The following is a 55,460-nucleotide window of genomic DNA, read 5'->3' as shown; positions in this document are numbered from 1 at the left end:
GGAACTCCCGCCGGAGAAGAAGGCGATCGTGGAGATCGATCCCTTCATCGGCATCAACGCCTTCGAGATCACCAACGCCCTCACGGATACCGGCTGCCCCGAGGCCTTCATCTCGGCCCTGGTCCAGCACCTGCCAAAGCTGTGGGAGCTCTACGACGGCTACGGCCTGACCACCATCGAGTTGAACCCCATCCGCGTCCAGCGGAAGGGCAACCAGGTCCTGCCCGTGGCCTGCGACGTCAAGGCGAGCTTCGACCAGGACAATCCGGCCTGGAAGCGCATCGGCCTGCCGGATGACCTCTTCCAGACGGAGACGACCCCCTTCGAGGCCGACATCAACGAGCTGCGCACCTACCAGGGCCAGAGCGACGTCCTGGAGATGAACCCGAACGGCAGCATCATCCCGTTCATGTTCGGTGGGGGCGCCAACAGTGCCGGTACCGAGGCCCTGGGCGAAGCCGCCATCTTCTCGTCGGATTTCGGCGGAAATCCTCCCTACGAGAAGATCTACGAGATCAGCCGCATCTCCTTCGAGCACTGGTACGACAAGGCCAGCATGCTCCTGCTCATCGGCGGGAAGGCCAACAACACGGACATCTACGTGACCTTCAAGGGGGTCTTCGACGCCCTTCGCGACCATGTGTCCAAGGCCGGCTGGAAGCCGCTCTACGTGGTGATCGGGCGGGGCGGGCCCAATGTGGTGAAGGGCATGTTCTACGCCAAGGACATTCTCGACCGGCTGCGATTCCCCTACAAGATCTTCGGCCACGACACCTCCATGATCCTGACGCTGGAGCATGCCCGGAAGATCGACGACTGGTGGCGGACGGAAGGTGCCGCCGCCTACCGGAAGCAGATTGAAACCCAGGTCCGGGCCTAGGAGACCGACATGCGACGCCTGAAGACACGCCCCTTTCCCTACTACGTCGGCCTGCACTCCCTCGAAGAGCTCGTGACCCGGGAGCACCGCGTCTGCGTGATGAACATTCTCGGCAGCGAGAGCCGCAAGGTTACTCCCGTGTCCCACGAGTACAGCGGCGGCAACATCGTGGCCGGCGTCCAGTACGGCAGGCGGGGCGCCCTCGAAACGAAGATCGGCAGCATCCCCGTCTACCGGAGCATCCGCGAAGTCATGGACAAGGGCATCGCCTTCGACATGGGCGTGGTCTACATTCCGCCCCAGGGCGTGTGCAAGGCCGTGTCCGAGCTGGTCACGCACAACGAGGCACTCAAGCGCATCGTGATCGTCACCGAGAAGGTGCCAGCCCGGGACTCGCGCAACATCCGGGCGCTCTGCCAGGAGGCCGGCGTCGATGTCATCGGGGCCAACTGCCTGGGCATGGCCAACGCCTGGGACCGGGTGCGCATCGGGGGAAGCCTCGGCGGGGATCACCCCGAAGAGACCCTGGTGAAGGGCTCCATCGCCATTCACTCCAACTCCGGCAACTTCACCACCACCATGGCTGAGTATCTCCGCACCGCGGGCTTCGGCATCAGCACGGCCGTGTCCAGCGGCAAGGATGTCTACATCCACTTCGCCCTGCCCGAGTTCCTCTATGCGGCCCAGAACGATCCCCGCACCAAGGCCGTGGTCATCTACGTCGAGCCCGGCGGCTACTACGAAAAGATGGCCCTGGACTGGATCAAGGACCGCACCTTCGGCTTCACCAAGCCGATCATCGCCTGCGTCACTGGGCGCTGGAAGAAGAACATCACCCGGGCCTGCGGGCACGCGGGGGCACTGTCGGGAAGCGGCGACGACGCCGAGAGCAAGGAGCGCTGGTTCGACGAGTACTTCGGCGTGGACGTCTTCGACCCGAAGACCTGCAAGGTCAGCAAGCGGGGCGTGCGGGTCTCCAGCATCCAGTACATTCCGGATGCCGTTCGGGCCGTGTTCGAGAAGATCGATGAGAAGCCCGATTTCGCGACCACCGGCGACCTGTCGCTCAAGCTGTGGCTGAGCGACACCTTCGTGAAGCTGCCGCCTGCACTGGAGCTCCCGGTCGTGCAGGCGCCATCGCCCTACGATCACCAGATTGTCGAGGTGAACAAGCAGGTGGGCGCCCACTACCTCCGCCAGAACATGGCGGACAAGTCCGGCGCCTCCAGGATGAGCCCCGAAACCCAGATCTCGGAGCTGCACGGCCAGAGCGTGCTGGATCTCTCGCTCCACACTCTGGAGGAGAACCTCTACTTCTCTCTGGCCAAGGTCATGCCCGAGAAGGCCGACATCCCCACCCTGAACCTGATCCTGAACCTGTTCATGAAGATCGACGAGCGGCGCATGGAGCTCATCGATGTCGGGCGGGCCAACGGCTGCCTGCCCAACGCCTGCCTGGCCTCCCAGATCGCCCTGGTGGGGGACAAGGACCTGCTGGCGAAATCCAGGGAGCACTCCCGCTTCATCATCGACCTCATCCGCGAATTCGGGCTGGACGAGCACACCAGGGCCTTCCCGCCCGAGATGGACGCCTATGTCGAAAAGAACCTGCTGAGGCTGGAACCTTCGCGAAAGACGGACGTGTCCGACCTGCTCTTCAGGGAGGTCAAGAAGTCCCGGAAGTCGTGCGTGGCTCTGAAGGTGTGCCAGCACATCATCGGCTTGGCTGAGAAGCGCGGCCTGGAGATCCGCGACACGTATGAGTTCCTGCTGGCGACCATCGCCGTATGCGTGCTGTGGAACCCCATGCTCGAGAAGCGCATCAGCCGGCAGGTCGTCGAGGACGCGGTCACCTACTTCTACCTCATGTCCCGCGTGGTGGCCTATTCCGTGGTCAACCGTGAACACAACCCCCACTGGAAGAAGCTGGTGGACCAGAAGCTGTCCAACCTCAACCACAGCTTCACGGAGAACGCCTTTAAGGTCCTCTTCGGGCACGTCCCGGGCGACTTGGAACTCCTCGAGTTCCAGACCGTGCTCGGGCTCACCCTCACCAACGGTCCCGGCACCCTCTCCTCGAAGGGCGCCAAGGAGAGCGTCAGTGCCCGCAACGACATCTCCATGGCCTTCGTGGGCTTCCTGGCGAACACCGGCCGTGCCCATGGCGGCAACGGCTACGAAGCCATCGAGTTTCTTCTGGAGCAGTTCCGTGGCGTGGAGCTGGCCGACCCCGGCGACCCCGCCCACGGCCTGGACCTGAAGGGTATGGCCAACCGCGCCGCCCGGGCCTACGGCACCTACAAGAAGCAGGCCCAGGAGGTGGACAGTGGCGCCGTGAAGCCCATCCCCTGCATCAACCACCCGGTCTTCCGGGGCAACAAGATCAATGTGGATCCGCGGGAACAGTTCGTGTCGGGCATGCTCGCCGAGAAGGGGGTCTACAACGCCTTCTGGGAGTTCTACCGCCTGCTCGTCAAGGAGCTCTACGCCGAAGGCGTGACCAAGAACGTCTTCTGTGTGAACGTGGACGCCGTCCTGGCTGTGATCACCCTGAAGCTGGTGTGGAAGGACTACCAGGCCGGCCGGATCACGCACCGGCAGGTCCAGGAGCTGGCCTTCACGCTCTTCCTGTTCGGCCGCACTGTCGGTGCCACCGCCGAGATTGCCGACCACCGGGACCGGGGCCTGGACATGGACTGCCGCACTCCGGAACAGGACCTGACTTACGTGCTATAGCTGGGGGGAACACAAAAAGGGCGGGCCAGCTGGCCCGCCCTTTTGCGTAGGTTGCAGAGTGCCTACCGGCCGCCCTTGGTGGCCCACTCTTCGAGCATGGCGGTGGTGACAGACTTGGGGCGCTCCAGGGCGTAGCCCAGGGCGCGATCCCAGGTGATGTTGGCCAGCACGCCGATGGCGCGGCCCACGCCGAAGAGCACCGTGTAGAAGTCGTAGTCGGTGAGACCGTAGTACCACTGGATGACGCCGCTCTGGGCATCCACGTTGGGCCAGGGGTTCTTGGTCTTGCCCTGCTCGGTGAGCACGCCCGGGGCAACATGGTAGATCATGTTGACCAGCTTGAAGAGGGGGTCATTGGGCAGGTGCTTGAGGCAGAACTCCATCTGCGCGGTGTAGCGGGGATCGGTCTTGCGCAGGACGGCGTGGCCGTAGCCCGGGATGACGTGGCCGGAGTTGAGGGTGTCCCAGAGGGCGGCCTTGACGTTTTCTTCAGTGGGCTCGGCACCGTCGAGCTTGGCCTGGAAGGACTTGATCCAGTCCAGCACTTCCTGGTTGGCCAGGCCGTGGAGGGGGCCCGCCAGGCCGTTGAGGCCGGCGCTGAAGGAGTAGTAGGCGTCTGACAGCGCGGAGGCCACGAGGTGCGTGGTGTGGGCGCTGACGTTGCCGCTCTCGTGGTCGCTGTGGAGGATGAAGTACATCCTGGAGACATCGTCATAGGGCTTGGCGATGCCCATCATGTGCGCGAAGTTGGCGCCGAAGTCGAGGTCGTAGTTGCCGGGGATGATGTCGCCGTTCTTGTACTTGTAGCGGTAGATGAAGGCGGCGATCTCGGGCAGCTTGGCCAGCAGGTCGCAGGCATCCTCGTACATCGAGTCCCAGTAGTCGTTCTTCTTCAGGCTGTGGTAGAGCTTGTTGAACTTGCTCTCCTTCTGCATGGCGAGCACGGCCGTGGAGAGCATCACCATGGGATGGCTGTCCTTGGGCAGGGCCTTCAGCACGTCGAAGACGTAGGAGGGGACCTTGGCGCGGGACTTGAAGTCCTGGTGGATCTCCTCGGCCTCGGCCGCCGTGGGGATCTCGCCGGTGAGCATGAAGTACCAGAAGGACTCCACCGTCGGATACTCGGCGCCCGGCAGCTTGGGCAGGGCCGCGAACGTCTCGGGGATGTTCTTGCCACGGAAGCGGATGCCCTCCTGGGAGTCCAGGTAGGAGATGTCCGTCACCAGGCACTTGATGTCCCGCGCGCCGCCGATGCACTGGTCGATGGTGACCTCGTCGATGACGACCTTGCCGAACTCCTTCAGGAGCCGAGTGGTGCGGGGCCGGTGCTCCTCGATCATTTCCTTCAGACGGGTTTTGAGGCGGGTCATGGGGTGGCTCCTGTAAAAAGGGGATGGGAAGGATGAGGTGCGGCGGGAGAGACTGAGTGACAGGTGTCGCTTTTTTGATGATGCATCACTCATGAATGAGCAATGAAGAATCGAGTTGGCCGTTCGGGGGAATCGTCAGGGCAGAGTATTACCTTTGAGCAAAGGATGTTCCGTGACCTTGGTCAATCTATCCTTGCGGGTCCTTAAAGGGGGTACAGGTCCCCTGGTCGGCGTGATCTTGGGGTTGGCAACGATTGGCCTCCGGGGGCAGGAGGCCCCCCGGCCGAATCGGCTGGCGTGGTTCGAGGGCTTCCCCGAGCCCCTGCCCGAGGGCATCCATGAACTGGCCCTTGAATCCACGAGCCAGATGCTGCGCCCGGACCTGGAGCGGAGCGCCGATGGCCGCTCCTTCGCCCGGCTGGATGGCGAGGCCTGGCAGCTGACTGGAGACTGGGCCCTGAGGGCCGGTTCCTCCCGGATCAACGTCCGGGCCCGGGTGTCCTACCGCTCGGGCGGGATCGCCGACCAGGCCATCTGGAACTGGCACCAGCTGTTCAACATGCCGCAGAGTGGCCGGGAGGACGCGCCGAAGAACCGGCTCGTCTACCACCTGGAGCGGGATGGCCGCGTCATCGGGGATCTCTCCCGAGCCGGCTGGGCGCTCATGGACCTGGATGTGGCCTGGATCCGCCCCTTCGGTACGGCCGAGGCTGGCGGGAGGGTCGGAGCCTCCATCCAGCTGCCCACGGGCCGGCAGTCCGACTTTTCCGGCAGCGGGGGCACCGACGGCCTGGTGGGGGCCGCCCTGTGGCGGCAGCATGGGCGTTGGCGTTTTTCCGGGCAGGTGGAGCGGGTGTGGCTGGGGCTCCCGGAGCACAGCCCCCTGCACGCCGTTATGGACCAGACCTCCTTCAGCCGAGCCTGGGCCACCCTGGGCTGGGTCGGCGAGGGGCCGGGCCTGCTCTCCGGACTGGGGATCGAGGTCAGCCTCGGCTATGCCGGCAGCCCCTACCGCACCGGCCTGGCCCGTCTCGACCGCGCCGGCTGGCAGCAGCACTGGACCCTCCGCCACACGCGGCTGCCCCGGTGGCGCTTCGGGTTCAGCGAGGAGGCCGGCACCTTCACGGCCCCGGATCTGTCGGGCTTCCTGGCCTATCGCTTCGGAGACTGAGGGCCCTCCGCTAAACTACATGGTTCGTGCCGGAGTCCCCATGCAGCCCAACCAGTACCGCGATGTGCGCCTCGAGAAGCTGGAAAAGCTGAAAGCCCTCGGCGTGGAGCCCTGGCCGCGGAAGGCAACGCGCACCCACGGCATTGCCGAGCTGGCCGCGACCTATGCCGATGCCGAAGCCTGGCCCAACGAGAAGCTGGAGGGCCTCGGACTCACCATATCGGTCATGGGCCGCATCCTCACCATCCGCGAGATGGGCAAGAGCGTCTTCGCGCACCTCACCGAGAATGGCGAGAAGATCCAGGGCTTCTTCCGCATGAACGACCTGTCCGAGACCAGCTGGGAGACCATCAAGCTCCTGGACATGGGCGATTTCATCAGCATCACGGGCCCGCTCATGCGCACCAAGACCGGCGAACTGAGCGTCAGGGTGAAGGAGATCCAGTTCCTCAGCAAGGCCCTGCTGCCCCTGCCCGAGAAGTGGCATGGCCTCCAGGACAAGGAGCAGCGCTACCGGCAGCGTTACCTGGATCTCGTATCCAACGGCGACGTGCTGAAGACCTTCCAGACCCGCTCGCGCATCGTCAGCGCCGTGCGCCGCTTCATGGAGGACCAGGGCTACCTGGAAGTCGAGACGCCCATGATGCAGCCCATTCCCGGCGGCGCCACGGCCCGGCCCTTCATCACGCACCACAATGCCCTGGACATGCAGCTCTACCTCCGCATCGCGCCGGAGCTCTACCTCAAGCGGCTCATCGTGGGCGGCTTCGAGAAGGTCTTCGAGATCAACCGGAACTTCCGGAACGAGGGTCTCAGCGTCCGCCACAATCCCGAGTTCACCATGATGGAGATGTACGAAGCCGGCAGCGACCTGCGTGACATGATGGCCCTCACGGAGAACCTGCTGTCCTCCGTGGCGCGGGACGTCATGGGCTCCGAGCGACTGCCCTGGGGCGAGCTGGAGATCTCCTACGCCGCGCCTTTCCGCCGCCTCGCCATGAAGGACGCCATCGCCGAGTTCGGTGGCGTCGATCGGCATCTACTGGAAGACGGCGACAGCGTGCGGGCCCTTGCCAGGACTGTGCACGTCGAGGACGTGGACAAGAAGACCGTCGGCTTCCTGCTGGGCGACCTCTTCGAGCACCATGCCGAGAAGCAGCTCATCCAGCCCACCTTCATCACGGACTATCCCATCGAGCTGTCGCCCCTCACCAAGACCCTGGAGGGCGACGACCGATTCGTGGACCGCTTCGAGCTGTTCATCGGCGGCATGGAGATCGCGAACGCCTACTCCGAGCTGAATGACCCCGTCGACCAGATGGGCCGCTTCCAGGCCCAGATGGATGAGCGCGAGGCGGGCAACGACGAGGCCATGCTGCTGGACCAGGACTTCATCACCAGTCTGGAGCACGGCTTCCCGCCCTGTGGCGGAGAAGGCATCGGCATCGACCGGATGGTCATGCTGCTCACCAACAGCGCCAGCATCCGCGACGTCATCCTCTTTCCCCTCATGCGCCCAGTGAAGCCCCAGGAAGCCGGGGAGCCCGAGTAGCCGTCCGATGTGACGGAATCTCGCTTGACCCGCTGGCATACTTGAAAACCCGATTTGGAGGTCCCATGCCCGTCCCGATGCTTGAACTCGCGCCGCAGAACGCCGCCGTCAAGGCGAAGGTGCTGGAGGGGCTCTCGGGCCTCATCGACCGCTCCGCCTTCATCCTGGGTGAGAACGTGAAGGGGCTCGAGGCCGAGATCTCCGCCTACGCGGGCGCGGCCCACGCGGTGGCCGTGTCGAGTGGCACCGATGCCCAGCTGGCGGCCCTCATGGCCCTCGACATCGGCCATGGTGACGAGGTCATCGTTCCCAGCTTCACGTTCTTCGCCACGGCGGGCGTGGTCTCGCGCCTGGGTGCCAAGCCTGTCTTCATCGACCTGGAACCTGCCACCTTCAACGCCACGGGCGCCTTGGTGGAAGCCGCCATCACGCCGCGCACCAAGGCCATCATGCCCGTCCACCTGTTCGGCCAGCTGGCCGACATGCCCAGCATCATGGCTGTGGCCAAGAAGCACGGCCTGCCCGTGGTGGAGGACGCTTGCCAGAGCCTGGGCGCCAAGGGATGGGGCAAGTCCGCCGGCCAGTTCGGCGACATGACCGCCTACAGCTTCTATCCCACCAAGAACCTGGGCGCTTTCGGCGATGCGGGCATGACCGCCATTCGCGACGACGCCGCACTGGCCGCCCGGGTACGCCGCATCCGCGTCCATGGCATGGAGCCCGTCTACATGCACCACGAGGTGGGCATGAACGCCCGCATGGACGAGTTCCAGGCCCTGGTGCTGCGCGCCAAGCTGCCCATGCTGGACGGCTGGCACGAGGGGCGCCGCCGGCACGCCGCCTGGTACCTGGAGCGCATGAAGGGCCTGACCGCCGACGAGGCGGTGTTGCCCCTGGAAGTGGTGCCCGATGGCCGGCACATCTACAACCAGTTCACCATCCGCGTGAAGGGCGGCAGGCGGGACGCCCTGCAGGCCCACCTGAAGGAGCGCGGCATCGGCAGCGCCATCTACTACCCCATCTGCCTCCACGAACAGTCCTGTTTCAAGGACCTGGGCTACAAGACAGGTCAGCTGCCCGAGTCCGAACTGGCGGCCAAGGAAGTGCTCAGCCTGCCGGTCTATCCCGAGATGACGGAAGCCATGCGGGAAGAGGTGGCCACGGCCATCCTTGGGTTCTTCGGGAAGCAGTAGACGACGACTCCCCCAGACAGCATCACTGCTGAGAGGCCGTGGCCGCGTCCACCCATGTATTGATGGCATCCTGGGCGGCATCTTCCACGCCCAGGAACTGGATGCCGATGCCGACCATCTCCATGGGGTCGGTGGCCGGGCGACCGCCCAACACGTAGGAGACGGCTGCAATGATCGGGGCCTTGGGCAGCTCCGCATGCAGCAGCACCAGGTTCTCCAGGACCGCGCCCCGCTCGAAGAGCCGGGCATCCCGGGCGCCGACCAGGGCGAAACAGCCCCCCGGGCTCAGGTTGGTGATGCGCACGTCCTGGTAGGTGTGTCCCTTGAGCAGAAAGGAGATGCTGAACTCCGGGCCGACGATGATGCGTCGTGTATCGCGTCGATCGGCATAAGTGCTCATCCGGGCTCCACGGAACGGGAAATCGTTGCTTGGGTATCGTCTGCTCCCAGGATAAACTGGATTTTCTGATCGGCCTGAACCCATCGGGGGACAGGGCAGGTTCCCAAGGACCTGACCCTGACGGCGCAGGACGCCGTCTCACCCACGCGGGGACAACGCGAGTTTCATGCGCTGGCCGCCACCAAACCCACTTCCCCCCTGGGAGAACCCATGGAAATCCTTCTGATCGAGAACGTTCCGCACCTGGGCGTCCGCGGCGATGTCGTGAACGTCAAGGACGGCTACGCCCGTAACTTCCTGCTGCCCCGCAAGATGGCCCTGCCCGTCACCGCCGGCAACAAGCGCCAGATCGAGCTCGAGAAGGTCCGCGCAGAGAAGCTTCGCGCCAAGGAACTGGCCGATGCCAAGAGCCTGGCCGAGAAGCTCGAAGCCATCAGCCTCGCCGTGGCCAAGAAGGCCGGCGAAAACGGTCACCTCTTTGGCTCCGTCACCAATGCCGACGTGGCCGAGCTCTTCAAGGCCAAGGGCTTCACCCTCGACCGCCGCGACATCACCGTGCCCCACATCAAGGATGCGGGCACCTACGTGATCGACGTCCGCCTCTACAGCGGCGTCCACGCCAAGGTCAACCTCGAGGTCAGCGCCGCCGCGGCTGCTGAGTAACCCACCGTCCTCCCCATCCCTTCGGTGGCCGGCCCCTGTGGGGAACCCGGTCATCACAGGTCTTTCCGCGCCGCCGGGAAGCCTGCCCAACCCATTCCAAGGAGTCCCTTCCATGGCCAAGAGCACCTCCAAGCCCGATACCCTCGGCATCGCTGAACTCGCCGCCAACCTCGCCGAGGCCCAGGACCTGTCCAAGGCCCGCGCCAAGTCCATCCTGGACGGCGTCCGCGACCACATCGTCGAGACCCTCCTCACCGGTAACCGCGTCAACCTCTTCGGCCTCGGCACTTTCGAAGTGCGCGCCACCAAGGAAAAGATGGGCCGCAACCCCAAGACCGGCGAGAGCATCAAGATCCCCGCCGGCCGCAAGGTCGTCTTCAAGACGGCAAAAGGGCTGAAGGATCAGATGTAGGTTTCAGTCCTGCTGCAATCCTCCGGTTTGCAGTCAGCAACAGGCCGCCGTAAGGCGGCCTGTTGTCATTTGAATGCTGGCAACTCACGCCGGGTCGCACAGCGATCTGGCGTAGAGCCGGGCATCATGAACCCATGACGGCACTGATGTACCTCCACGGCTTCTCCTCGTCCCCGGGCGGGAACAAGGGCACCTACTCCCGGCGCTGGGCCGAGGCGCGTGGCATCCCCTTCCACGCGCCGGACCTGAACCTGCCCACCTTCGAGAGGCTCACCCTCACGGCGCAAGTGGAAGCAGTGGAGGCGCTGCTTCGAACGCTGCCGGAACCGCCCGTGCTCGTGGGCAGCTCCCTCGGCGGCTTCATCGCCACGGCGGTGGCCCATCGCGGTGCCGCCCTCCGCTCCATGCTCCTGCTGGCCCCCGCCATCCACTTCGCTCGGCGCCGAATGAGCCACGCTGCCTGGGCCGCCTACCGGGAGCGGGGGGAGCTGGAGGTCTTTCATTACGGCGCAGGACGGCCGCTGCGCCTGGGGCCGGAGCTGCAGAAGGACCTTCCGAACTGGATGGACGATGATGCCTGGCAGATTCCGGTGCCCACCGTGATCCTGCATGGCCGCCACGACGAAGCCGTGCCCCTGGCCGAGAGCGAAGCCTACCGGGACCGGAACCTGGGGACAGTGCTGCATGTCCTCGAAGATGACCATGGCCTGCTGAAGCCGGCTTCCCTTGAGTGCCTGGAGCATGAGCTGGAGGCGGCGTTCCGTTGATGACCGCTCACGACCCGAACTCCTCCGGGCTCAACCCCTGCAGGTACCGCGTGAGCAGCTTTTGCTTCTCGTGGCCGGCCTTCACCTTCTTCTGGTAGATGGAGAAGCGGTCCTCGGTGGGGCGCACGGCGGGGAAGAGGGCCACGAGGTCCCCCCGCTGGAGCTCGCCCAGCACGCTGTAGCGGGGCACCAGGAGGGCGCCCATGCCTTCGACGGCGGCATGGATCATGGCGCGGATGTGGTCCACGGCGATGATCCGGTCCAGCTGAGGCTGCTCGTGGTCGGGCACGGCCATCAGGAAGCGGTTCCACCAGGCGCCGGCCTTGTCCAGGGAGAGCACGGCCCCACGGGAGAGGTCCGCCGGCACGCGCAGCCGGTAGGCCTTCTTGAACGCCTTGGAGCAGGCCACCACGTAGGTCTCCCTGAACAGGGGCGACTTCCTCAACGCGGGTAGGGGGTGCTCCTGGCAGTCGATGATCAGGTCGAGGTCGTCCCTCAGTAGCGGCCCCAGGAGGTCGTGACTCAGGGTGAAGTCGATCTCCAGGCCCGGATTCGCGGCCAGGAACGGCTGCATGTGCTTCATGAGGATGCTGCTTCCGAACTCCACGGTGGTACCCACCCGGAGCCGCCCCATGGCGAGGGACTGGTGCCGCCGAAGGTCCTCCGCGGCCGCGTCCAGGGTGGCGAAGGCCTGCTCGCAGGCCAGGTAGAGCCGGCGGCCCTCCTCGGTCAGGCCCAGCTCCCGGCCCCGGCGGGCCAGGAGGGGAACTCCCGCCAGAGACTCCAGCTTGGCCATGGCGTGGCTGACGGCCGACTGGGTCCGGTGGAGCTTCCGGGCACAGGCCGTGAAGCCGCCCGTCTGGGCCAGTGTGTAGAAGGTGCGCAACTGGGGCAGGTCGAGCAGGGCGTCCATGATCATGAATCATATTCATGTTGATCGTGAATCGAATGAATTTCTTAATTGAAACAAAAATAGATACAAATGAAACCAGGAGGATGGCCATGCAGAAAATCCTGAAGTCCCTGGGCATTTCGGACGTGAATCCCGGCGGGTTCGCCGGCGAGTGGGTGGGTGGCGGCAAGACCCAGACCGTGGTCTCCCCAATCAACGGCGAGACCCTGGCCACCGTCGCCAACGTCACTCCCCAGGAGTTCGACGCCATCCTGGCCAAGAGCCACGCGGCCTTTGCCGCCTGGAAGCTGGTGCCCGCCCCCAAGCGCGGCGAGGTGGTGAAGGCCATTGGCGATGAACTGCGCCGGAACAAAGCGACCCTGGCCGAGCTGGTCACCCTCGAGATGGGCAAGACCCTGCGCGAGGGCCTGGGGGAGGTCCAGGAGATGATCGACATCTGCGACTTCGCCGTGGGCCTTTCCCGTCAGCTCTACGGGCTCACCATGCCCAGCGAACGGCGGGGCCATCGCCTCCAGGAGCAGTGGCATCCCCTCGGCGTGGTGGGCGTCATCACGGCCTTCAACTTCCCCGTGGCCGTCTGGAGCTGGAACACCGCCATCGCCCTGGTCTGCGGCGACACCATCCTGTGGAAGCCCTCGTCCAAGACACCCCTGACGGCCATCGCCTGCACGAAGATCGCCGAGAAGGTGCTCCGCGACTTCGGCTTCGATCCCGCCATCTGCAGCCTGGCCATCGGCCGGGGCAGCGACATCGGCGACCTCATCAACACCGACCCGCGGGTGGCGCTGGTGTCCTACACCGGTTCGGTGCCCGGCGGCCGGCATGTCGGCAAGCTGGTCCAGGAGCGCTTCGGCAAGCACATCCTCGAGCTGGGCGGCAACAACGCGGTCATCGTGAGCGAGAAGGGGGACCTGGAGATCGCCCTGCGCGCCATCTACTTCGGCGCCATCGGCACCTCGGGCCAGCGCTGCACCTCCACTCGCCGCGTCATCGTCCACGAGTCCATCTACGCAACCTTCACGGAACGCCTCCAGGCCCTCTACCGCCAGACGCGCATCGGCGATCCCCGCCTCAACGAGAACCTCATGGGCCCTCTGGTGGACGCCCAGGCCGTCGCCACCATGGAGGAGGCCATCGGCAAGGTGAAGGCCGGGGGCGGCAAGGTGCTGCTGGGCGGCGAGCGCCTCCCCCATGCCGGCGGCTGCTACATCACGCCCTGCATCGTGGAAGTGCCGGGCAACATCCCGATGGTGCAGGAGGAGACCTTTGCGCCGGTGCTCTACCTCATGAAGTACCGCACCTTCGAGGAGGCCATCGCCCTCCAGAATGGCGTGCCCCAGGGCCTCTCCAGCGCCGTCATCACCAACGACCAGCGGGAGAGCGAACTGTTCCTCTCGGTGGCGGGTAGCGACTGCGGCATCGCCAACGTGAACACGGGCACGAGTGGCGCGGAGATCGGCGGCGCCTTCGGCGGCGAGAAGGAGACGGGCGGGGGCCGCGAGAGCGGGTCAGATGCCTGGAAGGTCTACATGCGCCGCCAGACCAACGCCATCAACTTCAGCGGCCAGGTCGAGCTAGCCCAGGGCATCACGCTGGAGCTCTGAACCAGTTCGTGCGAGGCGGGAAGGGGGGCTCAGGCCCCCCTCCTGTTTTTAAGGAGACCCAGCTGCGGTGCCGCTAAGCTCAGTGCCACCTTCCTGATGAGACCCACCTTGACCGGGCCGATCCCCCCAGACCCATCCACGCACCCAACTCGCAGCATGAGCCCCGGGCCCGTGGGTCGAGTCGCGCACCTCGACGGTGGCAGGTGGGCAAGGCCCATCCTGGTGGGGGCCTGGCTTCTGGTGGTGGCGGCACACTGGGTCGCTTCCCCGGACCAGCGAAGCCTCATCTGGAACCTTGGTTACCTCCTCATCGAGGTGCTTGCTTTCGCGAGCCTCGGCTACCGGGCCTTGCGGACAGATCGCCATGAGCGGCTGGCTTGGCAGTTGCTGTGGGCCTCGGCCCTCCTGGATGTCATCAACATCGGCCTGTGGATCCCAGCGGCCTTCGGTCACCCCGTCACTGGGACATCCAGCCTGTTCAAGCTTCTCAGCCTTGGGACCGGCCTCCTGGTGCTGGGGGCGATCCTGAGCTTCCCCCGAGGTCGTTCAAGGGCCGGGGCGGAACGCCGACGCACCTTGGACGGTCTCCTCTTTGCTGCATCGGTCCTGTTCCTCCTCTGGGTTGCAGGGGTCCACGGAGCCCTGCGCTCTCCGAACCATGACCTGAGCCTGCGGGTCCTGGTGGCCTACCTGAACGCGGCCCTGATGGGGGGCGGCCTGGTCTTCATGACCTCCAGCCAGCCCCACCGGTTCAGGGGTCCGCTGGGCTGGCTCGGTGCTTCGGCCCTGGCCTGGCTGGTGGTGCTCTCCGGCTGGGCCCTGGCGGGTCTGCCACTTGCCCCGCAGTTGCTGTGGTGGTGGCCGCTGGTCGGGTGCATCCCCTTGTTCCAGGGTCTGGCCGCCTGGTCGCCGACCCCTGAGGAGGCCTCCGCCACACCCGGAACGACCGGAAGGCTCACGCGACTGCTCCCCTACTTCCCCGTCGTCGGGGCCCTCGGGGTCATGGCCGTGCTCATCCTCCGGGCGCCGCTCTACCTCGTGCGGGGCGCCTCCGGCATCTTCCTGGTCATGGTTGTCCTGCTCCTGCTCCGGCAGCTCCAGGCGGTGGAGGACCTCGAGGCGGCCCGGCGGACCCTCGAGGACCGGGTGCGCGACCGGACCCAGGTCCTGGAGCAGGCCCAGCAGACCCTCATCCGGACGGAGCGCATGAATGCCCTGGCCATGATGGGGGCGGGGCTCGCGCATGATCTCAACAACCTGCTCGGTGCGGTGAAGAGCTCGGCCGACCTGGCGGTCATGAACCTGGAGGAGGGCGTTCCGCCTGGACCCACGGAATTGAACCGCATCGCCATGGCCGCGGATCGCGCCGCCCTGCTCACCCGGCGGCTCATGGAGTTCGCCCGGCGGGAGGAGGAGGCGTTGCAGCCGCTGGACCTGGGCCGAGAACTGCGCGGCATGGAGGTGACCCTCAGCCTGCTCCTCCCCCGCTCCGTGAACCTGGTCATCGACGTCCCCCTGGAGGACGTCCTGATGGTGAAGAGCTCCACCCTCCGGCTGGAGCAGATGATGGTGAACCTGGTGGCCAATGCCCGGGACGCCATGCCCACCGGCGGCTACCTCGGCATCCAGGTCATCCGTGGTGGCGACCATGGGGAGAAGGCCTTGATCCAGGTGATCGATTCCGGGACCGGCATGCCCCCTGAGGTCCTGGCCAGGATCTTTGATCCCTTCTACACCACCAAGGGGCCCGGCAAGGGCACCGGCCTGGGGCTCTCTTCGCTCAAGGCCATGGTGGAGGAGAGCCGGGGCGAACTGGAGGTGGAGAGCGAGCCCGGTCTCGGCACCCGCTTCCGCATCCTGCTGCCGCTGGTCAGCCCCCGCTGATGAGGTGGATGACCTTGACCACCGCCCCGTCCGGGATGGTGGTCGTGTCGTAGTCCTTCTTCGGCACCAGCGTGTCGCCGAGGTGGATGACCAGCATGGGGAAGCGGTAGTTGCGCGCCTTCAGGACATCGCGGACGGTCATGCCCGGGTGCCAGTCCAGCGGTTCCTCGTTCACGATGATCATGGTTGCCGCCTCTGGATGCGGGCAGGAAGCAGATCGGCCGCTGTCGCGGCCGATCGTCCTACAGGTGCTGCTTCACGACTTCGACGACTTCGGGGAAGGCGTCGAGGCCCAGTTCCTTCAGGCGCGCCAGGGTGGGCACGCCATTGAGGGTCCAGCCCCGGCGGGTGTAGACGCTGTCCATGAGCTTGGAGAAGCGGCCGGTGCGCCACTCGCGGTGCAGGGCCATCTTCTCCTCGGTGGTCTTGCCCTTGGGCTCGAGGCCCATCTCGGTGACGAGCTGCTGGTCGTAGCGCTCGGCGCGGGATTCGTACTCTTCCTTGGTGACCGGGCCCAGGGAGCGGTAGGGCGCGGCATCGTGCAGGCGCAGGCCCTTGCCCATGCGGATGTTGAACACGCGCTGGAAGTTGTAGACCTTGGCGGACTGGACGATCAGGTCCTCCTTGGTGATCTTGATGCCCGTGGTGGCGCTGAAGAGGTCCACGTAGTTCTGCACGTGCTCAGGCACCTTGTGGGCTTCGGGCTGCTCGGAGTTGTTGGCGGGCACCACGTCGTTCCAGGGCAGCTTGCAGAAGCCGTTGAGTCCGAACCAGGTGCGGAACAGGGGGAAGTAGTAGAGCGCCTCGGCCTTGTCCTCGAAGGTGGGCAGCTGCTTGTTCACCATGTCCATGAAGATCAGCCAGGCTTCGTCGTGCTGGGGGCCCTTGTTGGTGAGGGCGTAGCCGCCCTGCTGGGCCAGCGATTCCTTCGACATGTACTGGGAGTACTCGAGGCCCTTGTTCTCCATGCCGATGTCGTTGATGAGCTGCGGATCGCCCCAGCCGTTGGCGATGAAGTGCTCCTTCATCTTCTTCACGCCCATGCCGGCGATCTTGCCGAAGCCTTCGCCCCGGGCCATCTGGTGCATCATCTCGAGGTCGGCCTCGGCGTTGCCCCAGACCATCTCCAGGCCGCCCGTGCGCTCCTTGTTGAGGATGCCGCGCTGGTAGCACTCCATGACGAACGCGGTGAGCGTGCCGTAGGTGATGGTGCAGATGCCGTAGGTGTCGCAGTAGAAGTTCAGCTCGAGCAGGTAGTCGGGGTCGAAGACGCCGCAGTTGGAGCCAAGTCCCGCCGCGTTCTCGTACTCAGGCCCGTCCACCGAGACCATGTCACCCGCATAGGGTCCGGTCTTGAGGACGAGGCCATCGGCGCCCTTGGCGCAGGCCATGGAGCAGCCGTACCAGCAACCGTCCACGGTGGCCTGGGTCAGGCGCTGCTGCCAGTAGGCGGAGTCGATCTTGTGGGTGTCGGGGTGGGAGCCGTACTGGAAGTTGTGGACCGGCAGCAGGTCGTAGGCGTCCATGATCTCCACGATGTGCGCGGTGCCGTTGCGGCGCATCATGCACTGGGTGCCGTCGTTCTCCCGGATCTCCTTGTGGTATTTCACGCCGGTCTTGGCGATGGTCTCGGGATCCACGGGGTGGTTCATGTCGCCCGCGACCTTGGGGCCGCGGATCACCAGGGCCCGGATGCGCTTGTTCCGGAACACGGTGCCAATGCCGCCCCGACCCGCCTGCTTGAAGCGCACACACTTGCGGCGGCGGTCGTAGAAGGAGAAGTTCAGCATGCCGATGAGGCTGTGCTCGGCGGCGGCGCCCGTCGAGACCACGGAGATGTTCGGCAGGTCTGCCTCATTCTCGGCGTACATGTGGGTGAGGATTTCTCCAAGCACATGGCTGTCCACGGGATCGGTGGGGGCCTCCTCGATGCGGATGATGCCCCTCTGGCCATCGATGAACAGGATGACGTCCTTGTCGGACTTGCCCTGCAGCTCCAGCGCGTCGAAGCCCGAGAACTTCAGCAGGGGGCCGTAGAAGCCGCCCACGTTGGAGTCGATGGGAATGTCGGTCTGGGGCGAGAGGCTCACCACCAGGGACTTGCCGGTGCCCGCGTACTGCGTGATGCCGCACACGGGGCCGGGGCTGATGACGATCTCATTCTCGGGATCGTTCCAGCGCGTGGTGGGCTTCACGGCGTTCCAGAGGTGGTAGAGGCCGAAGCCGCGGCCGCCGATGAAGACGTCCTTCATCTGCTGGGTGACGGGCTTCTCCTGGATGTCCAGGGAGCCCACGTTCACATAGAGGGTGCGGTTGGTGTAGCCCTTGTCCGGCAGGCTGGGCGTGTAGGTGATCTCCTTCAGCACCTTGTGCGCGGCCTTGATGGCCTCGAGCCCGTCGAGGTACTCGGTGCGCTTGGTGTAGTCGATGTTCATCACCTTGCTGGGATCGAAGACGAGCTGGCTCATGGGCTTCCCTTTCTCAGATGATCCGGACGGGCGGCTCGGGGACGTCCACGATGGAGAGGGCGCCGTGGGGGCAGACCTTCACGCAGACCCCGCAGGACGTGCACTTGTGCGGCGTGATCCAGTCCGAGTTCCGCATGAAGGCGTCCTTCTCGCAGAAGCCGATGCACATGTAGCAGCCCACACAGATCTTCTTGTCGATCATCACGACGCCGAGCTTGTTGCGCTTGAGGGCCTCCGTGGGGCAGACCACCACGCAGTCGCCGCACTGGTCGCAGAGGATGGCGTGACCGCCACCGTCCTCGTAGGCCTTGATCTGCAGGGCGGCCTGGGCGGGATCGTCCACCTTGAAGACCTTGATCGCACACTCCAGCTCGCACTCGTGATTGCAGTTGCGCCCTGCATCACACTTCTGGAAATCGATGACCAGCTGTTTCATGGCGCTCGCGTCTCCGGACGGGTCGGGGGGACAAAAACCAATCAGGGATGGCCTGGCCATCCCCTTGTCGAGGCTAGTCCCGGGCCGTTATCCGGGCAATGGATACCGGTCACACTTCGGGGCCGAGTCCTTCCGCGCGGATGAGGTGCACGGAGGTGGCCTTGAAGCAGGCCACCACGGAGCGGCCCGGCCGAAGTTCCAGTTCCGACAGGGATTGGGCCGTGACGTAGGCCGTGAGGAAGAACCCGCAATCCAGCTCGATCTTGAAGAAGGGACCCCGGGGTATGACCTTGGTCACAGCCCCGGGAAAGGCGTTCCGGGCGCTGCTGGTGTTGTCGGAGTGTAAAGACAGGGCCACGTGCTCAGGCCGAACTCCCACCAGGACGGTCTGGCCGGGTTCGGCCTCCCCCAGGGCCACGACCTCGCCGCCACCGGTCCCCTTCCGGATCCGCAGGGTGAGCAGGCCCTCCCGGCAGTCGGTCACCTGCCCCTTGAGCAGGGTCTCCATGCCGACGAAGGCTGCGACGAAGGGATCTTCCGGGTGGTTCGTGACCTTCCGGAGGCCTCCCCGCTGGATGATCCGGCCCTCTCGCATGACCGCCAGCCGGTGCGCGAGGCGGGCGGCCTCGCCCTGGTCGTGGGTGGCGATCACGGCGGTGGTGCCGGTCTCGGCCAGCAGGTGGCCCAGGTCCCCGGTGAGCTCTTCGCGGGCCTGGGGGTCCAGCGCGGCAAAGGGCTCGTCCAGGAAGAGGATCTCCGGGTTCAGCACGAAGGCCCGGGCGAGGGCGGTGCGCTGGGCCTCGCCCCCGGAGAGCTGACGGGCAGGGCGATCCAGCAGGGTGCCCAGGCCCAGCCGCTCTGCCCAGGCCACCACCCTGGGCTTCCGCTCCGCGGCGGAGAGGCCGCGCAGTTTCAGCCCTGCGGCAATGTTCTGGGCAACCGTGGCATCGAGCAGGAGCGGGTCTTGGAACACCATGGTCGTGCGGCGGCGGAAGGCCTCCCGGTCGCCCTTGCTCCGGAGGGCCGAGCCCTTGAAGTGCACCGATCCGACCGTGGGGGCCAGGAGGCCCGCCAGGGCGAGCATCAGGGTGGTCTTCCCCGCGCCGTTGGGCCCCATGAGGGCAAGTACTTCGCCAAGGCGAAGGTCCAATTCCGGCACCTCCAGCACCTTCACGGGGCCCCGGTGTACCGTGAGGTCCCGCGCCTCGAGGATCCGCTCCCGGCTCATGACCGCCGCCCGCGCTGCTGGAGGTGGGTGAGCAGCGCATTCACGGAGAAGGCCAGCACCAGCAGCACCAGGCCGAGGGCGATGGCCACGTCGAAGTTGCCCTTGCCGGTCTCCATCACGGTGGCGGTGGTCAGCACCCGGGTCTGGCCCTTGATGTTGCCGCCCACCATGATGGAGGCGCCCACCTCCGAGATCACGCCGCCGAAGCCGGCCATGACCGCGGCCAGCAGCGGAAGCCGCGCCTCCTTGAGGAGCAGCCACACCATCTGCGGCCTGGTGGCGCCAAGGGCCAGGATCTGCATGCGGAGCCCTGGGGGTAGGTGCTGCAGGGCGGCGAGGCTGATGCCCGCGATGATGGGCGAGGCGATGATGGCCTGGGCCAGGATCATGGCCCAGGGCGTGTAGAGGATGCCGAGCGAGCCCAGCGGGCCATTGCGCCACAGCAGGACGGTCACGAAGAGGCCCACCACCACCGGCGGGAGGCCCATGCCCGTGTTCAGCAGCGCGATGACCAGGCGCTTGCCCGGGAACTCGTTCAGGGCCACGGCCACGGCCACCGTCAGGCCGATGGCCAGGCTGATCAGGGTGGCGGACCCGGAGACCTGCAGGGACAGCCAGGTGATCCGGAGGACCTCGGGATCCAGCGTGAGCAGCAGCTCCAGCGCCTTCCGAAGGCCCTCCGAGATCAGGTCCAAAGCAACTCCTATTCAGCTTCCAGGAAGGGGAACTTGATGTCCCGGGGCGGCGTGAAGCTCTCCTTGATGGTGCGCGGGGAGGTCCAGCGGATCAGGTTCAGCAGGCTGCCGGCCTTGTCGTTGGTGCCAGAGGCGCGGGAGCCGCCGAAGGGCTGGTGGCCCACCACGGCGCCGGTGCACTTGTCGTTGATGTAGAAGTTGCCGGCGGTGTTGGCGAGGGTCCGGGTCAGCTGGTTGATGACGTAGCGGTCCCGGGCGAAGATGGCGCCAGTGAGGGCGTAGGGCGAGGTCTCGTCCAGGACCTTGAGGGTCTCATCGAGCTTGGCGTCGTCGTAGACGTAGATGGTGACCACCGGCGCGAAGATCTCCTCCTCCATGGTCACGAACTTGGGATCCGTGGTGAGGATCACGGTGGGCTCGATGAAGTAGCCCCTGGACTTGTCGCCCTTGCCCCCGGCAATGATCTGGGCGTCCTTGGCGTTCCGGGCCAGCTCGATGTACTTCATGGTGCTGTCGAAGGCCTTCTCGTCGATGACGGCGTTGAAGAAGTTCCGGAAGTCGCGCACGTCGCCCATCTTCACGGTGGCAAGCATGCCCAGGACGCGGTCCTTCATCTCGGCCCAGCGCGAGGTGGGGATGTAGACCCGGGAGCAGGCCGAGCACTTCTGCCCCTGGTACTCGAAGCCGGCGCGGACGATGGCGGCGGCCGTTTCCTCGCCGTCGCCGGAGGCGTGCATGAAGATGTAGTCCTTGCCACCGGTCTCGCCCACGATGCGGGGATAGCTCTTGTAGTTCTCCAGGTTGGAGCTGATGGTCTTCCACATGCTGTTGAAGACCCCGGTGGACCCCGTGAAGTGCAGGCCCGCGAAGTTCGGATCTTCGAGGGCGATCTTGCCGATCAGCGGCCCCGGGCCGGGGACGAAGTTGATGACGCCGTCCGGCAGGCCGGCCTCCTTGAACAACTGCATCAGGTAGTAATTGGAGAGAATCGAGGTGGAGGCCGGCTTCCAGACCACCGTGTTGCCCATGATGGCGGGAGCCGTGGCCAGGTTGGCGCCGATGGCCGTGAAGTTGAAGGGCGTCACGGCGAACACGAAGCCCTCCAGGGCCCGGTAGTGGACCCGGTTCCATACGTGGGGATCCGAGACCGGCTGCTGGTGGTAGATGTCTTCCATGAACTTCGCGTTGAAGCGGAAGAAGTCTGCCGTCTCGCAGGTGCTGTCGATCTCCGCCTGGTAGGCGCTCTTCGACTGGTTCAGCATGGTCGCGGCGTTCAGGATGTAGCGGTACTTGGTGGAGATGAGGCTGGCCATCTTGTGGAAGATGGCGGCGCGATCCTCCCAGGGCGTGGCCTCCCAGTCCTTCTTGGCGGCCAGGGCCGCATCGATGGCTAGGCGCACTTCGGCCTCGCCGGCCTCGTGGAAGGTGGCCAGCACGTGCCGATGGTCGTGGGGGCAGACTGCTTTCTGGGTCGTGCCGGTACGGATTTCCCGGCCGCCAATGATGAGCGGGATCTCGATCTCGAGGTCAAACTGCCGCTCGAGCTCTGCCTTCAGCAGGGCCCGCTCCTTCGATCCCGGAGCATAGGGGAGAATGGGCTCGCTGTAGGAATCGGGAAGGCTGAAGATGGCGTTCGACATGGGTTACGGTCTCCGGTCGAGACCCTGTTCCGGGGTCCCGGCATCAGGGAAGAATAGCGGTGAGCCAAAGGTTGCGATTCCGAATTCTTTGATGCGTGCCTGGACATCTTTCGACACCAGGAAGTCGGCAAAGGCGCGGGCTCCGGCCGCATTCACCTTGGGGAACCGCGCGGGGTTTACCTCGATGACATGGTAGACATTCCGGAGGGACGGATCGCCTTCGTGGAGGATGGCGAGCCCCAGTTTTTTCTGCAGGGCGAGGTAGGTGCCCCGGTCTGACAATGTGTAAGCCCGCTTCTCGGCGGCGATGGCCAGGGTCTGGCCCATGCCCTGGCCGGTCTGCTGGTACCAGGTCTGGCCATCCGCGGTGACGCCCGCGGCCCTCCACAGCTTCAGCTCCATGGCGTGGGTACCGGAGTTGTCGCCCCGGGAAAGGAAACCGGCCTTCGCGGCGGCGATGCGCTGGAGGCTCTCCGGGGCTGTGCGCTTGGAGATGCCAGCCGGGTCCGCGGGTGGGCCCACCAGCACGTAGTCGTTGTGCATCACGATGCGGCGGTTCACGCCAGAACCCTCGGCCACCAGGACCTTCTCCGCTTCGGGAGAATGCACCAGCAGCACGTCAGCCTCGCCGCGCCTGCCCATGGCGATGGCCTGGCCCGAGCCCACGGCGATGGTCTTCACCACATATCCCGTCTGCTTCTCGAAGCGGGGGATGAGGTCATCCAGCAGGCCGGAGTCTTGGGTGCTGGTGGTGGTGGCGAGGATTAAGGTCTTCTCGGCGGGCGGCGCGGCCGGCAGAAAGGCGGAAGCGAGGGTCGCGGCCAGTACCAGGCCCCATCGCAAGACGGTCGATCGGTTCATGTCAGCCTCCGGTCCGCTAGTTTCGCAGGGATATAACGATCGCGACAGCCCGGCCACCGGCTGTTTGGCGGATCGACAGGTCAGCCGAGCAGGCTCTTCCGGAACTCCCGGACGTCCTCCTCGATGGCTTTGAAGGCCTTGGCCTGGATCCGGCGGAAGCGGGTGAGGGCCTCCTGGCCGAGGGCTGTGACCTGGGCGCCACCCCCCCGCAGGCCGCCCTTGGCGGCGGTCACCACGGGGCTGGGGAAGCACTGGTTCATCTCGTCCACGAGCATCCAGGCCTTGCGGTAGCTCATGTCCAACTCCCGGGCTGCAGCCGAGATGGAACCGGTGCGGCCGATGGCCTCCAGGAGGTCGGCCTTGCCCTGCCCGATGGCGATGTTCTCCCCCACCGCGATGCGGATGCGGAGGGTGACGGCCGAAGGGGCGGGCTTGGTCATGACGGATTCCTTGGGTCCGACCATTTCAGCACAGTGCCGGATGCCGGGGCTGGATTCTGCTAGAACGGAGGCATGGATCCCACGGGTTCGGACAAGCCGGCGCGCAGCAACCTCCGGGCCCTGCTCTTTCCGGAAGCACCCCGACGCTTCCCCTGGGCGCGGCCGACCCAGCTCATTCTGCGCAGTGTCCACATCGCGGCCATGGCCATGGTGCTGGGGGCCATCCCCTTCGGCGCCCCCGTCGAAGTGCTGCGGCTTCCCATCCTCATCACGCTGGCCAGCGGTGTGCTGCTCTTCGCCATCGACCTCGCCCGGGACCTGGCCATCCTCAGCCAGGGCAGCGGTGTGGCTGTGCTCCTGAAGCTCGCCCTCCTAGGACTGGGTGCCCTGCAGCCCGCCGAGCGGCTGCCCTGGTACCTGGCCGCCACCGTGGTGGCCTCGGTGGGTTCGCACATGCCGGGCTCCTGGCGGCATTTCTCCTTTCTCAGCTGGAAGGTGATGAGGTACCCCGACTGATGCCTACCCCCGCCGAAGCCCTCGGGCTCATCCTGGATCGCGTGGCGCCCCTGCCGCCCCAGCGCCTGCCGCTGGAAAGCCTCCTCGGCATGACCGCGGTAGAGGACCTGGTCTCCGCGGCCACGGTGCCGCCCTTCACCAATTCCGCCATGGACGGCTATGCGGTGCGGGCCATCGATCTGGCCGACGCATCGCCGGAGCACCCTGTTCGCCTGCGTGTGCTCGGCGATCTGGCCGCTGGGGGCGTGCCGCTCAGCGCCGTGGGGCCGGGCGAAGCCCTGCGCATCATGACTGGCGCGCCCATGCCCGAGGGCGCCGACTCGGTGGTGCCCGTGGAGGACACGACCCGAGGCGGGGACTGGGTGGAGACTGCCAAGACCCTGCGCCCGGGTATCCACATCCGCCTGGCCGGCGAGGATCTGCGTCCAGGACAGGTTCTCGTGAAGGCAGGGCACGGGCTGCGGCCCGGCGACCTGGGCGTGCTGGCGGCGGCGGGGTTCCCCACGGTGGCTGTCCATCCCCGCGTCCGTGTCGCTGTGCTCACCACGGGCGACGAGCTGGTGGATGTTTCCGAGGAGCCCGGCCCCGGCCGCATCCGCGACGCCAACATCCACGCAGTGTGCGCCCAGGTGGCCGCCTGCGGGGCCATTCCCGTGCCCTATCCGAGGGTGCCGGACGACCGCGCCACGCTGATGGGCGTGCTTCGCAAGGCCCTGGAGGCCGACGTGGTCCTCACCACGGGCGGCATCTCCGTGGGCGACTACGACTTCATGAAGGCCCTGCTCGAAGAACTGGGCGCCGAGCGGATCTTCTGGAAGGTGGCGCAGAAACCCGGAGGGCCCCTGGGCTTCTGGCTGCTCGGCGGCAAGCCCATCTTCGGCATCCCCGGCAATCCCGTGGCCGCCATGCTCATGGTCGAGGAATACGTGCGCCCCGCCCTGCGCAAGCTGATGGGCTTCGCGAAGCTCCACCGTCCCGTGGCCGATGCGCGCCTGGAGGACGGCTGGACCGGCCGCACGGACCAGCGCACCACCTTCCTGCGCGTGATGGCGCGGCGGGAGGCCGATGGCTTCCACGCCCGCACCACCGGACCCCAGGGCTCGGCCATCCTGTCCTCCATGCTCAGCGCCAACGCCCTGGCGGTGATCCCCGAGGGCGTGGCCCGCGTGGAACCGGGTGGCGCCGTCCTGTTGCACCTCACGGAGGAGGCCGAGGATCACTGAGCCGGCAGGCTCTCCGGGCTGTGCTGGAACAGTTCGGCAGGCCACCGTCGACCGGTCTTCGGATCCTTCAGGGTGCGCTTGAGCACGAAGTCGAAGAGCAGGGGATTGCGCTTCCAGACCTCGTTGAGCGCCTTCCGCTCGGCGGCGCTGATCAGCTTCAGCTCCACCAGGCGGCGGGTCCAGATGATGAGGTCCACGCCGGGCAGGGGATAGTCGCTGCCGTTCAGCAGGCGGCCGTCGAAGTCCGGCCGCGCCAGCAGGGTCTGCAGCGGGGCCGGCAGGCGGTTGATCTGGGTGATGGCCGAGAGGTCGCCGAAGAGCCGTCCACGGTACTTCGGATCCTCCATCAGGCGCAGGAAGAGGTCGAAGTTGCGGGCCACCTTGCCGGGATGATCCAGGTCCGCGTTCTTCCCGAGGCTGGCACAGTGGGCCACGATCACCGTGACGCCCAGGTTCAGGGGCCGGCGCAGCTTGAGGGGATTGCCCAGGGCCTGGGCATCCTTCACGGCCACGGCCCGTTCCTCGCCGGCATGGGTCAGCAGCACCACCCCCAGCTCCTTCATGCGGCGGTAGAAGGCGTCGAAACGCGGGTCGGCGGGGTCGATGGCCTGGGCATTGGGCAGCCACTTGAGCAGGCGGCCCCCCTGGGCGGCGCAGGCCTCCAATTCATGGATGGCGTCCTTGCGTGCGGGGTGGATGGACATCACCGGCACGAACAGGTCGGGGTGCTGGGCCGCCGCGGCGAAGACGTAGGCGTTGGGCACGTGGAACTCGGTGCGGGCCGGGTCGGGCGTGCCGTCGGGCCGGTAGGCCTGGTCCATGGCCAGCAGGTGGAGCCGCACCGGCCGGGGGAAGGCCCGGGCCCGGGCGGTCAGCACCTCGAGGTAGTCGCGGTCGAAGTGCGCGAGGCCCTTCACGCCCGTGGCCTTTAGGTAGAGGTTCGTTTCGAAGCGCTTGAAGGGATGTCTGGAGCTGAGCTTCTCGGGATTCACGAAAGTGCCGTCACCCTTCTGGCCCAGGCCGATGGCGTGGACATGGACATCGATCATGGGGCGGGCCGGATCCAGGTCCGCGAAGGCCCGGTCGAGGAGGGCCTGCGTGGCTGGGGAGTAGGCTCTGGCCTGTGGTACCTTCCCCGCCGAGAGGGAGGATGCGAGGCCGAAGGCCAGGGCGAGGAACAACCGGGATATGGCGTAAGGAGGCATCGCACCTTTCTACCAGAGTCGCCATGGCTTGATGGGGATCTTCCCGGGATTCGGCCTGGACCCATCCGTGTCATCGGTCGCCAGCGGCTGCCAAATGTCCGTAGAGGCTAGCTCCTAGGGCCATGGCACACTAATTCGACCCTGAGGTATCCATGAGCACAGAGCCCACCTTCCGCGAAAAGTACGCCTTCCCGGCGAGCTACTGGAACGCGAACCTCACCGAGCTGTTCGAGCGGGCGGCCTACTACTCGATGGCGAGCTTCATCGTCATCTACCTCGGGCGCCTGGGCCTCGGCGACTACTGGCCCAGCACGCTGAATGGCATCCTCTGGTTCCTGGTCTATTTCCTGCCCATCCTCAGCGGCACCATCGCGGATCAGATCGGCTTCCGCCGCAGCTTGCTGTTGGCTTGCGTGCTGCTGGTGGGCGGCTACTTCCTCATGGGCTATCCGGTCTGGTTCGGGGGGCAGACGCTGGCCCTGCAGGCGGGGAAGGAGGTCACGGCGGGCCTGGGCGTCATGGTGCCGGTGGCGGCGGCGATCCTGCTGATCGGGATCGGCGGCTCCTTCGTGAAGCCCTGCATCGCGGGCACCGTGCAGCGCACCCACCTGGGCAAGGCCACCCTGGCCTTCGCCATCTTCTACATGGTCATCAACGTCGGCAGCGTGTTCGGCCGCATCACGGCCTTCTTCGTGCGCACCAAGCTCGGCAAGCTCGACACCATCTTCATCGTGTCCATGATGGCGGCGGTGCTGGCTTTCCTGGTGGTGCTGCTGCTCTACCGAGATCCTGAATCGACCGTGGATCCCGACAAGCCGAAACGCACCATCCCCGAGGTCTTCTTCGGCATCTTCAAGGTGCTGCGCAGCGGGCGGTTCACCATGTTCATGGTGGTGAGCAGCGGCTTCTACTTCATCTACAACCAGGTCTACAACGTGCTGCCGCTCTACGTGAAGAAGACGGTGGAGCTGACCCCGGCCATGGACCTCTACACCATGGCCAACCCCATCACCATCGTCCTGTTCCAGCTGCTCATCACGAAGGCCTTCGGCAAGCTGCCGCCCATCAAGTCCATCATCGTGGGCACCGTGATCATCGGCCTCTCCATGCTCATCAACGTGGCGCCGCTCTACATGGCGGGCGGCGTGACCATGAAGCTCTGGCTGCCGCTGGGCAGCCTCTTCGTGGTGATGACTGTGGCCCTCATCGCCTTCGGCGAGCTCTTCGCGTCGAGCCGCCTATATGAGTACATCGGCTCCCTGGCGCCCAAGGGGCAGGAGGGCCTCTTCCTGGGCTACGCCAACCTGCCCATGGCCATCGGCAGTCTGGTGGGCGGTCCCGCCGGCGCCTGGCTCTTCAACAAGGTCATGTGTGCGGGCGCCGTGAAGCAGGCGGACGGCCTGTTGAAGCTGGATCCCAGGGCCGCCGCCACGGGCTGGATCATCCTCACCCTCTTCGGTCTCGGCAGCGCCCTGAGCCTCTGGTTCTACAACCGCTGGCTGCAGAAGCAGGCCTGACTCAGCGCCTCGGCAGGATGGCCGCGAAGGTGGCCTGGAGCTCCCGGAAGCTGAAGGGCTTGGCGAGGATGGTCACGCCCTGGATGGCACGAGCCAGGTCCAGGGCCCGCTGGTCGGCCCGGCCCGTGGACAGCAGGATGGGCACCTCCGGCAGCGCGGCCCGGAGCCGCGGCAGGGTGCGTGCTCCACCCCAGCCGGGCATGTTCATGTCGAGGATGACCGCGTCCGGCTGGAGGCCCTGGTTCACCTGCTCCATGGCCTGCTCACCGCTGGAGGTGACGATGGCCTCGTGCCCCATGGCCTCGAGCTGTGCTGCGACCGAACTCTGGATGAGCTCGTCGTCGTCCACCAGCAGGATGCGGCAGGAGGCACCGGGATGGGTGGCCTCGTCGTTCTCCCGGGGGGCTGGTTCAGCCTGGGCGAAGACCGGCTGGAAGCGCATCTCCACGGTGGTCCCATGGCCCAGCCGGCTCTGGATGGTCAGGTCGCCGTGGTGTGCCTTCACGGTGCTGTAGGCCAGGGACAGGCCCAGGCCGGTGCCCTTCCCCTGGGGCTTGGTGGTGAAGAAGGGATCAACGGCATGCTCGAGCGTCTCGGGTGACATCCCCGCGCCGTCATCCACCACCGCGAGGAGAACCCGGCCATCCGGCTGCCTTCGTGTGCTCAGGGTGAGGTGGCCTCCCTCCGGCATGGCGTCCACCGCATTCACGCACAGGTTCATCAGCACGAGGCTGAGGGCATCCGGATCGCCCAGGATGGTCCCAACCTCCGGATCGAGGTCCAGGCGGATGGCGACGTTCGCCGGGATGGTCCGCTCCAGCAGTCGGGCTTCCTCCTGGACGAGGCCGTTGAGGGATACCGAGCGCTCGCCGGTCATGTCCTTCCGGGCGAAGTCCAGCAGGCTCTTGACCATGTTGCGGCCCCGCAGGCAGGCCTTGGTGATGGTCTGGAAGGTGCCGTGGAGTCGGGTGCCCTCGGGTTGCATATCCAGGTTCGTGGTCGCGAGGCCGAGGATCGCCCCCAGCACGTTGTTCATGTCGTGGGCCAGGCCACCCGCCAGGTTCCCCAGGCTTTCCATCTTCTGGGAGAGGCGGAGGGCTTCCTGGGTCCGGATCTCATCGGTCATGTCGCGGAATACGGCCAGGCTTCCCACGATCTGGCCAGCGCTGTCCCTGCGGGGGGTGGCGGTCAGCTGCAGGGTGCGTCGCGTGCCGTCGGCCCGGCGGATGTGGGTCTGGTAGGAGTCGGTCCGCCCATCCACCCGGCGGGTGGTCTGGTCCCTCACTTGCTGCCAGTCGAGGTCGTCCATGAAGGCGCGAAGGTTCTGGCCGATCAGCTGTTCGGGCACCACCCCGAAGATGCGGGCCGCCTCGGGGTTGGCCATGATGATCGTTTCGTGGAGGTCCGTGGCGGCCACGCCCTCGCCGAGGATCTCGATCAGCTCGCGATGGTGGGCCTCGCTCTCCCGCAGGGCTGTGTCGGCAGCCACCTTGTCCGTGAGGTCCCGGATGAAGCCGATGAGCACCCCCCGACTGGGAACGTAGGTGGTCGATACCTCCACCGGGAAGGAGGTTCCATCCTTCCTCCGGTGCCTGGAGAGAAAACGGTCCGAGCCTTCCAGCTTCATCTTCTCAGTGTGCTGGACCGTCTCAGCCTTGGTCTCCAGGGCATCCAGGGTGGACATATGGAGTCCGCGAAGCTCCGCGAGGTCATAGCCGCTCATCCTCAGGTAGGCCTCGTTGGCATCCAGGAGGGTGCCCTTGGTGTCAGTCACAAGGTAGCCATCCAGATTGGTCCGCAACAGGGCGCGGTACTCCTCGGCCTGCGCGATCACTTTTCCCTCCTGGGCCTCGAAGTGGAGGGCATTGCGGAGGATCAGCGCGAACACTGGGGACAGGGCGGTCAGAAGGCGCAGGACATCGTCGGTGCGTTGGAGATCCAGGTGGTCCAGGCCGATGAGGGTGCCCACCCGCTGGTCGCCCACGTGGAGGGGCGTCAGGCTCAGGGACCTCACATCCAAGTGGTCCATGGCCGCGGCGATGGGCGCCGCTGCCAAGGGTCGGAGGAGGAGGACTGCCTTCGAATGCTCCAAACTGGCGCTCAAGATCTTGTTCAGGCCTGGAACCAAGTTGGTACCGCGCGCACGCTCCGGCTCCAGGGCCACGATCCGGGCGGAGCCATCCTGCAGGACCGGGCCATGCTGAAGCATCACGACGGCCCGCACGCCCAGGACTTCGCGCAGCTTGCGGGCGAGGAACAGCCCCATCTCAGAAGGGCTTTCCGAGAACCTGAGGATGTGCTCTAGGAAGTCCACAATCATGAACTGCACGGCGGCCGCATCGTTGCGCTGGCTCCGGTCAGTCATGGCGGCTCGCAGCTTGAATGGCCTGGTTCAGGTTATTGAGCAGGGGGTCAAGGGAGACCGGGAGGATCTCCAGGGGGAGGCCCAGGAAGGCACTGGCCTCAGCCAGCTCCGCGTGAGGCACCGGCAGGATCCCCGTATCGAGGTAGATCAGCCGGGTGTGCATCTCCTGCATGAAGGTTTTTGCACAGGGCCCCAGCAGGCCGAGCTGTCCCACGAACACCTGCCGCCAGGACAGGGCCCACTCCGGCATGAGGAAGAAGGCCCCCTCCCGGCGAAGCTTCCGGTACGTCTCATGACCGAGGATGATCTCGCAGCAGTTAATACCGACGGTCCGGCTGGTCCCTGGTGCGGCTTCGAAGTCTTCCATGTGGCCGCAGCAGTCCCCGTAGGCGATCACCACTTCCTGCCCTGGTTTTTGTGTCCGTGCGGCCCCAAGGGCCTCCTGCAGGCGTGCCTCCAGCTTGACGGGCACCATGTGGAGCATGGAGTTGAGGTAGTGCACCGGCAGCTCAAGCTGTCCGGAGGCCTGCAGCGCCTCGATCTCCTTCTTGAAGATGGAACAGGAGATGCATCGTTTCGATTGAGGTTCCTGGGTCATGCTGGAACTCCCCCCGCTCGGCAGACGGCATCGGTGATGACCGTGATGCATTCGGGTGGCGTGTCGAGGGGGATGTCGGCGCCACAGGTGGCGAGGATGAACTGGTGATCACCTCCACGCTGGGCCAGGGCAAGGTCACACTGGGTGCGGACCTCCTCCGGCTGAAGCCCTGCCAGGGCGGGGCCGCTGAGGTTGCCCAGCACGACGGGGCCGGGTCCAAGCACCCGGCGGGCGGCGCCCAGGTCTTCCCCTGCATCCATGACAAAGCCCACCACATTGGCGTGTCCGGTGAAATCAGCCAAGTGGGCGAGCAGGGGGCAGCCTCCGTGGTGCAGGATGACAGGGCCTGGGAGCTCGGCCAGGGCCTGCTTCAGCGAGGGGCGACCCAGCCCCTCCACCACCTGGGCCGGAACCATGAACCGGTTGGACAGATTGGCCGTGAGGGCCAGGGCGGTGGCACCGTCGCCCAGCATCGCCTTGCCCAGGGCCACGATGAAAGGCGTCAGCCGGTCGGCGAGGGCCTTGGCCACCTCCGGCTGGAACAGGAGGGCATCCAGCCAGGCTTCGAGGCCGATGATGAGGGGGGGCAGGTCCATGGGGCTCACCAGCAGCCCGATGACCGGAACCCGCCCGGGGTACTTCCCGGCGAGAATCCGGATGCTCTCCCGCAGGTAGAGGATGCCCGGGGCGCTGTCCACGTCGGGCAGGGGGAGCCTGAGCGCCGCCTCGGCAGAAGCTGCGGCAAAGACGGAGACATTCGGAGGTTGGCGCTTCGGTACGCTCACCTGGCTGCCGAAGGACGCACCCAGCCCAGCCAGCGCGAAGGGGCTGAGGAGAAGGTCCGGGCCGAAGGTCTCAAGAATGGCGATCTGGCCCTCGGCGTAGACGGCGGGATCCCGGTAGTGGTCGACCAGGGTCGCACCGGTGAGCCGCGCGCCGTAGAGCCCCGCATTGAGCAGCAGGGCCGGCCGGTCGGCAGCCTGGTTCTGGAGGGCGGCCAGGACTCGTTCCAGGCTGTTCATCGGGCCGCCTTGCCGCTAGTGGCATCGCAGTCCAGAGATTGCTGCCAGAGCCGCTGGAACAGGGCCGAGGCATCCAGGGCGCTGACGGCCATGCCATCCCCGCCGAACTCCGCCACGAGCTCGGGCCGCAGCTTGAAGACGGCCCCGCCCACGGCCAGCTGGAGCCTTCCCTTCAGCCCCCTCCGGTCGATCTCCGCCCGGATCCGGGTCACATTCTTCGCTGTGGTGTACATCATGGCCGAGGCACCCACCACCCGGGCGCCGGTCTCTTCGGCCATGTCCACGAACTGCTCCGGTGAGACATCCACGCCGAGGTCGCGAACGTCCCAACCTTCTGTGCGCAGAAAGGCCGCCACCATCTTCCGGCCGAGGGGATGGAAATCATCCTCCACGTTGCCGAGCAGCACCGGGCCCCTGGAGGGCAGCGCCGGGCCCCCATCCGAGCTGGGTTCCAGGAGGAGCCGGGACAGGACATCCTCCGCCACCTTCGAGGCCATGTAGCCCGTGGCGAGGGAGACGCCAACTTGACCCTCTGCCCACTGCTTCCCGAAGGTCTCCAGGGTCGGGGTCAACAGCTCGGGGACCACCTGACTGAACGGACGACCAACCGCCCAGGCATCGACCACCGCCGTGGCCGCGGCCCGATCAGCCTGCTCGATGGCGGCCAGCAGTTCCTGACAGTAGTTCCGATCCATGAAGACTCCACCAGGGGCGGCGGGAAGATGGGATGCAGGTCACGGCGACCTGCATGAAAGATGGCCCGGTTGGCTCACAGGATGTATCGGTAAGAATTAACAAGGGGGAAACTATTGAATGAGGCTCCCGGACAGGTTGCTTTTCAGCCCTTTGAAAGTCGTCGTATTCTCTGCCATTCCTCAGGATTGGCATCGGCTGTGATTACAGATTCCAGCCATAATGAAAAACCGCACTGAGGTTGTCATGTCCAAGAAGGAAACGCCGCTGTTCCCCCTGCGCAAGGGCCTGCACACGCGGCAGGCACATGTGGACCTGCCGGAGGGCACCTTCGAGGAGGAGCACGCCCGACAGGGGTTCTTCGGGCGCACCACGCACCTCTACCGCCTGCACCCGGTGACGGACTGGACGCGCATTGAGGGCCCGCTGCGGCCCCACAGCTACGACCTGAACGGGCTGAAGCCATCGGCTGACGAAGCCATCCAGGCCTCCATGTTCGGATCCAGAGAACCCGCCTTCGCCCCCATCTGCCTCCTGCACAACCACGACGTGGCCCTGCACTGGGTGGCGCCGGCGGCCATGGACTTCTTCTACCGCAATGCCGACGGCGACGATGTCTATTACATCCACGCCGGCAGTGGAAAGCTGGAGACCACTTTCGGCGCCCTGACCTACGCCACCGGCGACTACCTGGTGATCCCCCGCGGCACCACGTACCGCTTCCTGCCTGATGCCAGAGAGCAGCGCTACCTGCTCATCGAGAGCTTCAGCGAGGTCACCATCCCGGACCGGAACCAGCTGGGGCCCAACGCCATCTTCGATCCCGCCATGATCGACACGCCGGAGCTGGAGCCCTACGATGCGACTCCCAAAGAGTGGGCCGTCCACATCAAGCGGGAGAACGAGATCACCAAGGTGTTCTATCCCTTCAACCCGCTGGACGTGGCGGGCTGGAAGGGCGACCTCACGGTCTGGCGCATCAACGTGAAGGACATCCGGCCCATCCTCAGCGCCCGCTACCACCTGCCACCTAGCGCGCACTCCACGTTCATCGCGAACAACTTCGTGATCTGCAGCTTCCTGCCCCGGCCCTTCGAAGAGGAGGAGGGCGCCATGCGCGTGCCCTTCTACCACTCCAACATCGACTACGACGAAGTGCTGTTCTACTCGGCGGGCCACTTCTTCAGCCGCGATGGCATCGGCGCCGGCATGATGACCTGGCATCCCCAGGGCATCCACCACGGGCCCCACCCCAAGGCCATTCCGCTCAGCAAGACCAAGGAGCGCACGGACGAGGTCGCCGTCATGGTGGACACTTTCCGGCCCCTGCAGGCCACGCCTGCGGCGGCGCTGGTGGAGAATGCCGACTACTGGGCGTCCTGGAAGTAGGGTTCCTGGAACGGTTGGAGTGGCTAGCCCACGCCCAGGAAGCGCTGCATGATCCGCTTCAGGGGCATGTACAGGAACCGGAAGGGTCCATGGTGCTGGCGGCGGTCCAGCAGGTTTCGAGCTCGCATGGGGCACCCAAAAGGGAGGATTGATGCAAATTTCCATCAATCGATTGGCTGACGCAAGCGAATAAGTAGTAAACCGGCAAAACGGGCAAATCAATGATCTATTGATCGTCAAAGGGCCCGGGTTCGAGCCTGCCGGCGGCCTGAATCAACCGGCTCTGGGCTGGGCCTTGCTAGGCTGGATCGGGAGACGGGAATGGAACGGTTGACGGCGATGATGGCAATGCTCACGAGCCCGCAGTGGATGCGGGGATTCCTGGACTGGATGGGCCGCTCCGGCTGGTCGCGCCTGGGCCACCTGCTCCTGGTGGCAGTCGCCTGCGTCGGGCTCCTCCTGGCCGTGAGGCTCGTCACCCGCGCCGTGCGCAAGGCGGTGGACGACGGGAACGATGAGGTCACCACCGACTCCGAGCGGCGGGCCGAGACCCTGGGCTCGGTGCTGACCAACGCCGCTCGGGTGCTGGTGGTGGCCTTCTTCCTGCTGATGACCCTGCAAGAATTCGGCGTGAACATCGGGCCCCTGGTGGCGGGCGCGGGCATCGCGGGCGTGGCCGTGGGCTTCGGCGCGCAGAGCCTCGTCAAGGACGTCATCAGCGGGTTCTTCCTGCTCATGGAGAACCAGTTCGGCGTAGGCGACATCGTCAGCGTGGACGACAAGCACACGGGCACCGTCGAGCGCATGACCCTGCGCATCACCCAGCTGCGGGATGCGGAGGGCCGCGCCCACTACATCCCCAACGGGTCCATCATCAGGGTGGTGGTGCTCTCGAAGGACTTCGCCCGGGCGCTGGTGGATGTGGAAGTGGGCTACGGCACCGACCCGGACCAGGCCTTCGCCGTGCTCCTGGTCGCAGGGGGGACGCTGCACGAGGAGCGACCCGACCAGGCCCTCGAACCCCTGGAGGTGAAGGGCATCGAGGCCCTCGGTCCCAATGGCTTCACCATCCGGACCCTGACCAAGACCGCTCCCGGCGCCCAGTGGGAGGTGGCCCGCGAGCTGCGCCGCCGCATCCTGCTGGCCTTCCGCGAGGCCGGCATCGAGATCCCCTACGCCCAGCGGGTGGTGCACCACCGGGGTGGCAGCACCGAGGGCGTGCCGGAGTCCGGCGACTGATCCAGGCTCAGCGCACCATCCAGGCCCGGGCGATCCGGCCCTCCCTGAGCTCGTAGATCACCACTGCCGTGAGAGGTGGACGCTCGACGCCATCCACGGGGTTGCGCACGCCGGTAATGCGCTCCTGATCGACCACGAAGGCCCCTTGCAGGGTGCGGTGCAGGACCTCCGCGTGGAGCTTCGGGTTGGCCTGGAAGCGGGCGGCATAGAAGGCGCGGATGGCGGCCGTGCCCTTGGCAATCAGCGTCCCCGTGGCCAGCTCAAGGATCTCGGCTTCGGGCCCATAGGTGGCGGCGAAGGCCTCGGCATCATGGCGGTTGTAGGCGTCGAGCTGGGCCTGGATGACGGGCTGGGGGGTGGGGGTGGTCATGGGAGCGGCCTGGGCGGGAGCGGGAACCGGGGGCAGCTTCGGCGGCCCCTCAGCGGATGCCCACATGGCCGCGCACGGACTCGATGAGCCTGGCGGAGTCGTAGCCAAGGCCGTCCTTGAAGACCGTCACGACGTTCTCGATGTCCTCGATCCGCTTCGAGGGATCGCCCTTCACCACCACCAGGTCCGCCTGCTTGCCAGCCTCGACCGTGCCGATGCGGTCCAGGCGGCCCAGGAAGGCCGCGCCGTTGGCGGTGGCGATGTGGATGGCCTCCACGGGCGTGAAGCCCGCCTCCACCAGCAGCGCAAGCTCCCGATGATCGCCGAAGCCGGGCAGCACGCCGCCCATGCCCGTGGGATCGGGACCGGCCAGCAGCAGGCCACCGGCCTTGACGAAGGCCAGCTCGAAGGCCATCTCCTTCTTCAGCAGCTGCTCGGCGCGACCATTCGGCAGCGCGGGGACCTTGGCCCGGGCTGTCAGGTAGCTGGCCTTGGACTCGGCCGACATGGCCGCGAGCATGCGGGGTTGCAGGGGTGGTCGGCCGGGGATGCCCAGCTCGAACACAGGCAGCGTCGAGGTCACGGCCACCTTCTTCGCCACCAGATCGCGGATGAGCTGCTGCACCTCGGGGCCCGCCACATCCACCTTCAGCCAGGCGCCCCAGGAGCTGGAGACCGGCGGACCCACGTCCGGCTTCTTGTCCGGCGCGAACTGGGTGTCGGTGTAGACCGGGCCGTGCTCGAAGTTGTCGATGCCCAGGGCCAGGGCTTCCGGCCATGTGACCGAGCCCAGGTGGCCGGTCACCTTGAGACCCCGGGCGTGGGCGGCCTGGATGGCGGCGCCGAGGTCGGCCCGGCGGATGTTCATGTAGGCCTTGAAGGAGGTCACGCCCGCATCGGCCCAGAAGTCCACGAAGCGCTTGGCATCCTCGGGCCCCCGCAGGGCATACATCTGGGGCGTCATGGGCTCCAGGCCCTCCAGGTAGGGGCCGGTGACCTCCATCTTCGGGCCGGGCATGAGGCCCGCGTCGATCTGCCGCTTGATATTCAGATCGGTGTAAGGCTCCAGGCTGCCGGTGGTGCGGATGGTGGTGACGCCGCAGGCCAGGTAGAGCCGCGGCGCCGAGTAGGCGATCTCGGCGAAGAGCCGTCCCGGCGGCACCGCCGCGCCCTTTTCGTCGCTGTGGATGGAGTGCGTGTAGAAGAGGTGGTTGTGCATGCCCACCAGCCCCGGCAGCACCGTGTGGCCCGTGAGGTCCAGCACCTGGGCCTCCTTGGGCGGCGTCAGGCTGACGGTCGCGCCCATGGCCTCGATGCGGCCGTCGCGGAGGATCAGCGTCTGGTCTTCCCGAGCGGCTACGCCGGTGCCGTCCACGACGCGGGCATGCACCAAAGCCACCACCGGGGCATCGACCTTGAGGAACTGCCTGACTTCGGCCGAGGGCCTGACCTGGGCTCCGAGGACGGCACCCAGGGTGGCAAGCAGGGCGGTGGTTCTCCAGGGCAGGAACATGGGACCTCCGGTGGGCGTGAGTGCCACGCTACTGCCTGGCGTCGGCATGGGGCAAGGGGATGCAGGCGGCGGCCCAGCCCGCACGATGGTTCTCTTCGACCGCCAGCTGTCGTTCCGCCGCGTCCGCGTGCCGCGCATCCCAGGCCGCGATCCGAGGTCGCATGAGGCGCTCGTACCAGGGTGGCACCAGGGCGACAAAGAGCATGCCCATGTAGCCCGCGGGCAGCATGGGGGCATCGGGCAGGGGGCGCAAGCGCCAGAAGGGCTTGCTGCCTTCGGCGTGGTGGTCGCTGTGGCGCGTGAGGTGGTAGAGGATGGTGCTGCTCATCCAGGCATTGCTGTTCCAGCTGTGGCGAGGCTCCACGCGGGTGCCGGGCAGGCGGATGAGGCCGTAGTGCTCGATGAAGTTGATAATCTCGAGGATGGCCTTGCCCCAGAGTCCCGTGGCCACGAAGAAGCCCACAGCGCGCCAGCCGCCGAGGAGGAAGGCGAGGCCCGCCCACACGGCGGAGAAAAGCCAGCCGCGCAGGAACCGGTTGCGGGGCGTCCAGGGGCTGAGCCCCTTGCGCTGGAGCCGCTCCCGTTCCAGCCGCCAGGCGCTGCGCAGCTGGCCCAGGGTGGAGCGGAGGATGAAGCCGTAGACCCGCTCGCCGCGGCGCGCCGAGGCCGGGTCCTCGAAGGTGGACACTTTCGCGTGGTGGCCGTAGACGTGCTCGATGGCGAAGCTGGCATCGAAGGTGAGCGCGAGCAGCCAGCGGCCCCAGATCAGGTGGAAGGACTGGCGGGTGCGGTGCACCAGCTCGTGTCCCACGGTGGTGCCCGCGGCGGCCGTGAGGAAGCCGACGCCCAGCAGGGCGCCGAGCCAGGACCAGGGCCCACTGGCCAGACGTGCGGCGGTCAGGTCGGGGCCGCCGAGCTTCAGCAGGGCAGCGCCCAGACCCAGCGCGTCTCCAGTCCCCGCCATCCACCACAGGGCTGCATGCATGGCGGCGAGGATGGGCAGGGTGAGGAAGAGCCACAGGTTCAGTGCCCAGGGCGCGGTGCTTGACAGGTCCGTGGTCTCGTCAGGGCCGAAGGCATCGACGAGGGCCACCAGGCTGCTGCTGACGGCCAGGGGCGCCCACATCCAGGCCCCGCCCCGGGTGAAGCGCCAGGTGGCGACCAGGAGCAGGAGGGACATGAGGCTGAAGCGGAGCTTCGGCATCAGAGCCTCACGCGCAGGCCCACCAGCCGCCAGGCCTCGGGAAGGTCGCCTTCCTGGAGGACCGACTGGATGGCTCGCTCCAGGCCCTCGGCGTCCCCAGGATCGCCCGGCCGCGCCGTCATCGAACCCAGATCCGGCAGGGTCTCGGCATGGGCCAGCCGGCCCAGGTCGTTGCCCGTGAGGATGCGGCTCTGCTTCAGGGCATCCGGCAACGCCTCGAACCCGATGGGCCGTCCCATGGGCTTGCCCAGCTCGAATAGGGCGTCGCCGGAGGCGCGCGTGTACCAGGCGCCGCCGCTGCGTCCCACGTGGTCCATGGCCGTGGGATTTGGGAGATCACCCTTCATGAGGTGCTCCTGCACGTGGAAGCAGAGCACCTCGCCGATGAGCATCAGGCCCGAGCCCGGGCCCTGGCCCAGCTCCACCTCGCGGTGCAGGCGGCACTCCATCTGGAAGGGGCTCTCAGCCACCAGGGCCGCATCCACGAAGCGCGCCGGCAGGGGCGTGAGGCCGGCCTTGGGGAACTCGTCCTCGCCGTCCCCGTACTCCGCGCTGGCCAGGTTCATCTGCTGGACCATGGCATGGGACACGGCCGCGATGACGAACTGGCCCGTGGCTGTGGCGTTGAGGTAGGTGTGCTTCACCGTGCCGTCGCGGCCCCGCCGGTTCGGGGCGAAGGCCACCATGGGCGGGTTGGAGCCGAAGGCATTGAAGAAGCTGAAGGGCGCGAGGTTCCGCACCCCGTGCTCGTTGACGGTGCTGGCCAGGGCGATGGGACGCGGAGCCACACCGGCCACGAGCCAGGCATTGGCCTTGATGGGGCTCAGCTCGGAGGCGAGGACGGTGCGGAGGCTCATGGCTTGGTCAGGGCGACGGTCTTGCGCCCGGCGTCCGTGTCCTTCAGCCAGCGCACCAGGCCCGGGAAGTAGGTGGTCTGGTCATCCCAGTAGGCGCAGTGGCTGCCTTCGGGGCACAGGAGGAAGCTGCCGTGCTGCACCTGGCCGGCCACCCATCTCATGTGGGCGGGGTCCATGGTGTCGTGGCTGCCGCCGATGACCAGGGTGGGCATGGCCAGCTTCGGCAGGTCGGCCTTCCGGTCCCACTTCTCCAGACGTCCGGAGGCCCCGAACTCGCTGGGACCCTGCATCAGCACGTAGATGTCCTTGTTGAGGTGGCCGAACATCCGGTTGATGGCGTCGGGCCACTCGGGCAGCCGACAGACGTGCTTCGCGTAGAAGTTGGGCATCAGCAGCTCGAAGTAGCGCGGGTCTTCGTACTTGCCCTGGGCCTCCAGTGCCTTGATCTCCTTCACCACCGCCGGGTCCATGCGCTTGGCAAGCACGTCCTCGGCGTAGCGGTTGTAGTCGGGAATGCTCATCATCATGTTCGAGATGACGAGCCCCTTCAGGTGGGCGCCATGTTTCAGGGCGTATTCCACCGCGAGGATGCCACCCCAGGAGTGGCCCAGCAGGTAGAAGTTGTCCTTGTTGAGCCCGAGGGCCACGCGCACCTGCTCGACCTCCTCCACGAAGCGCTCCGTGGTCCAGAGGTCCTTGTCCTTGGGCTGCTCCGAGTAGGCACTGCCCAGCTGGTCGTAGTAGATGAACTCGATGCCTTCGGGGGGCAGAAAACCCTCGAAGGCCTCGAAGGCCTCGTGGGTGCCGCCGGGACCGCCGTGGAGCAGCAGCAGCTTGATGCGGGGGTTGCTCCCGAAGCGCTTGGTCCAGACCTTGAAGGTGCCCTTGGGGGTCTTGATGGGGATGAGCTTCACGCCGCCCTCCTTCACCTTTGAGGCATCGGCGAAGTAGGTCTTGAGGGTCGGCGCGGCCTTCTGCGCGGCAGCGGGAAAGGCGCTGGCGAGTACGGCGAGGAGCAGGGGCAGGAAGCGGCGCATGGAAACCTCGGAGTGGGAAGGCAGTCTTACCGGGAAGGATTCCACGGGCAAGGCCCCCGTCAGGGATCTTCCCGGGTGAGGGCGACCCCCCATGACCGCGACCCTGGGGGGCAGCAGGTCCGGGTCAGTCCCCGGCCTCGCCGGTGGGGGTGCCGGCGTAGAGGTCGGGAAGCACCCCGCCCACCAGGTGCGGCGGCATGCCCTCCAGGCGCTCGGGGGCGTGGACGATGGTGTTCACCAGGCGGCCCAGGCCCTCGATCGCCATGACCACCTCGTCCCCGGCCTTCAGCCAGAGGTTGTCGGTGACCTTGGAGCCGTTCAGCTCCAACAGGCAGCCCGTCCCCACGGTGCCGCTGCCGATGACTTCGCCCGGGTGCATCTGGATGCCGTAGCTGGTGCGCTGCAGGATCTGGGCGAAGGTCCAGTTCATGGTGTCGGCGTTCCCGTTCGACAGGCGGTGGCCATTCACGTCGCAGGTCATGGTGGCGTGCAGGATCTCGCCCTTCGGGGTCCGCTCCAGGTTCAGCTCGTCTTTGGTGACGAGCCAGGGGCCCAGGCTGGTGGCGAAGTCCTTGCCCTTGCAGGGCCCCAGAGAGAGCTTCATCTCCTCCATCTGGAGCATGCGGGCGCTCCAGTCGTTCATCACCATGTAGCCGAAGATGGCGTCGTCGGCCTCCTCCAGGGTGGCGTTCTTCAGGGGCCTCCCCGTGACGATGGCCACCTCCAGCTCGAAGTCGAGGCGGGTGAGGTGGTGGTCCTGCACCAGCACTTCGCCGGGGCCCGTGACGGCCAGGTGGTTGGTGAAGTAGGTGACGGGGAAGAGGTCGAACTCGGGGATCATCTCCAGCCCGCGGTTGCGGCGGGCGGTGGCCACGTGCTGGCGGAAGGCGTAGCCGTCGCGCATGGACACGGGGCGGGGGATGGGGGCCTGAAGCTGGATCCTGGCGGGATCGACCAGGGCTGTGGCCGGGGGCGCCGAGGCCAGGGCCCGGGCCAGGGGCAGCAGCTCGTCCTGGCGCCGGATGAGGGTGAGCATGTCCACGGCCAGGCGGAGGTCCGCGGCGGCGAGATCGAGGATGCGGCCATCGGCCAGCACGGCGCCGATCTTCTCGGTTTCGCCGTGCAGAAAGGTCACCAGCTTCATCGCGCGCTCCAGGGCAAAAGGCCAGTGTAGCGGCGGCGGAACATCACTCCGGAGTCGTCATTCGTCCAGGAGATGGGCCAGGGTTTCAGCGGCCTCGGCGAGGCGCGTCGCCGGCGTGTTCAGCGGCGGCAGCAGGTACAGGCAGTCGCCGATGGGGCGCACCAGGAGGCCATGCTCCAGGGCGCGGCGGTGCAGGCGCCAGCCGAAGCGGGCCTGGGGATCGTGGGCCTGACCGGTGGCCGGATCCACCAGGCGGCAGGCGCCGATGGTGCCGAGCACGCGGGCCTGGCGGACGCCCGGATGGGAGGCGAGGCTCGTGAAAGCCGCCCTCATGGCCTCGTGGAGGCTTCGCGCGTTCGCCAGCACCGGCTCGTCGTCGAAGAGGGCGAGGCTGGTGCAGGCCACGGCGCAGGCCGTGGGATTGGCGGTGTAGCTGTGACCGTGGAGGAAGGCCCGGCCGGAAGCGGGCTCGCCCCAGAACTGGTCGTAGATGGCCTCCGTGGCCCAGGTCATGGAAAGCGGCAGCATGCCGCCCGTGAGGCCCTTGGAGAGGCAGAGGAGGTCCGGCGCCACGCCCACCTGTTCACACGCCAGGAAGGTGCCCGTGCGGCCGAAGCCCGTGGCCACCTCGTCGAGGATGAGGTAGACGCCGTGGGCATCGCACTGGGCGCGCAGCTCCTGCAGCAGCTCGGGGGGCCACATGCGCATGCCGCCGGCGCACTGGATGAGCGGTTCGGCGATGAAGGCCGCGAGGCGTGACCCGTTCGCATGGAAGAAGGTGCAGAGGGCCTCCCGTGCGGCATCCAGCCGCGCGGGCCAGCCGGTGAGATCGGGCTGGATCTCCCGCCTCGGATCTTCCGGCACCTCCAGGCGATCGCAGGCCAGCAGCAGGGGGCTGAAGAGCCCCGTCATGAAGTTCTCCAGCTCGCCCACGCCCACGGCGCCCAAGGTGTCGCCGTGGTAGCCGCCGCGCAGGGCGCCGAAGCGGGCGCGGCCCTGCTCGCCGCGCTGAAGCTGGGCCTGGAAGGCCATCTTCAGGGCCACCTCCACCGCCGTGCTTCCGTCGTCCGAGAAGAAGGCCCGCGTCAGGTTCCGGGGCAGCTTGGGGCGCAGCCGCGCCACCAGCTCCAGGGCGGGCTCGTGGGTGAAGCCCGCGAACATCACGTGGTCGAGTTTCGCCGCCTGCCGCTCCAGCGCGCTCACCAGCCGGGGATGGCCGTGCCCATGCAGGCAGGTCCACCAGCTCGAGATGCCGTCCAGCACGCGCTCGCCGTTGGCCAGCAGCAGGTAGCAGCCCTCGCCGCCGATCACCGGGACCGGAGGATCGGCTTCATGGATCTTCATCTGGGTGAAGGGGTGCCAGAGGTGGGCGCGGTCCAGGCTGAGACGGTCGGACCAGTCGGGGGGCAGGGGACTCGGCATGCCCTCAGTCTAGGACGTGGACCGGCACCGGCAGAAACCCCCGCAGCACTTCGGCATTGGCTTCCGCAACCTCAGGCGCCGTGCCATCTGCGCCAGGATTCAACAGCACGGCTGCGATGCGCCAGCCCCGCAGCATGAGGGCCTCGGCGGAAAGCAGGGTGTGGTTGAGGGTGCCGAGCCCACCCAGGGCCACCAGGACGCAGGGGATCTTCAGCCCGGTGGCCCAGGCGAGGAAGTGCACGTTGGGCGCGAGGGGCACCATCACGCCGCCCACGCCCTCCAGCAGCACGCGGCCATCGAAGGGCCGCTGGCACCACCGGGTCGCGGCCTCGAGGTCGAGGGCCCGGCCTTCCAGCTGGGCCGCGGCCAGGGGCGCGAGGGGAGCCTTCAGCAGGATGTGGCTCTCGGTGATGATCCCGGGTCCGGCCACGACGGAGGCATCGGCCTCCAGATGATCCGAACGATCCACGCCGGTCTGGAAGGGCTTGCGGTAGGCCACGGGGCCGAGATCCGCCCAGGCCTGGGCCAGCCGGGCGCAGACGTGAGTCTTCCCCACCCCTGTGCCCGTGCCGAGCACCCACAGGGGACTGGGGAGGGCGTCCAGGCACAGCATGGGGCTGGCGCTTCGGCGTCCGGCTACTTCTTCAGCTGGCTGAGCATCTGGCGGGCCTGGGCGGCCTGCTCGCTGCCCGGGGCCAGGGCGATGACCTTGTTCCAGGCCTTGGCGGCCTCGTCCGGCTTGTGGAGGTCGGCCGAGTACACCACGCCCATGTTGAAGAGGCTCTGGACGTGGTTCGGGTCCAGCTTGTTGGCCTTCTGGAAGTTCGCCAGCGCCTTGTCGAACTGGCCGAGGTCGCGGTACATCACGCCCTGGTCCGTGAGGACGTTGGGCTCATCAGGCTTGATGGCCAGGCCCTTGCCGTAGGCGTCCACGGCCTTCTGGTGCTGGTGCGTGTCGAAGTAGTCGTTGCCGAGGGCGAACCAGGCGCCGAAGTTCTTGGGATCGGCCAGGACCGTGGCCTCGAGGCGATTGATGCGGGCCTGCACCTCCGCGCTGGGCAGGGCGGGGCCGGCGGGCATGGCGCCAGGCATGGCTCCGGGCACGGCGCCACCCAGGGAGGGCGCGGGCATGATGGGGCCGGTGGGGGCCGCCACGACGGGAGGGGTGCCGTTGTGGGAGTCGCCGCCGAAGACGAAGTAGCCCGCGAGGAATCCAGCGGCAAGGCCTCCAGCCAAGGCGATCATGATGTTGCGGTTCAAGCGGCACCTCCTGATGACCCTGCGGTCCATTGCAATTCTCCCACAGGTAAGGTGGAACGGTCCCGGTGTCGATGGAATGGGGTCCCTACTGCCTTCCCCTTGGGAAGACCGCGGTTGGCACACGCCCCGCATTCCAGGCCGCCCTTTCCGAGGTATCTGTTGACCGCACCTCCATCCCACCTCCGGCTCCGGGGCTCCTTCAGCATCCTGGGTGTGCTCCTGGTCGGGTTGGCCCTCTCCGTCCTGGGCTTCTTCTCCACCCGGGAGGCGAACCGGCGCCAGGTGGAGGCCGAGTTCCACATCGCCGCCAGGGATCGGGCCGAGAGTGTGATCAAGGGCCTGCAGCACGGCTTCGAGGACGTGGAGGTCCTTCGCAGCTTCTTCCAGTCCAGCGATGAGGTTTCGCGGACGGATTTTGATGGTTTCCTGGCCCCCCTGCTTGCCCGGCATCCCTACATCCAGGCCTTCCAGTGGCTGCCGCGGGTGACCCCGCAGAACCGGGCCACCTTGGAGGCGGAGGCCCGCCGCGTCCATCCCGGGTTCCGTTTCTTCCAGCGGGACGCAGCTGGCCACAACCTGGAATTGCCGCCGGAGGCCTCGTTCTATGGCATCCACTTCGTCGCCCCCTTCCGAGGCAACGAGGTCACCCTCGGGTATGCGGCCCAGAACCTGCCCAGCCGCCAGGAGGCTCTGGCCAGGGCCCTCCGGACGGACAACCTGGCCGCCAGTGGCCGGATCCGGCTCATCCAGGAGACGGGCGACCAAGCCGGCGTCCTGGTGATGATCCCCGTGCGCGGCAAGGATGGCCAGCCGCTGGGGGTGGTCCAGGGCGTCTTCCGCATGGGGGATCTGGTCCAGAAATCCACGACCTTCCTCGAGCCCCGGGGGGTCGTCCTGAGGTTGTTCGACGCCAGTGCCCCGGCCCCGGAGGCCCTGCTGCATGAGGAGGCCTCCCCACTCCCGCCCATCGGGCCCACCCGGGATGATGGGCTCCACCTCTCCAGGACCTTCCCGCTGGCGGGCCGCCAGTGGTTGGTGACCGTGACCCCGGCGGGGGGGCATTTCGCCCTGGGCACGTCCTGGCGTGCCTGGACGGTCCTCGTGACCGGCCTGGCCTTCTCGGCCCTGTTGGCGGGCTATGTGCGGAACCTGGTGGCCAGCGAGGCGGCCATCCGGACCCAGGTGGAGTCCCGGACCCAGGAACTGGTCCTGGAGACGGAGAGCCATCGGCGCGATGCCCAGGCCCTGCGGGAAAGCGAAGCGCGGTTTCGCCATCTCATCGACGTCATGGGCGAGGGTCTCTGGGTCCTGGACGGCCAGGGCCTGACCACCTTCGTGAACCGCCGCATGGCCGAGATGCTGGGGTATTCCCCCGCCGACATGGTGGGCCGGTCCCTGTTCGAGTTCATGGCGGAGGCGGATGCCGCCCAGGTGAAGCGCAGTCTCTCGGAACCCCGGGATGGACACGGCAGCCAGCAGGACCTTCGGTTCCGCCGCAAGGACGGGGGCGAGCTCTGGACCATCGTGACGGGCTCGCCCGTGGTGGATGAGGACGGTCAGCTGGTGAGCGTGCTGGGCGTGGTCACCGACATCACCGAGCGGCGGCGGCAGGAGCAGGCGCAGCTGCAGAGCCAGAAGCTGGAGAGCCTGGGCATCCTCGCCGGCGGCATCGCCCATGACTTCAACAACCTGCTCACGGCGATCCTGGGGAACATCAGCCTGGCCCAGCTCTGCATGTCGAAGGTCGCTCCCGCATGGCCCTACCTCGAGAACATGGAGCGGGCCGTGCAGCGGGCCACCAACCTCACGCGCCAGATGCTGGCCTACTCCGGCAAGGGACGCTTCGTGGTGGGCCCCCTGGACCTGAACCAGGCGGTGGAGGAGCTCTCTCACCTGCTAAGCGTGTCCACTTCGAAAAAGGTGGCGATCCGCTTCCAGCTGGCGGAGAACCTGCCCACCCTCGTCGGGGAGGCCACCCAGATCCAGCAGGTGGTGATGAACCTGGTCACCAACGCTGCGGAGGCCATCGGGGATGTGGAGGGCATCGTGTCCATCCGGACCGGGCTGCAGGCCTATGGTGGGCCGGATCTGGCGCGGGACTACCCCGGGCAGGCCATGGAACCGGGCCAGTTCCTCACCCTGGAAGTGTCCGACACGGGGCAGGGCATGACCCCCGAGGTGCAGGCGAGGATCTTCGAGCCCTTCTTCACCACCAAGTTCACGGGCCGCGGCCTGGGCCTCTCGGCCATGCAGGGCATCGTGCGGGGCCACCGGGGCGGGATCCGCGTCTACAGCGAGGTGGGGAAGGGCACCACGTTCAAGGTGATCTTCCCGGCGGGCAGCGGCCTGGTGGCTGAAGCCGTGGGTGCCGTGGAGGAGGAGGCCTGGACCGGACGGGGGACCATCTTGGTCGTGGACGATGAGGAGGCCGTGCGCCTCGTGGCCACGGACATGATCCGCTCCATGGGCTTCGAGGTGGTCACCGCCGAGGATGGCGTCCAGGCCCTGGAGCGCTTCAAGGAGTGTCCGGTCCCGATCTGCGCCGTGCTCATGGACCTGACCATGCCCCACATGGACGGCCTGGAGACCTTCCGCGAGCTGCGGCGCCTGGATCCCGCCTGCCGGGTGGTCCTGACCAGCGGCTACAACGAGCAGGAGGCCATCCAGGACTTTCTGGGCAAGGGCCTGGCGGCCTTCCTGCAGAAACCCTTCCTCCGGGAGGACCTCCGGAAGGTGCTGCGACGGGCCCTCGAGACCTAGACCAGTTCCTTGAGGCGCTTGTCGAGCACTTCGGCGAGCTTCTCCACCACTTCGCGGTTCTCGGTGCGCGAGACCTGGACTTCCTTTTCCAGCTTGCGCTCGGTCTGGAGGACGGACTTCTGGATCTGCGAAAGCATCCCCTTGATGTCATCCAGGTCGTTGAGCAGGGAATTCAGCCGGGGATCGGGGGGCCGACTGTTGCCGAAGACGCCGATCCCAGCCAGCACCGTGGCGAGGGCGGAGAGCAGGAGGATCAGGAGAAGCAGGGGATTGCTGGCCATGGGCACACCTTGCCCTTGATATTGCCAGGACCGTGCCGGGACGGATGGTTATTGGGCCTTCTGCTTCACCCGCTGGTAGTCGTCGCCCATGACCTTGAGGGGCTTCTCCACGGGAATCACCAGGTAGGGCTCCGCTCGCCGGTTCCCCTTGCGGGAAGCCAACTGTAATTCCTGCTGGACTTGCTCCTTGGCCTGACGCTCCTTGGCCACCTCGGAGGCATGGGCCGAGGCGAGCTGGGTCAGCGCCTGCTCCTGCCGCTGGGCCTGGGCGGCCAGGTCATCGGCCCGGTGCTTCTGCTGGAAACCCCAGGTCCCCAGCCCGGCCAGGGCGGCCAGCAGGGGGAGGGCCGCTGCGGCCAGGAGGCCCCAGGTGGGCCGCTTGCGCTCGGTGCGGCTGCGGCGCTGGGCCTCCCGCCGCAGATCATCGGCCAGGGCCGTGAGTTCCGCTGTGGGCCCTGAGGGCCGGAGGGTGGCCACGACGGGCCCCAGGCCCAGCAGGTCGCGGAGCTCGGCTCGCAGCTGGACATCCTCTGCGGGTTCGAAGCGCCGGGCGGGATCAGACCAGGGCATGCAGGCCTCCTGAAGGGTTGAGCTGCTCTTTGAGCTGGGCCTTGGCCCGGTGGATGCGGGTCTTCACGGTGGCCTCGGGGATGCCGAGGATGTCCGCGATCTCCCGGATGGAGAGTCCTTCCACCACGAAGAGCCACAGGGCCTCGCGGAAGGTCGGCGAGAGCGAGCGCATGCGCTCCCGCACCTCCTGGTTGAGCACCTGGTCGTCGGCCCCCCCGGCGAGGCCGGGCTCGGTGACGGATTCCAGGCTGAGGTTCTGGTTCTTCATGGGGCGGCGCTCGGTGAGGGACAGGGTTCGCACGGTGCCATACAGGAAGGCGGTGGGGTGCTCCACCCGCTCCTCGCGCTGCATGAGGATGACGAAGGCCTCCTGGGCGATGTCCTCCGGGAAGGTGGCCCCGTAACGCCGTGAGTAGCTCACGAGCCTTGGATAAAGCTCGGCGAAGGCGGCGTGGAAGGCCTCCTGGGTGCCGAACGGGGTTTCCATGGGGGACTGCGACATGCATGAGCTCCGACGCCTTAGGATGCCAGGAAGCACCGGTAGGTTCCGGCTACGCTGGAATGGATGGAACATCCCCTGCAAGCCTGGCGCGACACCCTCGAGGAGTTGGGGGTGATGGGCCTGGTGCGCGAGCCCGCCCAGGCCGCTCCCACCGAGACGGTGGCCGTGGCCGCACCACCACCGGCGCGTCAACCCGTGGCCCCCCCAGCACCGGCTCCCGCACTCCGGCCAGCGGCCTATGCCCCCCCCATGGACCCCATCGGCTGTCCAACCCCCGAGGCCGTGGCGGGCGCCACCACTCTCCAGGACCTGCAGGTTGCCATCCAGGGCTGCCTGGCCTGTCCCCTGGGGCCGGGCCGCCTGAAGTTCGTCTTCGGCGAAGGGGATCCCCGGGCGCAGCTCATGTTCGTGGGCGAGGGCCCCGGCCGGGACGAGGACCTCCAGGGCCGGCCCTTCGTGGGCAAGGCCGGAGAGCTGCTGGACAAGATGATCGGCGCCCTTGGCCTGAGGCGGGACCAGACCTACATCGCCAACGTGGTGAAGTGCCGTCCCCCCGACAACCGCACGCCGGCCCCCGAGGAGGCCCGCGCCTGCCTGGGTTACCTGCAGCGCCAGATCGAGCTGATCCGGCCCGCGGTGATCGTCACCCTCGGCGCGACGCCGCTGCGCGAGCTGGTGGGCGTCAGCGAGGGCATCACGCGGGTGCGCGGCCAGTGGAAGCGCGTGGTGGTGGGAGGCCGCGAGATTCCCGTGATGCCCACCTTCCATCCGGCCTATGTGTTGCGCCAGTACACGCAGGACGTGCGCCGTGCCGTGTGGGAGGACCTCCAGGCGGCGAAGGCGTGGGCGGACAAGGCCCAGGAAGGCTGATCCCCGACCTGTGTCATGCTAGGCGCAGCTTTCCGAGGGCCGCCCATGCGTCTTGTCAATGTGTTCTTCATCGTCCTGCTGCTGCTGGTCCTGATGGTGCTGGGCAACCTGTATCTCACGAACCATGACCTGCTGGTGCGGGAGGTCGTCGTCTTCGGTGAAAGCATCAAGCTGCAGAGCGTCATTCTCATCACGTTCCTGCTCGGATTCCTCCTGAACGTGCTCTACACCGGGATCATGGAAGTGATCCGTCTGGTGCGGGGGCTCAACGATTCCGCCGATACGCGCCTGGTGAAACGCATCTCGGAGCGCATGCAGGACGCCCGGGACCTGGTGGCCCATGGCCTTCCCCGCGAAGCCAAGGAGATCCTGGTCAGCATCCTGGAACAGCGCCGGGAGCACGTTCCCGCGCGGATCCTGCTGGGCGAGATCCTCCTCAAGACCGGCAGCGCCGATGAGGCCGTCAAGCTCTTCCAGGCCCTCTGCGACGAAGTGCCCGACCAGGTCGAGGGCCGCTACCAGCTGGCCGAGGCCCTCATGGCGGTCCGGAACCCCGAGGCTTCCGTGGCCGTGCTCAAGAAGCTGGCCGCCGACCACCCCAAGAAGGCGCTCCGCGCCTGGCGACGCCTGCGGGCCATCCACATGGAGGCCCAGCGCTGGGAGGAGGCCGCCGAGGCCCACAAGAAGCTGTTGAGCCACTTCGCCGCCGAGCTCACCCAGGGTGAGAAGGCCCAGGGCTCGGCCCTGGCCTACCAGATCGGCATGGCCAAGGTGGATGCGGACCAGTTCAAGGATGCCGCCCAGATCTTCCAGCAGGTGATCAAGGACGAGCCCGACTTCGTGCCGGCCTACCTCAGCCTGGGCCGCTGCATGATCCTCCAGGATCAGGAGGCCCAGGGGCTGGAGATCCTCATCGAGGGCTTCCGCAAGACCGGGGAGGGCACCTTCCTTCAGGAGCTCGAGGACTACTTCATCCAGCTGGGCCGCCCCGAGGATGGTCTGGCCCTCATGCGCCGGCTGGCCGCCACCTCCAAGCACGCCACCACCGCCAAGTTCTTCCTGGGCAAGATGCTCTACCGCCTGGAGATCCTGGACGAGGCCCTGGATCTGTTCCAGGAGGTGCGCAGCCAGGTGGTCTACAGCCCCATCCTCTTCTTCTTCATGGCCAAGATCCACAGCCGTCGGGCCCGTCTGGACGCGGCCCTGAACGAGTACCGCCAACTGCTCCGCAACCTCGGAATCCTCAAGCTGCGCTACGAATGCGCCGTGTGCAACCAGCGCACCCAGGACTTCACCGACCGTTGCGACAACTGCGGCAGCTGGAACAGCCACCACTTCATGTTCAAGGAGAGCGACCTGCCCGAAGGCCCCATCCGGAACGAGTCGGGGAGCTGGATGGCGATGCTCTGACTGGTCCAACATGGCGCTGCGATGCAGCGTCATGTTTGGGCACCCGTCGAGCAGAGCATCTCAACGAGGTTGGCCACCATCTTGGATCAGCAAAAAGGGCGCCCATGGCGCCCTTTTTGTAGTTATGGCTCAGCTAACAAAGAGCAAGGAAGACTACGCAATAGCCTGTCGAATATCGAACAGGAGGCGCTTGAGCTCCAGCTCGGAGAGCTGCAGGGGCACCTGCTGCTTGACCTCATCCTTGCGGTAGAAGGCGATGCGCTTCACCACGATCTTGTTCTTGCCGATGCTGATCTCGTTGAACTGGATCTGGGTGTCGTCCTTGTAGGGCGGCAGGCTGCGGAGCTGGATGTACATCCCGCGCCGGTCGTGGTCCACGATCTCGAGGCGCTCCTTCAGGTAGTCCACCTGCTCGGAGAGCTTTTCCGCCTTGGTCTTCAGCTTGGCGAAGCTCAGCTTCTTGGGGGCGTTCCGCTCCAGGACCATCTCACCCAGCTGAACCCCATCCCCGCCGCGGAGGAGGAAGCCATCCAGAGTCCCATCCAACTCGAGGTCAGCCTGGTGGAAGGTCTCGAAACCCTGGAATTCCCCGGGGAGCACGGAGTCGTCATAGCGCTTGGCTTTGCGGGAGAGCTTCATGAAACACCTCGGGAAGGGCTGGACTCCATAAGTGCCAGAGGCGTGCCAGGAATTTTCTACCTTGATCGGTATGACACAGCTCTTGAAGGGTCAGCACTTCCCTTCCGAGTTTGCCCTGCGGGTCCTGCCCAGGGACTCCAGCCTGGTGGGGCTTTTCTGTCCAGTAGTGGTCGGGCAGGAACTGGCCTGTTCAAATTCGGACAGGGTTCAGGTCCGTTCTGCCTCGGGCCACCGCTTCCGGTAGACCATGCGCTCCAGGGCCCGGCTGTAGGGGCTCCAGGACCCGCCACCGGCATCGTCCTGAACCGCGCGGAACATGACTTCCAGCTTCCCGTCCAGGTCGTCGAGGTAGTGCACCAGGAGGGCCTCGGGCGTCTTCGGCAGCACCGGGGAGCCGAACTCCAGGCGCCCATGGTGGCTCAGGATGATGTGCAGGATCTGCATTCGCAGCTCCTCGGGGAACCCGGGGATCTTGCCCACTGCGCGGCTGATCCAGTCGGCCTCCAGGGCAATGTGGCCCAGCAGGTTGCCGGCGTCGGTGTAGCCGAAGCTGCGCTGGTAGCTCAGCTCGGCCGTCTTGCCCACGTCATGGAGGAAGACGCCAGCCACCACCAAGTCGCGGTTCAGGCCACGGTAGTGGGCGCAGGCCCGCTCGGCCATGCCAAGGATCGAGAGGGTGTGCTCCAGCAGGCCGCCGAGGTAGGCGTGGTGCATGGACTTGGCCGCGGGAGCCAGGGCGAAGGCGGCGCGGAGGTCGCCATCCTCCACGAACAGCGCCTTCAGCAACTGGCCGATCCAGGGATCGCGCACCGAAGCGATGATCCCGTCCAGCTCCACCAGCATCTCGGGCACCGGCCGGGCACTGACGGGGAAGAAGGCCGACAACTCGCCCACCTCGGCGTCCAGGGCGAAGCGGGCCTTGTCCAGCTTGAGCTGGAGGCGCCCGTTGTAGCTGGTGACCGTGCCCTTCACCCGCAGGAATACATCGGCCCGGATGGCTTCCAGGTCCCCCTCGATGGCCCGAACGTCCCACAGGAAGCCCTTCAGGTCGCCGGAGGCGTCGGCCAGCTTCAACTCCAGGTATTCACTGCCCTTGGTGCTGATCTTGTAGGCGGCCTCCTGGGCCAGGAGGAACCCCTGGAAGGGGTCGCCCTCCTTCAGGTTCCGGATGAGGGGCTGGTCGGGCATGGGAACTCCGGGTCAGGCATCAGGTTCGCGCCCCGGATGCGACGGTGGCTGTCAAGTGGTCTAGTGGTTGCGGGGCGCCTTGGGCGGAGGCGCGAAGGGATCCTCGTCCCCGTAGCCCAGCTCCAGGGGAATCCGCTTGTCCTCGAGCACCTCGAAGAGCGACCACTGGTCCGCCTTCTTCACATTGCCTTCGGGCAGGGAGAGCACCCGGACCTTGAGCACGCGGTTGTAGAGCGGGAACTCCAGCTCATCCTCGGTTTTCACGTCCTGGCTGGCTTTCCTCGGGACGCCGTTCACCCGCACCATCCCCTCGTCGCAGAGCTGGTTGGCCAGCTCCCGCCGCTTGATGAGCAGGCTCTTCTTCAGGAACGCGTCGAGGCGCACTGCATCACCCCTTGAGAATCTGATCCTTGGGCACCAGATAGCGGACGTTGGCGCGCATGCGCAGTCCTGAAAGGTACTGTTCAATGGCGTTCTGGGCCTTGGGTTCCTGGAGCTTCTCCAGGATCTTGGCCTTCACCTCGGCGAAGCCCTTCACTGGCGAATCCTCCAGGGCGATGAGCTGGACCAGGTAGAAGTCCTTGTCGGTCTCGATGGGCGCAGAGACCTGCTCCGGCTTGAGCTTCACGGCCGCCTCCTCGATGCTGGCCCGCAGGAAGCCCTTGTTCATCCAACCCAGATCGCCGCCCGTGGCCTTGCTGGGGCTGGTGGAGTGCAGCCTGGCCAGCTCCTCGAAGGGCTTGCCGCCCTTCAGCTCGGCCTGGATGGCCTCCAGCCTCTTCCGGGCCTCGGTCTGCTCCTCCACGGTGGCGCCCTTGGCCAGCACCAGTTCCCGGATGCGGAAGCGGCTCGGCAGCCGGTACTCGTCCTTGTGGTCCTCGTAGTAGGCCCGCAGCTCGTTGTCCTCCACGGCCACCTTGGAGAACACTTCGCGCTGGAGCACGAACTGCTGGGTGGCCTGCTGCTTCTGGCGCTTGATGAATTCTGGAAGCCCAATGCCGAGGCTGCCCTTGAGGGCCCGCTCCAGGTCGGCGTCCGTGGCGAAGTTGTTCTCCTTCTTGATGCCGTCGATGCTGGCGCGGACATATTCATCCGAGACCGGAGACCCCAGCTCGGCGCCCTTGTCCTCCAGCAAGTAGGCGTCCACCAGGCCCTGGAGGGTCTTCTCCCGGGCATCCACCAGCTTCTCGTCCAGCTCCTTGCCCGAGAACTGGCGGTAGAGTGCGGCGTGCTGCTGCTCCACGGCCTGGGTGAGGCCGCGGCGCGTGATGATGTGCTTGTTCACGACCACGAGGATCTCCTCGCGGACATCGGGCTTGGCCTGGGCCACCAGCAACGGCGAGGCCAGCAGGAGCGCCAGGGCGGGCGCAACCAGCCTCACTGGGCACCTTCCTTGCCGCCTTCGACGGCCTTCGGCGGCTCCGGAGCCTTGGGGGCGGCCGGCTTGACCAGCTCGAAGGGGATCTCTTTGCGCAACTCGTCCATGAGCTCATTCCAGACCTTGGCCTGGCGCTCCTGCTGGGCCATCTTCTCGCAGGCGGCCTTGGCCTCCTCGAAGGGAACCTGCCGGGAGGGCTTGCGGGCCTCGACCTTCATCAGGTGGTAACCGAACTGGGTCTTCACCGGGGCGCCCACCTTACCGAGTGGCAGGGTGCGGGCGGCCGCCCCGAACTCGGGAACCCAGGCGGAGGGATCCGCATCGGCATAGAGGCCACCGTTCTCCTTGCTGCCGGGATCATCAGTGTACTTCTTGGCCAAGTCCTCGAACTTAGCGCCCTTCTTGAGCTCGGCCTGGATCTTCGCGATGCGCTTCTTGGCGTCCGCGTCGCTCAGGCCCTGTGGATTGTCGCCCTGCTTCACGGACACCAGGATGTGGCGCACCGAGACCAGGTCCGGCGCCTTGAACCGTTCCGGGTGCTTGTCGTAGAAGGCCTTCACGTCGGCCTCCGCCACGGCCAGCTTCTTCTGCAGGGCCTCGCCCTCCTTGGCCAGGAACTCGCGGGCCAGCAGGTCGTCCTTGGTGCGGTCCAGGGCCCGCTGGTAGCTGGGTGTCTTGTCCAGTTCCAGGCGCTTGGCCTTCACCGAGAGGAGCTTGCTCTCGGACATGCGCTTGATGAACTCCTCCTTGCCGCCCTGGATCATGAGGATCTGCATCTGTTCCTGCTGACCCAGCAGGCGGAAGGCGGCCTGGAAGTCCGCCTCGGTGATGGTCTCGCCGCCCACCTTGGCCAGGATGACCTCTTCGGGTTTGGGGGCGGGCGCGGCGACGGGCATGGCCACCGGCGCGGGTGCCGCAGCCTGGGGAGCCGGCTCCTGGGCGACGACACCGAGGGCGAGAAGGGAGATCAGAGAGGCACGGAGCATGGGATTCCTTGGATTGCGGGGCGGCCTAACGGCGCCGTCCGCCGAGAAGGTTCATCAGCGAGATGAAGATGTTGTAGAGGCTCACGAAGAGGGAGAGGGCGAAGCCGGCAGGATCGCCGAAGTCATTGGTGCGGAGCATGGCCGAGGTATCCCAGAGCAGCTTCGCCGAGCAGGCGATGACCGCCACACCGGAGATGATGAGGCTGAAGGTGGGCAGGTTGAAGATGGCCGCGGCCAGGCTGCCGAAGAACATCACCGCAATGCCGACGATGACGAAGTTCCGCAGGAAGCTGAAGTCCCGCTTCGAGACGAAGGCCGTCACTGTGAGGGTCATGAAGACTACGCCGGTCATCCCGAAGGCCAGGAACACGGGCTTGAATCCGGCACCCTGCGCGATCACCAGGGCGATGATGCCGGCGATGACCCCTGAGACATAGGTGAAGAGGCCGAAGGCGATCCGGTTCAGTGGCTGGCGCCGGCTGACGGAGGAGGCGAACAGCAACGTGCCGAACTGGACGCCGAAGAGCACCCAGCCCAGGAAGCGGCCCGCGATGGGCACCAGGGCCTGGGCCACGAAGGGGGCACTCAGGGCCCCCAGGGCTGCCACGGCAAACCCGCCCATGAGCCACAGGTACACGCTTCGGACAAAATCGATCCGGGACTGGGTCCCCTCCGAAGCTCCCTGCCACGACTGCTGAAGATCCATGCCACGCTCCAAGGGAGATCCGGACGCGGATCCCACTCAGATCCTAACATTCCCCCACCCTATCCCTGCCGTGAGCCACCCCGAGGTTCCGTGATCCCCCCTCCCTGGCATGATCGCCTCCAGCAGCTGGCCGAGCGCCGGCGGCGCCTGGGCCGAGACCGGGCCATCCACTCGGCCCAGGGCATCGATGTTTGCTCCAACGACTATCTGGGCCTGCGGCGGGATCCCCGCCTGGCCGAGGCGGCCGCCAGGGCGGCCGCCGAGCATGGGGCCGGGGCCGGGG

52 protein-coding genes and 1 pseudogene (1 of these 53 running past the window's edge) are annotated in these 55,460 nt (G+C 66.6%); 19 read left to right on the top strand and 34 right to left on the bottom strand.

What is annotated here, in order from left to right:
* A protein-coding gene (locus WAS25_RS10025; RefSeq protein ID WP_422311622.1) for an ATP citrate lyase citrate-binding domain-containing protein crosses the window boundary here: on the top strand, window positions 1-880 show its 3' portion. It extends 398 nt beyond the left edge of the window; 880 of the gene's 1,278 nt are visible here — the last part of the coding sequence; its start codon lies off the left edge, out of view; its stop codon occupies window positions 878-880.
* A gap of 9 nt (window positions 881-889) precedes the next feature.
* A complete protein-coding gene (locus WAS25_RS10020; RefSeq protein WP_422311620.1) occupies window positions 890-3,616 on the top strand; it encodes a CoA-binding protein in 2,727 nt (908 codons plus the stop codon).
* Window positions 3,617-3,678: 62 nt separating this feature from the next.
* Here the strand turns inward: WAS25_RS10020 and WAS25_RS10015 are convergent, their stop codons facing one another.
* Window positions 3,679-4,986: a citrate (Si)-synthase gene (locus tag WAS25_RS10015; RefSeq protein WP_422311618.1), complete on the bottom strand. Its 1,308-nt coding sequence runs from the start codon at window positions 4,984-4,986 to the stop codon at window positions 3,679-3,681.
* Window positions 4,987-5,230: 244 nt separating this feature from the next.
* Here WAS25_RS10015 and WAS25_RS10010 point away from each other — a divergent pair, with 244 nt between their 5' ends.
* The 3 genes from WAS25_RS10010 to WAS25_RS10000 all read left to right on the top strand — a co-directional run bounded on the left by WAS25_RS10010 (window position 5,231) and on the right by WAS25_RS10000 (window position 8,902).
* Complete coding sequence (locus WAS25_RS10010; RefSeq protein WP_422311616.1) at window positions 5,231-6,157, top strand: DUF3187 family protein; 927 nt, start codon at window positions 5,231-5,233, stop codon at window positions 6,155-6,157.
* Between the two features lie 40 nt (window positions 6,158-6,197).
* Window positions 6,198-7,709 (top strand): lysine--tRNA ligase, encoded by a 1,512-nt coding sequence (gene lysS / locus WAS25_RS10005; RefSeq protein WP_422311614.1) that lies wholly within the window; start codon window positions 6,198-6,200, stop codon window positions 7,707-7,709.
* Window positions 7,710-7,774: 65 nt separating this feature from the next.
* Window positions 7,775-8,902 (top strand): DegT/DnrJ/EryC1/StrS family aminotransferase, encoded by a 1,128-nt coding sequence (locus WAS25_RS10000; RefSeq protein ID WP_422311612.1) that lies wholly within the window; start codon window positions 7,775-7,777, stop codon window positions 8,900-8,902.
* Between the two features lie 22 nt (window positions 8,903-8,924).
* Here WAS25_RS10000 and WAS25_RS09995 read toward each other — a convergent pair whose 3' ends face one another.
* Window positions 8,925-9,302 carry a hypothetical protein gene (locus WAS25_RS09995; RefSeq protein WP_422311610.1) on the bottom strand — a complete coding sequence of 126 codons (378 nt, stop codon included), beginning with the start codon at window positions 9,300-9,302 and terminating at the stop codon, window positions 8,925-8,927.
* Window positions 9,303-9,512: 210 nt separating this feature from the next.
* Here WAS25_RS09995 and rplI point away from each other — a divergent pair, with 210 nt between their 5' ends.
* The 3 genes from rplI (at window position 9,513) to WAS25_RS09980 (ending at window position 11,144) form a co-directional block, all read left to right on the top strand.
* On the top strand, window positions 9,513-9,965 hold the full coding sequence (gene rplI / locus WAS25_RS09990) for a 50S ribosomal protein L9 (protein WP_422311608.1): 453 nt from the start codon (window positions 9,513-9,515) through the stop codon (window positions 9,963-9,965).
* Between the two features lie 112 nt (window positions 9,966-10,077).
* Window positions 10,078-10,377, top strand: coding sequence for an HU family DNA-binding protein (locus WAS25_RS09985; RefSeq protein ID WP_422311606.1), 300 nt, complete (start codon window positions 10,078-10,080; stop codon window positions 10,375-10,377).
* Window positions 10,378-10,511: 134 nt separating this feature from the next.
* The gene (locus WAS25_RS09980; protein ID WP_422311604.1) at window positions 10,512-11,144 is read left to right on the top strand and encodes a YqiA/YcfP family alpha/beta fold hydrolase; all 633 of its coding nucleotides are present in this window, start codon (window positions 10,512-10,514) and stop codon (window positions 11,142-11,144) included.
* Between the two features lie 7 nt (window positions 11,145-11,151).
* On the opposite strand, the gene WAS25_RS09975 is transcribed toward WAS25_RS09980, so the two are convergent.
* A complete protein-coding gene (locus WAS25_RS09975; RefSeq protein ID WP_422311602.1) occupies window positions 11,152-12,063 on the bottom strand; it encodes a LysR family transcriptional regulator in 912 nt (303 codons plus the stop codon).
* An 83-nt stretch (window positions 12,064-12,146) separates the two neighbouring features.
* Here WAS25_RS09975 and WAS25_RS09970 point away from each other — a divergent pair, with 83 nt between their 5' ends.
* Window positions 12,147-13,661, top strand: coding sequence for an aldehyde dehydrogenase family protein (locus tag WAS25_RS09970; RefSeq protein WP_422311600.1), 1,515 nt, complete (start codon window positions 12,147-12,149; stop codon window positions 13,659-13,661).
* A gap of 156 nt (window positions 13,662-13,817) precedes the next feature.
* Complete coding sequence (locus tag WAS25_RS09965) at window positions 13,818-15,545, top strand: ATP-binding protein (RefSeq protein WP_422311598.1); 1,728 nt, start codon at window positions 13,818-13,820, stop codon at window positions 15,543-15,545.
* On the opposite strand, the gene thiS is transcribed toward WAS25_RS09965, so the two are convergent.
* The 8 genes from thiS to WAS25_RS09925 form a co-directional block, all read right to left on the bottom strand.
* Window positions 15,532-15,729, bottom strand: a complete 198-nt coding sequence (thiS, locus tag WAS25_RS09960; protein ID WP_422311596.1) for a sulfur carrier protein ThiS — start codon at window positions 15,727-15,729, stop codon at window positions 15,532-15,534. The two genes, WAS25_RS09965 and thiS, sit on opposite strands and share 14 nt — an antisense overlap.
* Before the next feature lie 58 nt (window positions 15,730-15,787).
* A complete protein-coding gene (locus tag WAS25_RS09955; protein ID WP_422311594.1) occupies window positions 15,788-18,013 on the bottom strand; it encodes an aldehyde ferredoxin oxidoreductase family protein in 2,226 nt (741 codons plus the stop codon).
* A 13-nt stretch (window positions 18,014-18,026) separates the two neighbouring features.
* A complete protein-coding gene (locus WAS25_RS09950; protein WP_422311592.1) occupies window positions 18,027-18,449 on the bottom strand; it encodes a 4Fe-4S binding protein in 423 nt (140 codons plus the stop codon).
* A gap of 109 nt (window positions 18,450-18,558) precedes the next feature.
* Entirely contained in the window at window positions 18,559-19,677 is a 1,119-nt protein-coding gene (locus WAS25_RS09945) for an ABC transporter ATP-binding protein (RefSeq protein ID WP_422311590.1), read from the bottom strand.
* Window positions 19,674-20,372 carry an ABC transporter permease gene (locus tag WAS25_RS09940; protein ID WP_422311588.1) on the bottom strand — a complete coding sequence of 233 codons (699 nt, stop codon included), beginning with the start codon at window positions 20,370-20,372 and terminating at the stop codon, window positions 19,674-19,676. The genes WAS25_RS09945 and WAS25_RS09940 overlap by 4 nt, the downstream gene beginning before the upstream one ends.
* 8 nt (window positions 20,373-20,380) lie before the next feature.
* Complete coding sequence (gene pruA, locus WAS25_RS09935) at window positions 20,381-22,012, bottom strand: L-glutamate gamma-semialdehyde dehydrogenase (protein ID WP_422311586.1); 1,632 nt, start codon at window positions 22,010-22,012, stop codon at window positions 20,381-20,383.
* 3 nt (window positions 22,013-22,015) lie between these two features.
* Window positions 22,016-22,873, bottom strand: a complete 858-nt coding sequence (locus tag WAS25_RS09930; RefSeq protein ID WP_422311584.1) for a substrate-binding domain-containing protein — start codon at window positions 22,871-22,873, stop codon at window positions 22,016-22,018.
* Between the two features lie 80 nt (window positions 22,874-22,953).
* The gene (locus WAS25_RS09925; RefSeq protein WP_422311582.1) at window positions 22,954-23,313 is read right to left on the bottom strand and encodes a winged helix-turn-helix domain-containing protein; all 360 of its coding nucleotides are present in this window, start codon (window positions 23,311-23,313) and stop codon (window positions 22,954-22,956) included.
* 72 nt (window positions 23,314-23,385) lie between these two features.
* On the opposite strand from WAS25_RS09925, the gene WAS25_RS09920 reads away from it, so the two are divergent.
* Both WAS25_RS09920 and glp read left to right on the top strand, forming a co-directional pair.
* Window positions 23,386-23,829, top strand: a complete 444-nt coding sequence (locus WAS25_RS09920; RefSeq protein WP_422311580.1) for a hypothetical protein — start codon at window positions 23,386-23,388, stop codon at window positions 23,827-23,829.
* Window positions 23,829-25,052 (top strand): gephyrin-like molybdotransferase Glp, encoded by a 1,224-nt coding sequence (gene glp / locus WAS25_RS09915; RefSeq protein ID WP_422311578.1) that lies wholly within the window; start codon window positions 23,829-23,831, stop codon window positions 25,050-25,052. The genes WAS25_RS09920 and glp overlap by 1 nt, the downstream gene beginning before the upstream one ends.
* Here glp and WAS25_RS09910 read toward each other — a convergent pair.
* Window positions 25,046-26,257, bottom strand: coding sequence for an amidohydrolase family protein (locus WAS25_RS09910; RefSeq protein WP_422311576.1), 1,212 nt, complete (start codon window positions 26,255-26,257; stop codon window positions 25,046-25,048). The genes glp and WAS25_RS09910 overlap by 7 nt on opposite strands.
* 152 nt (window positions 26,258-26,409) lie before the next feature.
* On the opposite strand from WAS25_RS09910, the gene WAS25_RS09905 reads away from it, so the two are divergent.
* Complete coding sequence (locus tag WAS25_RS09905) at window positions 26,410-27,774, top strand: MFS transporter (protein WP_422311574.1); 1,365 nt, start codon at window positions 26,410-26,412, stop codon at window positions 27,772-27,774.
* Between the two features lies 1 nt (window position 27,775).
* Here the strand turns inward: WAS25_RS09905 and WAS25_RS09900 are convergent, their stop codons facing one another.
* Genes WAS25_RS09900 through WAS25_RS09885 form a run of 4 tightly spaced genes read right to left on the bottom strand, consistent with a single transcriptional unit; the run spans window position 27,776 to window position 32,454 of the window.
* A complete protein-coding gene (locus WAS25_RS09900) occupies window positions 27,776-30,139 on the bottom strand; it encodes a PAS domain S-box protein (RefSeq protein WP_422311572.1) in 2,364 nt (787 codons plus the stop codon).
* Window positions 30,132-30,737 carry a DUF1638 domain-containing protein gene (locus WAS25_RS09895; protein WP_422311570.1) on the bottom strand — a complete coding sequence of 202 codons (606 nt, stop codon included), beginning with the start codon at window positions 30,735-30,737 and terminating at the stop codon, window positions 30,132-30,134. Before WAS25_RS09895 ends, WAS25_RS09900 begins: the two co-directional genes overlap by 8 nt.
* Window positions 30,734-31,759: a uroporphyrinogen decarboxylase family protein gene (locus WAS25_RS09890; RefSeq protein ID WP_422311568.1), complete on the bottom strand. Its 1,026-nt coding sequence runs from the start codon at window positions 31,757-31,759 to the stop codon at window positions 30,734-30,736. Before WAS25_RS09890 ends, WAS25_RS09895 begins: the two co-directional genes overlap by 4 nt.
* Entirely contained in the window at window positions 31,756-32,454 is a 699-nt protein-coding gene (locus tag WAS25_RS09885) for a cobalamin B12-binding domain-containing protein (protein WP_422311566.1), read from the bottom strand. Before WAS25_RS09885 ends, WAS25_RS09890 begins: the two co-directional genes overlap by 4 nt.
* Window positions 32,455-32,698: 244 nt before the next feature.
* Between WAS25_RS09885 and WAS25_RS09880 the strand changes: the two genes are divergently transcribed.
* Window positions 32,699-33,841, top strand: coding sequence for a homogentisate 1,2-dioxygenase (locus tag WAS25_RS09880; protein WP_422311564.1), 1,143 nt, complete (start codon window positions 32,699-32,701; stop codon window positions 33,839-33,841).
* 321 nt (window positions 33,842-34,162) lie between these two features.
* Window positions 34,163-35,080, top strand: a complete 918-nt coding sequence (locus tag WAS25_RS09875; protein WP_422311562.1) for a mechanosensitive ion channel family protein — start codon at window positions 34,163-34,165, stop codon at window positions 35,078-35,080.
* Window positions 35,081-35,087: 7 nt separating this feature from the next.
* Here WAS25_RS09875 and WAS25_RS09870 read toward each other — a convergent pair whose 3' ends face one another.
* The 9 genes from WAS25_RS09870 to WAS25_RS09830 form a co-directional block, all read right to left on the bottom strand.
* Window positions 35,088-35,516, bottom strand: a complete 429-nt coding sequence (locus WAS25_RS09870; RefSeq protein ID WP_422311560.1) for a nuclear transport factor 2 family protein — start codon at window positions 35,514-35,516, stop codon at window positions 35,088-35,090.
* Window positions 35,500-36,963: an amidohydrolase family protein gene (locus WAS25_RS09865; RefSeq protein WP_422311558.1), complete on the bottom strand. Its 1,464-nt coding sequence runs from the start codon at window positions 36,961-36,963 to the stop codon at window positions 35,500-35,502. Before WAS25_RS09865 ends, WAS25_RS09870 begins: the two co-directional genes overlap by 17 nt.
* Window positions 36,964-36,991: 28 nt before the next feature.
* Window positions 36,992-38,167 (bottom strand): alkane 1-monooxygenase, encoded by a 1,176-nt coding sequence (locus WAS25_RS09860; protein WP_422311556.1) that lies wholly within the window; start codon window positions 38,165-38,167, stop codon window positions 36,992-36,994.
* Complete coding sequence (locus tag WAS25_RS09855; protein ID WP_422311554.1) at window positions 38,167-39,024, bottom strand: flavin reductase family protein; 858 nt, start codon at window positions 39,022-39,024, stop codon at window positions 38,167-38,169. The genes WAS25_RS09860 and WAS25_RS09855 overlap by 1 nt, the downstream gene beginning before the upstream one ends.
* Entirely contained in the window at window positions 39,021-40,061 is a 1,041-nt protein-coding gene (locus WAS25_RS09850; protein WP_422311552.1) for a proline iminopeptidase-family hydrolase, read from the bottom strand. Before WAS25_RS09850 ends, WAS25_RS09855 begins: the two co-directional genes overlap by 4 nt.
* Window positions 40,062-40,185: 124 nt before the next feature.
* Window positions 40,186-41,205 (bottom strand): fumarylacetoacetate hydrolase family protein, encoded by a 1,020-nt coding sequence (locus WAS25_RS09845; protein WP_422311550.1) that lies wholly within the window; start codon window positions 41,203-41,205, stop codon window positions 40,186-40,188.
* A gap of 57 nt (window positions 41,206-41,262) precedes the next feature.
* Window positions 41,263-42,627 carry an adenosylmethionine--8-amino-7-oxononanoate transaminase gene (gene bioA / locus WAS25_RS09840; RefSeq protein WP_422311548.1) on the bottom strand — a complete coding sequence of 455 codons (1,365 nt, stop codon included), beginning with the start codon at window positions 42,625-42,627 and terminating at the stop codon, window positions 41,263-41,265.
* Window positions 42,628-42,631: 4 nt separating this feature from the next.
* A complete protein-coding gene (bioD, locus tag WAS25_RS09835) occupies window positions 42,632-43,240 on the bottom strand; it encodes a dethiobiotin synthase (RefSeq protein ID WP_422311546.1) in 609 nt (202 codons plus the stop codon).
* Window positions 43,241-43,263: 23 nt separating this feature from the next.
* Entirely contained in the window at window positions 43,264-43,887 is a 624-nt protein-coding gene (locus WAS25_RS09830) for a tetratricopeptide repeat protein (protein WP_422311544.1), read from the bottom strand.
* 159 nt (window positions 43,888-44,046) lie between these two features.
* Here WAS25_RS09830 and WAS25_RS09825 point away from each other — a divergent pair, with 159 nt between their 5' ends.
* The gene (locus WAS25_RS09825; protein ID WP_422311543.1) at window positions 44,047-46,647 is read left to right on the top strand and encodes a CHASE domain-containing protein; all 2,601 of its coding nucleotides are present in this window, start codon (window positions 44,047-44,049) and stop codon (window positions 46,645-46,647) included.
* On the opposite strand, the gene WAS25_RS09820 is transcribed toward WAS25_RS09825, so the two are convergent.
* From WAS25_RS09820 to WAS25_RS09810, 3 genes are read right to left on the bottom strand one after another with little or no spacing between them, the layout of a single operon-like run.
* Entirely contained in the window at window positions 46,644-46,928 is a 285-nt protein-coding gene (locus WAS25_RS09820) for a hypothetical protein (RefSeq protein ID WP_422311541.1), read from the bottom strand. The two genes, WAS25_RS09825 and WAS25_RS09820, sit on opposite strands and share 4 nt — an antisense overlap.
* Window positions 46,929-46,976: 48 nt before the next feature.
* Window positions 46,977-47,498, bottom strand: coding sequence for a hypothetical protein (locus WAS25_RS09815; protein ID WP_422311539.1), 522 nt, complete (start codon window positions 47,496-47,498; stop codon window positions 46,977-46,979).
* On the bottom strand, window positions 47,485-48,000 hold the full coding sequence (locus WAS25_RS09810; protein ID WP_422311537.1) for an RNA polymerase sigma factor: 516 nt from the start codon (window positions 47,998-48,000) through the stop codon (window positions 47,485-47,487). Before WAS25_RS09810 ends, WAS25_RS09815 begins: the two co-directional genes overlap by 14 nt.
* Window positions 48,001-48,063: 63 nt before the next feature.
* On the opposite strand from WAS25_RS09810, the gene WAS25_RS09805 reads away from it, so the two are divergent.
* Complete coding sequence (locus tag WAS25_RS09805) at window positions 48,064-48,870, top strand: uracil-DNA glycosylase (RefSeq protein WP_422311535.1); 807 nt, start codon at window positions 48,064-48,066, stop codon at window positions 48,868-48,870.
* A gap of 45 nt (window positions 48,871-48,915) precedes the next feature.
* Window positions 48,916-50,280: a tetratricopeptide repeat protein gene (locus WAS25_RS09800; RefSeq protein ID WP_422311532.1), complete on the top strand. Its 1,365-nt coding sequence runs from the start codon at window positions 48,916-48,918 to the stop codon at window positions 50,278-50,280.
* Window positions 50,281-50,433: 153 nt separating this feature from the next.
* On the opposite strand, the gene WAS25_RS09795 is transcribed toward WAS25_RS09800, so the two are convergent.
* The 6 genes from WAS25_RS09795 to WAS25_RS09770 all read right to left on the bottom strand — a co-directional run bounded on the left by WAS25_RS09795 (window position 50,434) and on the right by WAS25_RS09770 (window position 55,177).
* A complete protein-coding gene (locus WAS25_RS09795) occupies window positions 50,434-50,919 on the bottom strand; it encodes a hypothetical protein (protein ID WP_422311530.1) in 486 nt (161 codons plus the stop codon).
* Between the two features lie 207 nt (window positions 50,920-51,126).
* Window positions 51,127-52,107: a 3'-5' exoribonuclease YhaM family protein gene (locus WAS25_RS09790; RefSeq protein WP_422311529.1), complete on the bottom strand. Its 981-nt coding sequence runs from the start codon at window positions 52,105-52,107 to the stop codon at window positions 51,127-51,129.
* Between the two features lie 60 nt (window positions 52,108-52,167).
* Complete coding sequence (locus WAS25_RS09785) at window positions 52,168-52,491, bottom strand: RNA-binding S4 domain-containing protein (RefSeq protein WP_422311527.1); 324 nt, start codon at window positions 52,489-52,491, stop codon at window positions 52,168-52,170.
* 4 nt (window positions 52,492-52,495) lie between these two features.
* Entirely contained in the window at window positions 52,496-53,488 is a 993-nt protein-coding gene (locus WAS25_RS09780; protein WP_422311525.1) for a peptidylprolyl isomerase, read from the bottom strand.
* On the bottom strand, window positions 53,485-54,471 hold the full coding sequence (locus WAS25_RS09775) for a peptidylprolyl isomerase (RefSeq protein WP_422311523.1): 987 nt from the start codon (window positions 54,469-54,471) through the stop codon (window positions 53,485-53,487). Before WAS25_RS09775 ends, WAS25_RS09780 begins: the two co-directional genes overlap by 4 nt.
* Window positions 54,472-54,496: 25 nt before the next feature.
* Window positions 54,497-55,177: a Bax inhibitor-1/YccA family protein gene (locus WAS25_RS09770; RefSeq protein WP_422311521.1), complete on the bottom strand. Its 681-nt coding sequence runs from the start codon at window positions 55,175-55,177 to the stop codon at window positions 54,497-54,499.
* 90 nt (window positions 55,178-55,267) lie between these two features.
* Here WAS25_RS09770 and WAS25_RS09765 point away from each other — a divergent pair.
* Window positions 55,268-55,460: pseudogene (locus WAS25_RS09765) on the top strand (8-amino-7-oxononanoate synthase); the annotation flags it as partial.

It is taken from the genome of Geothrix sp., assembly GCF_049292215.1.
GTDB lineage: Bacteria > Acidobacteriota > Holophagae > Holophagales > Holophagaceae > Geothrix.
The sequence above is the reverse complement of the archived record's forward strand: the minus strand, read 5'-3'. Positions and strand labels throughout refer to the sequence as shown.

What these genes read in the sequence shown, in the direction of transcription:
- WAS25_RS10020 (WP_422311620.1), top strand. Translation starts at nt 890, where the DNA reads ATGCGACGCCTGAAGACACGCCCCTTTCCCTACTACGTCGGCCTGCAC.
- WAS25_RS10015 (WP_422311618.1), bottom strand. Translation starts at nt 4,986, where the DNA reads ATGACCCGCCTCAAAACCCGTCTGAAGGAAATGATCGAGGAGCACCGG.
- lysS (WP_422311614.1), top strand. Translation starts at nt 6,198, where the DNA reads ATGCAGCCCAACCAGTACCGCGATGTGCGCCTCGAGAAGCTGGAAAAG.
- WAS25_RS10000 (WP_422311612.1), top strand. Translation starts at nt 7,775, where the DNA reads ATGCCCGTCCCGATGCTTGAACTCGCGCCGCAGAACGCCGCCGTCAAG.
- WAS25_RS09995 (WP_422311610.1), bottom strand. Translation starts at nt 9,302, where the DNA reads ATGAGCACTTATGCCGATCGACGCGATACACGACGCATCATCGTCGGC.
- rplI (WP_422311608.1), top strand. Translation starts at nt 9,513, where the DNA reads ATGGAAATCCTTCTGATCGAGAACGTTCCGCACCTGGGCGTCCGCGGC.
- WAS25_RS09985 (WP_422311606.1), top strand. Translation starts at nt 10,078, where the DNA reads ATGGCCAAGAGCACCTCCAAGCCCGATACCCTCGGCATCGCTGAACTC.
- WAS25_RS09980 (WP_422311604.1), top strand. Translation starts at nt 10,512, where the DNA reads ATGACGGCACTGATGTACCTCCACGGCTTCTCCTCGTCCCCGGGCGGG.
- WAS25_RS09975 (WP_422311602.1), bottom strand. Translation starts at nt 12,063, where the DNA reads ATGATCATGGACGCCCTGCTCGACCTGCCCCAGTTGCGCACCTTCTAC.
- WAS25_RS09970 (WP_422311600.1), top strand. Translation starts at nt 12,147, where the DNA reads ATGCAGAAAATCCTGAAGTCCCTGGGCATTTCGGACGTGAATCCCGGC.
- WAS25_RS09965 (WP_422311598.1), top strand. Translation starts at nt 13,818, where the DNA reads ATGAGCCCCGGGCCCGTGGGTCGAGTCGCGCACCTCGACGGTGGCAGG.
- thiS (WP_422311596.1), bottom strand. Translation starts at nt 15,729, where the DNA reads ATGATCATCGTGAACGAGGAACCGCTGGACTGGCACCCGGGCATGACC.
- WAS25_RS09955 (WP_422311594.1), bottom strand. Translation starts at nt 18,013, where the DNA reads ATGAGCCAGCTCGTCTTCGATCCCAGCAAGGTGATGAACATCGACTAC.
- WAS25_RS09950 (WP_422311592.1), bottom strand. Translation starts at nt 18,449, where the DNA reads ATGAAACAGCTGGTCATCGATTTCCAGAAGTGTGATGCAGGGCGCAAC.
- WAS25_RS09945 (WP_422311590.1), bottom strand. Translation starts at nt 19,677, where the DNA reads ATGAGCCGGGAGCGGATCCTCGAGGCGCGGGACCTCACGGTACACCGG.
- pruA (WP_422311586.1), bottom strand. Translation starts at nt 22,012, where the DNA reads ATGTCGAACGCCATCTTCAGCCTTCCCGATTCCTACAGCGAGCCCATT.
- WAS25_RS09930 (WP_422311584.1), bottom strand. Translation starts at nt 22,873, where the DNA reads ATGAACCGATCGACCGTCTTGCGATGGGGCCTGGTACTGGCCGCGACC.
- WAS25_RS09925 (WP_422311582.1), bottom strand. Translation starts at nt 23,313, where the DNA reads ATGACCAAGCCCGCCCCTTCGGCCGTCACCCTCCGCATCCGCATCGCG.
- WAS25_RS09920 (WP_422311580.1), top strand. Translation starts at nt 23,386, where the DNA reads ATGGATCCCACGGGTTCGGACAAGCCGGCGCGCAGCAACCTCCGGGCC.
- glp (WP_422311578.1), top strand. Translation starts at nt 23,829, where the DNA reads ATGCCTACCCCCGCCGAAGCCCTCGGGCTCATCCTGGATCGCGTGGCG.
- WAS25_RS09910 (WP_422311576.1), bottom strand. Translation starts at nt 26,257, where the DNA reads ATGCCTCCTTACGCCATATCCCGGTTGTTCCTCGCCCTGGCCTTCGGC.
- WAS25_RS09905 (WP_422311574.1), top strand. Translation starts at nt 26,410, where the DNA reads ATGAGCACAGAGCCCACCTTCCGCGAAAAGTACGCCTTCCCGGCGAGC.
- WAS25_RS09900 (WP_422311572.1), bottom strand. Translation starts at nt 30,139, where the DNA reads ATGACTGACCGGAGCCAGCGCAACGATGCGGCCGCCGTGCAGTTCATG.
- WAS25_RS09895 (WP_422311570.1), bottom strand. Translation starts at nt 30,737, where the DNA reads ATGACCCAGGAACCTCAATCGAAACGATGCATCTCCTGTTCCATCTTC.
- WAS25_RS09890 (WP_422311568.1), bottom strand. Translation starts at nt 31,759, where the DNA reads ATGAACAGCCTGGAACGAGTCCTGGCCGCCCTCCAGAACCAGGCTGCC.
- WAS25_RS09885 (WP_422311566.1), bottom strand. Translation starts at nt 32,454, where the DNA reads ATGGATCGGAACTACTGTCAGGAACTGCTGGCCGCCATCGAGCAGGCT.
- WAS25_RS09880 (WP_422311564.1), top strand. Translation starts at nt 32,699, where the DNA reads ATGTCCAAGAAGGAAACGCCGCTGTTCCCCCTGCGCAAGGGCCTGCAC.
- WAS25_RS09875 (WP_422311562.1), top strand. Translation starts at nt 34,163, where the DNA reads ATGGAACGGTTGACGGCGATGATGGCAATGCTCACGAGCCCGCAGTGG.
- WAS25_RS09870 (WP_422311560.1), bottom strand. Translation starts at nt 35,516, where the DNA reads ATGTGGGCATCCGCTGAGGGGCCGCCGAAGCTGCCCCCGGTTCCCGCT.
- WAS25_RS09865 (WP_422311558.1), bottom strand. Translation starts at nt 36,963, where the DNA reads ATGTTCCTGCCCTGGAGAACCACCGCCCTGCTTGCCACCCTGGGTGCC.
- WAS25_RS09860 (WP_422311556.1), bottom strand. Translation starts at nt 38,167, where the DNA reads ATGCCGAAGCTCCGCTTCAGCCTCATGTCCCTCCTGCTCCTGGTCGCC.
- WAS25_RS09855 (WP_422311554.1), bottom strand. Translation starts at nt 39,024, where the DNA reads ATGAGCCTCCGCACCGTCCTCGCCTCCGAGCTGAGCCCCATCAAGGCC.
- WAS25_RS09850 (WP_422311552.1), bottom strand. Translation starts at nt 40,061, where the DNA reads ATGCGCCGCTTCCTGCCCCTGCTCCTCGCCGTACTCGCCAGCGCCTTT.
- WAS25_RS09845 (WP_422311550.1), bottom strand. Translation starts at nt 41,205, where the DNA reads ATGAAGCTGGTGACCTTTCTGCACGGCGAAACCGAGAAGATCGGCGCC.
- bioA (WP_422311548.1), bottom strand. Translation starts at nt 42,627, where the DNA reads ATGCCGAGTCCCCTGCCCCCCGACTGGTCCGACCGTCTCAGCCTGGAC.
- bioD (WP_422311546.1), bottom strand. Translation starts at nt 43,240, where the DNA reads ATGCTGTGCCTGGACGCCCTCCCCAGTCCCCTGTGGGTGCTCGGCACG.
- WAS25_RS09820 (WP_422311541.1), bottom strand. Translation starts at nt 46,928, where the DNA reads ATGGCCAGCAATCCCCTGCTTCTCCTGATCCTCCTGCTCTCCGCCCTC.
- WAS25_RS09815 (WP_422311539.1), bottom strand. Translation starts at nt 47,498, where the DNA reads ATGCCCTGGTCTGATCCCGCCCGGCGCTTCGAACCCGCAGAGGATGTC.
- WAS25_RS09810 (WP_422311537.1), bottom strand. Translation starts at nt 48,000, where the DNA reads ATGTCGCAGTCCCCCATGGAAACCCCGTTCGGCACCCAGGAGGCCTTC.
- WAS25_RS09805 (WP_422311535.1), top strand. Translation starts at nt 48,064, where the DNA reads ATGGAACATCCCCTGCAAGCCTGGCGCGACACCCTCGAGGAGTTGGGG.
- WAS25_RS09800 (WP_422311532.1), top strand. Translation starts at nt 48,916, where the DNA reads ATGCGTCTTGTCAATGTGTTCTTCATCGTCCTGCTGCTGCTGGTCCTG.
- WAS25_RS09795 (WP_422311530.1), bottom strand. Translation starts at nt 50,919, where the DNA reads ATGAAGCTCTCCCGCAAAGCCAAGCGCTATGACGACTCCGTGCTCCCC.
- WAS25_RS09790 (WP_422311529.1), bottom strand. Translation starts at nt 52,107, where the DNA reads ATGCCCGACCAGCCCCTCATCCGGAACCTGAAGGAGGGCGACCCCTTC.
- WAS25_RS09775 (WP_422311523.1), bottom strand. Translation starts at nt 54,471, where the DNA reads ATGCTCCGTGCCTCTCTGATCTCCCTTCTCGCCCTCGGTGTCGTCGCC.
- WAS25_RS09770 (WP_422311521.1), bottom strand. Translation starts at nt 55,177, where the DNA reads ATGGATCTTCAGCAGTCGTGGCAGGGAGCTTCGGAGGGGACCCAGTCC.